Here is a 57671-nt window from a genome sequence, read left to right on the forward strand (position 1 = left end):
TAAATTTCAGGTTCTATTTTATTAATCTATTAAAACATACAATGTCGGACAAAGCTATACTTGAATATGATGGTAAAAAATACGAATTCCCAGTTATTAAAGGTACTGAGGATGAACTAGCTATAGATATAAAAACACTTAGAGGAGTAAGTAGTATAGTAACCATTGATCCAGGCTATAAAAATACAGGTTCATGTGAGAGTGCTATCACTTTTTTGGATGGAGAAAAAGGAATTTTAAGATATAGGGGATATTCTATTGAAGAGTTGGCTGAGAAGGCTGATTTTTTAGAAGTGGCCTATCTTTTAATTTTTGGAGAATTGCCAAACAAGGAACAATTAGATACTTTTCATAACGATATTAAGGAGGAGTCCCATGTAGACGAGGAAATGAAGAAGATATTGGATGGTTTCCCAAAGTCAGCCCACCCAATGGGTGTATTATCTTCCTTAACAAGTGCTTTAGTAGCCTTTAATCCTATTTCAGTTGACGTTTCTTCAGAAACCGCAATGTACAGTTCCATAGTTCGTATTCTTGCTAAGTTTCCAGTTTTAGTTGCTTGGGCACAACGTAAAAAGAAAGGGCTGCCCTTAGATTATGGAGATGATACGTTAGGCTATGTAGAAAACATCCATAAAATGATGTTTAAAAAGCCAAACCAAGAGTATAAAAGGGACCTGATTGCTATAGATGCATTAGATAAGCTATTGATTTTACATGCAGACCATGAGCAAAATTGCTCTACATCTACAGTTCGTATAGTAGGTTCATCCCATGCCGGTCTTTTTGCTTCATTATCAGCAGGAATTTCTGCATTGTGGGGCCCTTTACATGGTGGTGCCAACCAAGCGGTTTTAGAGATGCTTGAAGCTATTCAAGAAGATGGAGGGGATACAAAAAAATATATGGCCAAAGCCAAAGACAAAAATGACCCATTTAGGTTAATGGGCTTTGGACACAGAGTATATAAGAACTTTGATCCAAGAGCAAAGATTATCAAAAAATCTGCTGATGAAGTATTGGGTAATCTTGGAATTGAAGACCCAATCTTGGATATTGCAAAAGCTCTTGAAAAAGAAGCTTTGGAAGATGAGTACTTTGTAAAAAGGAAACTTTATCCTAATGTAGACTTTTACTCAGGAATTATCTACAGGGCATTAGGCATTCCAACTGAGATGTTTACGGTAATGTTTGCGCTAGGAAGACTGCCAGGTTGGATTGCTCAATGGAGGGAGATGAGATTGAGAGGTGAGCCGATAGGAAGGCCTAGACAAATTTATATTGGGGAAAATCTTAGACCTTTTGTTAAGGTGGAAAAAAGATAAACTAATGTACAAAATAGAAGTATAGAGGTGAGGCGATTTGAGAAAATCGCCTTTTCTTATTTATAATTTTGCAATGTTACCGTTAGAATGGAGGTTTAAAAACCTATCCTTATCATAACATATTTGCATAATACCTTGGTGATAATACTTCTGAATTTCTGATAAAGAACCAGTATTGATTTTGGTTTTACACCTTAGATATTCCGTGTGGAGAAACTCATGGCCATCTATTGCATTAAGATTCTTTATGGTTGAGTCTAGAGAGCGGTGGTAATTTTCCAAACATAAATCTATCTCTTCAATAAAGACCCTATCTTCTTTAGGCACATCTATGAGCATAGTGCTAAAAAACTGTGAATAATCACTTTTAGTAATACAATCGGAATACTTTGTAGAATAATCTGTAGCCTTACTTTCTTCTGTATTAAAAACTTTGGATAAGGATATTTTTCCAGGGAAAGAATTCATGGATAGCAAACCAATGCTCACCATGATGATAAAACATAAAGGGAAAACAACTTTTTTCATCCTGAAGTCTCTTTCTCAGATTAAATGTAAGGATAACAATGTAATTTTTTGCATTTTAGCACAAGAATTTATTGAAAAAACTTCAATTTATATATCTGTAAATCAGATAGTTGAATGATAAAGGAAGAAATTTGGAAAGGGCTGTAAAAACCCCTAATAAAATTGGGTTTTTTCTGTTTTTGTAAAAGGAAAATCGCCAGTAAAGCACTAGTTTTGCCATAGAATTTTTAGGGATTTTCTCCTATTGGAGATTATGGTGTCCCCTTTGGTTTTGAAAAAATATTGTATGATGCAGTTGCATATTGTAGATGAAACAAGTCCGCTAAAAGCGGTGATTTTGGGAACGGCAGAAAGTTGTGGTCCAACTCCAGTTCCAGAAGAAGCATATGACCCAAAATCCTTGGAACATATTCTCGCGGGGACATACCCCAAAGAAGCTGATATGACAAAGGAGATGGAAGCTTTTTTAGATGTTTTTAAAAAGTATAAGGTTGAAGTCTTTAGACCGTCCGTTTTAAAAGATTGTAATCAGATCTTTTCAAGAGATATAGCTTTTGTGATTGAGGATAAATTATTTCATGCCAATATATTACCAGATAGAGAGCGTGAGTTTGAAGCAATTGACCATGTTTTGGATAAAATAAATCCAAACAAAGTTATAAGACCTCCAGAGGAAGTCCATATAGAAGGGGGAGACGTAATGCCATGGAACGAATATATTTTTATTGGCACTTATACAGGTAAAGATTATCCAGATTTTATTACTGCAAGGACCAATAAAGCTGCTGTGGAATATATTCGAAGTCAATTTCCGCACAAAAAGGTAAAGTCTTTTGAGCTGAGGAAATCCAATACCAATGCGAAGGAGAACGCATTGCATTTGGACTGCTGTTTTCAACCAGTAGGAAAGGATAAAGCCATTTTACATAAAAATGGGTTTTTGGTAGAGGAAGAATACCAATGGCTGGTAGATTATTTTGGAAAGGAGAACGTATTTGAAATCACCAAAGACGAGATGTACAATATGTTTAGCAATGTATTCTCTATTTCTCCTGAAGTGGTAGTTTCAGAAAAGAGCTTCACAAGATTGAATACTTGGCTTAGAGAACAAGGTTTTACGGTTGAAGAAATTCCATATTCTGAAATCGCCAAACAAGAAGGCCTTCTACGTTGCAGCACACTACCTTTAATAAGAGCATAAACTAACTTTTTCAATGCAAGTAACAAATACCATTTTAATGATCAGGCCTGTCAATTTCAGGAAGAACGAGCAGACGGCCGTTAACAATTACTTTCAAGAAGATTTAAGTATAAAAAATGACGAAATCAACAAGAAAGCTCAAAATGAGTTTGACGATTTTGTAACCAAACTCAGAAATCACGGAGTCAATGTTATTGTGGTTGATGATAAAAAAGAAACTGACACTCCAGATTCCATATTTCCAAATAATTGGATTTCCTTTCATGAAAGTGGGACAGTGTGCGTGTATCCCATGTTTGCGGAAAATCGAAGAAAGGAACGTAGAGAAGATATTTTTGATATTTTGGAAGGACATGGTTTTCGTATAGATAATATTGTAGATTATACTGCAGCAGAAGAGGAAGACGTTTTTTTGGAAGGAACAGGTAGTATTTTAAAAGATCGAGTAAATCAAAAGGCGTATTGTGCGTTGTCAGAGAGGGCTCATGAAGAACTTTTTATTGAGTTCTGTGAAGATTTTGATTGTTTTCCTGTAATATTTACTGCAAACCAAACCGTAGAGGGTAAACGATTGCCCATCTACCACACCAATGTTATGATGGCTATGGGCGAGACCTTTGCCGTTATCTGTTTGGATACCATAGATGATAAAAAGGAGCGAAAGAATGTAGTAGATCAGCTTAAAAAAGATGGTAGGGAAATCATTTCTATTACCGAGGAGCAGATGTACCAATTTGCTGGTAATATGCTTCAGGTTATAGGAGCAAATGACGAGCGCTTTATGGTGATGAGTTCAGCAGCATATAATAGTTTGGATGAGGCTAGGGTAGCGGCTATTGAAAAGCATTGTAAAATTATCCATAGCCCTTTGAATACTATTGAAACCTGTGGAGGAGGAAGTGCCCGTTGTATGATGGCAGAAGTCTTCTTACCAAAAAAGTGATTGTACCCTTGCCAGGGTTCTATTATTATTTTGATGCTTTTTGTAACGAATTGTAAAAAAAATCAGTTTACAGAAATCACTTTTCTTGTTGAGATTGGTTCGCCAGAGGCTGTGAATCCTTCTAGGCAGATTTCATAATTTCCACTAACATCGGAAGTGAAAAAATCTATCACTGTTTTGTTGCCCTTCAATTCTAGATTTGGTTCCCATAGTAATTGATATCTAAAATCTAATATTCTATCTGTATCAGGCTTGGTTTCCTCAGTGTATTTTTGATTAAAGTATTTTTTTATTGGTAGTGGCTTAAATAAATCAAAATTAACCCTATGGTCTCCATTATATGGAGAAACAAAATCCCCGTCAATGGTTTCAATATCGATTACTCCTTGGAAAATTTTTGAACCAAGAACATATTTATCTCTTAAAAAACTGATACTTCTTACGTTTCTTGCATTGTATCCCAAAAGGTGGTCATGATTCTGAACCGGAATACCGTCAACAACTACCAAAGGTGAAAAATCAGGTTTAATGTAAAAATCATAATCATTCTCTTTAACTTGAAAGGTATATTCACCCTTCCCAATTCTTTTGGACCAGACCAATTCTATTACCTCAACCAAGGTTTCTCTAATTGTTGAAAAACGAGTGTAGTCATCTAAGATGTAGGTGTTCATAATATCTTTATAAACAGGAATAACGGTAGGTGTAGGCTTTAAGGAATCTGGTTTTATGGAAAAGTAACTGTTTTCAATCTGATTATGGACACTTCTTTCAACAATCATATCTCTCATTTCGGGTGTTATCTCGAATCTATTGAATGTTAAACCTGAATAATCCATAGGACTATCAGAATCCAGTTTTATCGTATACTTCTGTCGAGCTTCCCCTAAAACCTGCACAAATGCTTTGGTTCCATTATAAGCTTTTTCTAAACTCACTAAAAAGACGCCGTTTTTGTCCGTAGTAACAACTTTTAAATCATATCCATTTTTCTCTGGAATGGACAGAGCAATGTTTACATTATCAACAGGGCTTATAGTATCTTTTGGTAAAACCTTGCCTGAGATAAGCTCGCCTCTAAATTCAGGAAGATAAATGTGATTTTTTACTTTCTCTTTCTTACTCTGAAGAGAACGGAACGCTTTTGAAGTAAGCATTAAAGGTTTTTCAATAGTATCTATATTTCTTACAGAAAGGGAGTATGTGCCACCGGAATACGTCTTTGTAACATCTTCAAGTTTTAAGGAAACCTTTGACCTTTTTTTGAATGTATTTTGATCGACACTTATTTTTATACCTTCGTTATTTGCTTTCGTTGCTGATTGTGTTTTACTGTTTAGTAAACTTCTTGAACTGTTACTGCTGACAATGCTAGAATCCTTCAGTATTACTTTTTGATCGTTTTGATAGGGATTGATTATGGCGATTTCTCCTTGAAAAAAATTGTTTTTACTTCCATTTTTCATCCATTGCGTATAACCGATAAGTTTATAATTTCCAGATTTTACTGTAGTTGGAATAAAAAAATCTCCTTGTCCAGAACTGTTTTCTAAACGGACTTTATGTCTGAACACGGACTCTTTATCCTCGCCCACCAGTTCTATGTATACAATTTTACTTAGGTTGCTTAAACCGTTGTTGTCTGAATTGAGATTATACACTTTATAGTATAAATATTCTCCAGTAAACAGTAAAGTACTGTTATAGTGAATAAAAACCTTTTCTTGGTGAATATTTAAATAATCTATATCCTCTGAGTTATCCAGCTTTGCCGATTGTGCAAATATGCAGAGTGTCCCCGTAAAAAGAATAAAGGTGAAAATTAGGATATGTTTTTTTATTAACTCCATTATCAATCTATCCAAAAGTCGGGAATTGTGCTACTTCCAAGTACAGTGCAATCGCCACAGATTCTGGGCACCAGTTTATAAATACCTTCTGAAGCATCTGCAGGCTCATGCGGTCCGGTATATTTTGAGACATTGAACCTAATGGCACCAAACAGCTCACCAAGAATTGGGGTCGTAATTCTACAATCATCAGGATAAGTGGGTACAAGATCTTCTGGAAAAAAATCTTCGTGATTAAAAAATATTCTCTCTGTATCTACGGACGATACATCAAAAAAACCAATCACTTTTTCTTTGGGGTCATTCTGAGAAGTTATATTCCCATTAAAAAACCCTGGTTGATTTTCAGAGAAAATGCTCTCTAATCCAGAAAATTCATTGAGGGTAGTGTAAAAAGAATGGGCTTCTCTTGATATTACATACTGTCTTACCAAAATACTATATCGATGTCCAATGATATAGTCAAACCTATCAAGAAAACGAACGGGAAAACGTGTTAGTCGATCTTCCGAGAACCCCGTGGTATTTCCCAAAATAATATTTAGCGAGTTCACAGTATTGTAGCATACCTGTTCTTCTCTGGGCCTTGGTACAAGCTCATAAATGTCCGGGTTTTCTGAAATTGCCACTAAATCTTGTGGATTCCATCGTGGCGCAACAATCTTATACGTTTCCTCATAATCATACCTATAGTATTGTGATTCGCCTTGTGGGTCAAACGTATCTACTAAAATAGCAACACCCTCCACATTTTGGTCATTATTCTCCACTGAGGCATACAAGTTATCTATTGAGGTGTCTTTAGGAAGAACTACGGGTTTGGAAATGTACGAACTCCCTTCACTGGTGGTTAAGGACAATTGATAATCTACATTTGGTTGTGCACTAAACATAGTGGTCGAAACATATCTGCCAGGGAGAGTTTCTTCAAAGGTATAATCGTTCCCCATGCTATCACCAATTGTTACTGTGGCATTACTTTCACCGCTAGCGCTTCCTTCTTCAAAACGAAAAGTGCGATTTAAATGGATGACTTGTTGTTTAAATTCATTGGTTATCAATGCATCAATCACCAGTGCACTCTCAAAATCTTCCGTGGTGGCATCAAATGGTTCAACACAACCAAAAAATGTACAATTGAGGAGCAATAAAAAGATAAAATGATAATTCTGTTTAAACATTTGTTTGTATCCTGATTGTCTTTAAAATTTGAAATTATAGGTTATTGTTGGTATTGGAATTGAAAAAATTGAACTTTTGAATGCTTTTATTTCGCCACTTTCCGTAATAAAAAAAACAGAATATGGATTATTTCTACCTAGTACATTATATATTGAAATATTCCAAAAGCTATGTGCCAGTTTCTTTAATTTGTGATTCCCCTCAACATTAAAACTTAGATCCAATCTATAATAATCTGGAATCCTGAATTTGTTTCGATCACTATAAAAAGCATAGTCTGCCCCTCTAAACGTATAACTACCTATAGGATAAGTTACTGGTCTTCCTGTCTGATAAACAAAATTGGTAGAGAGGCTAAAGCGTTTGGTGAATTTATAGTTTGCAACAAGACTTATATCATGCGGTTTGTCAAAGTTAGTGGGAAAGTATTCTCCGTTATTCACCAATTCCTCAGCAAACTCACTATCTAGTTTAATAAAAGATCTTGAGTATGTATAACCCAACCATCCATTAAGTTTTCCTCTATTTTTCCTAACCAAAAACTCTACACCATAGGCTTTTCCCTCGCCTTGCAATACTTCGGTCTCTATTGTCTCATTCAACAAAAGATCTGCACCCACTTTAAAGTCAAGATTGTTTTTGGATTTCTTAAAATAGCCCTCCAAGCTCACTTCAAAATTGCTATCATCAAAATTTTTGAACAACCCTAATGAATATTGGTTTGCACGTTGAGGTTCAATATTTAGATCAGAGAGTTTCCAGGTATCAATGGGAGAGACTGTTGTATTGTTGGATAATGTATGTATATATTGAAACGTACTATTGTATGCAGCCTTAACAGAAAAATCTTCTGCTAAAAAATATCTTCCGGAAACACGAACTTCGGGCCCAGAATAGGTTTTAATTATTTCGTTGTTGCCAAATTCAATATTGTCAACAAAAGTTCCTTCATCTAGTGGCAATCCTTCCTGATAAGTTCGCTGAGTGGATTTTCCTAATGCAAAATAAACAGAATACCTAAACCCTAAATCAAGTAATAATTTTTCATTTACTTTATAGGTGTCCGATAAGAATATTGCAGATTCTAAAGCTTTTTCCCTTGGAATACTCAAGGGCTCAACAATGGATTCAGAGCCTTCAGGGTCAATGTCTCCTGGATTTACCAAATAGAGTTTTGATGAAATTCCGTAGTTAAATTTGTGGGCGACACTATGTGAATACCTCATTTTTAACTTCAGCTCTGTTTCGTTGACCCTGTAGCCCAACCGAAAGTCAGTATCCGCATCACCATCAAAATCTATATTGAACCTATACTCACTATTTGCCAAGATTAAATCCCCCGAGTTCTTTTCATTAAACCTGTGATTCCATTTTACAGAAAACAACCTGTTGCTATAATTGTATAGAGAATCTGATGTTATACTAAAAGCATCCTTACTATAATAGCCTGTGGCCCGAATTTCATTCTTCTCATTAATTTTATGATTGTACTTTAATATGAAATCATAAAATGAAGCTTGGCTATCTTTTAAGGATTCCTCATCCAAAGATCTAAGGATCCAGTCTGAATATGAACTTCTGCCACCGACCAAGAGTCCAGATTTTTCTTTAACAATGGGTATTTGGAGTGCTATATTGTTGGTGACAGGTCCTACAGATGCTTCGCCTGCAAATTTCTCTGTATTGGCGTCCTTGTTGGTAATCTCAAAAACAGAAGACAAACGTCCCCCATATTCTGCAGGAATACTTCCTTTGTAAATTTTAAGGTCTTCTGCGGTAAAAGGATTTAACGCTTGGAAAATGCCGAAAAAATGAGTTGGATTATATATTACGGCATCATCCATGAGAACCAGGTTTTGATCTGCGTTTCCGCCTCTTACATTAAAACCAGTAGCTCCTTCTCCTACGGTGCTGATTCCCGGTAAAGTGGTTGCAACTTTTAAAAGGTTTCGTTCTCCAAGCACAACAGGGACATTCTTGGTTTCCTCAGCTGATACTTCCGTGGTTCCCATAACGGCTTCTTCCACGTTTTTGGCCAAATCTGCACTAACCACCACTTCCTCCAATCGTTCTACACTCTCATTTAGCTGAAAATTAAGCTCCCCATCATTATATATTATAACATTCTTACGCATGGGCTGAATTCCAAGTGAACTCGTCTCAACAATATTTAACCCTGGGGGCAACTCAATTTTATAGAAGCCAGAAGCATCTGTAACAGTTCCTATCTTTCTATTCTTAGCAACAACAGAAAGATTGGGGATAGGCTCATTGGTTTTTTTATTTTGCACGTAGCCACTAAGAACAAAGCTTTTTCTTTCTGTTATATGTGCTCTGCCAATCCTAACGGTTTCCACCTCACCTCTTTCCAGAGCATCATCTCTGGTTAAAAATATTGCATTATTGACTACTGTATTTTCCGATTCCTCTACCTTGATTGATTTCTCTAGGTTTCCAAAAAAACCGGGTGGTAATTCATCATAGATGATGTTATTTTTAATCAATGCAATCTTCTTGTCTTTTAGAATGTAGAAATTGATAACCGTTCCATTAAAAACATTTTCCAGTATGTTCTGAATGGCGACATTTTCATAGTCCCCAGAAACTGTTTCAGTACCCAACCAATCTGGTGCATAGTAAAAGCGATATTCCGTTAATTCTTCTATTTCTTTTAGAACATCAACGATTGGGGCTTTTTCAAAAGTCATGGTGACCTTAATCGAGTCATTCTGGGCGATGGTCAATTCAAAACCTAGCAGTAATATTATGGTCAGAACACACCTCATTTACTATTGGAGGTGTTTAATTGATGGATTCTTTTGGCAAGAGAAACTAAATGCTGACGGTAATTTGATTTAGGAAATGTTTTCTTGGAAAATAGTTCAATCTGTTTTTTATACTCAGGAAATACTTTGATGAAGTCTTTTCTCTTGCTGATGGGGAAATAGTTGTTGTTATAAAAAAGAATGTTGAAATTTCTACTTTTAAACTCATAATAAATGGTATTCTTTCCTTTTCGTACAAACCTTTTCTTTTGATGTTTTTCCAATAGTTGAAAGTCAGGATTTTCATAAAGGACTTCATGAAAACCTGAAACATTGGAGGCTAGTGATAAACTATCATGTATATTGATAAATAATTGATTGTCAACGGTAAACCGCTCAATTTTGCTCTTTATAGGCTGTAAAAGGATAATTCTTGAACCATTTTTAAGATTTAGCACAACAAGATCTTCATCCAAATCGTACTTCATTTCTAACCCGGAATAGTAATTTTTATCATAAACGATAGAACCTGGTAGGAAGTCGGTAGTTTTATAAAACTTGTGGTATTCATTAATTACCTTATACTTTTCAATATAACCAATACCATTGTACAACGCGGTGTTCTCAACGCCCACCAACTCATCAAACCACTCATGGTAGTTATCATTGGATTTAACCTGACCGAAAACGAAAGAAAAACATGAAACATAAAACAACGGAATACACGCTATCAGCCTTTTTTCATGCAATAATTGATAAGCGTTAAAAAAAAACATGGTTGCCGTGTTAAAAATCATATCATGAATATATATTCATGTATTTGGTTGCCTTAAAAAGAGGTCAATTGTAAAAAGGTTGGTTTAAAATTAAAGATAATTATCTTTTGAAGCCCGCGGCAATTATTTATACTAACGACAAAGTAAGGAGGCAGTTTAACATGATAACATCGACAAAGCCAATTAAATCAGTAAGTTATTGAAGTGTAATGATGTTTTTTGAGGAATTGAAAATTCAAATGAACCACATAAACCCATGGTGAGTATTATGGTTAAATATGAACCATTTTGACATTTTTTAGCAGAAAAGTCACTCTTCCTTTCTGTATTGGAACATCCAGTCATAAATAGACATATCAAACGGGCTGTAATCAGCACTTTCCGTTCCTCTACCAGTATTGCTATACGTTTGTGTCCATGAGTCATGACCTATGTTGGGGTATATGGTAACTTTTGCTAAAAATAAAGGATCGTTCTCATTTATTGCTTCTACCATAGGAACCGAACCGTTTTGAGTAAAAGCACTTATGACATCGTCTTCGGCGCCATGAAAGGCCCAAACAGGTACTTTAGAAAGGTTGTCAACTTGTGATGGGTCACCTGATCCACAAATGGGGACCATGGCGGTAGCAAAGCCATCATTGCCATTTTGGCCTACATAAGACCAACAGCCTCTACCACCCATACTTAATCCGGTCAGGTAAATTCTTGTATTGTTTATTCTATAGTTGCGGAGAAGATGGCGTATGAAGCCATTAACTAAAGACGGTGACCAACTACCAGAACTTATTTGAGGTGATGCAACAATACAAGGGAATCTAGGATTCCATCGATTGGATTCAATCAAAAAAGGAGGGCCATGCACCAACACTTTTTCCAAATCGTTTGCATCTTGAAAACTATTTCCTCTTTCCCCACCTCCATGCAGAAAAACAATTAAAGGATAGTCCATGTTATCATCATCATAACCGCTGGGCGTATAAATGTAATGCCCAAGTGGTGACAATAAATCTGTAACAGGTTTAGCAATATGCTGTCCACCTTGATCTTCAGGTAAGCCTGTTAAACCTGTAAATTCGGAATCCAAAAGTATGTTAGTGGTTTCAACAACAACTTCATCATCATGAGGGCCACTTATTGGTGCAGGTAGTTTCTCATCTCCCTTTGAGCATGAAATTAAAGCGACTATAAATAGTAGTATAAATCGCTTCTTTTTCATTACAAATAGATTTAGAATTTGGTACGTCTAAAAATACAATGGAAAGGTGTCCAAAACAAATAGTATTACTCTTCTTCCACAGTAAACTCTCGAATTGCCTGGTTTGGTTCCATAATGTTGTATCCTTTCCAAAACTCTGAATTATAAGAAGATAGGTAAGTGGCTTTAACGGTTTCATCCTCTTTCAACTCTTCAAAACTTGCTTTTGGGATGGTTTTGGAGTCAAAAACTACCATTTCAAATTTTTCTGTATTGTAATTAACGATATCCAGAGCAAGCGATAATTCGTTTTGCTTTCTTCGGCCTTTTACATGTTTGTTTTTTTCAATCACTTTTAACGGACGGTCCACTCCCATTTTACGACCAAAGGTCAAGGTCATAAATTTGAGATCATATTTATCTGTTCCGTATTTGGAGAATACGGTGGTCCCGTTATATGTTTGTTCGCTATAACTAAAGCCCAATAATTTGATGCTTTTTATAGTTTTTACATTTTCATAGTCTATGCGCATAATGGCAAAATCCTCTATATTCACGAAGAGCGTGCCCTTAAAATCAGCTCTTCCTGAAGGTTCATACCCAATTACGTATACGCCTTGGTTTTCAAGTTCAGAATAACCTAAAAGCTCAAAATCATATCGGTTAAGTTTCTTGGCCACATCCAATTTTGATTTTTTTCCAAAAAACTGGGAATGTATTTCATCTAGCACATATTTTCTGTTTCCCAGAAAGTCGTTTTTCTCAGGTTTTTTTAATTCCTCTTCTATTTCTTCAGTTTCATCCTCTGCCTCCAAAATGGAATCTACCTGTACCTTTTGGCCAAAGATTCCGGATTTTATCTTTAAGTAAGAATCTGGTTTTACATTGGCTTTGAAAATGGCTTCCATCTTATCAGAAAGCGCTTCCATGGAGCCTTCATTACTTTTGTCGTACAATTCCGCAGCCTTAATCACTTCTAGTTTATTTTCTTCATCTGCACGATAAAAATCACCTAAGGTTTCGGTATAATAGGTTGCACTACGTGGAAGAATATTGATGATACTATCTATAAGTTTTTTATTCAATTCTTCAATAGTTGATTTTTTAAATTCGATATCCAGTTTCTGCATGGTATTGTAACTGGACTGCCTTAAAAAGAAACGTTGTTTTATGGGTGCTTTATTATAATTTACGTGAAGACGATCTTCTACTTTATCCATAATGTCATCAACACTTAATTCTTTGTCAAAAAGATAGACTCCACTAAGTTCTATGGCCTTAGGTACGATAATTATGATACTGTCAAGTGCCTGTTGAAACGTAATCCCAGTTTTGTTGTACCCCATACTGGACACATAAATGGAATCTAACTGCTCAACGGATTCATTCAATTCAAAACTAAAACGCCCTTCTTCATTTGTAATCACTCCTTGATTTTCACCATATTGAATAGTTGCATAAGGAATGGGTTCCTTGGTTTTACTATCAATGATTTTTGAAGAGATGGTTTGTGCAGATAGTTGAACCTCAAAGAGGTTGAAAAATATGAGCAAAGCAATAAGCTTAATAGATTGCATAGGTTAAATTTTCATGGTCCTTTAAAGAAAGACAAGTTTTTAGGCCAAAGGGTTGCTTTAGCCTGTAAGATTTGACGATTTATGGGGAAACTTGTTTCAAAGTTCGGGCCAGAATATTATGTTTTTGAAAGATTTTTGATCATTCCACCAAAAATAAAGTAGTGAAAGGGTAAAATACTGTACCAATACAATCTGCCCCTAAGTCCTTTTGGTCTAAAAGTAGCGGTCTGGTGTAAGACGTTGTGCTCATCTATTTTAAACTCTAGCCATGCTTCTCCTGGCATTCTCATTTCTGCAAAAAGCAAGAGTCGTTTCGCTTTTTTATCAGCAAGTAATACTCGCCAGAAATCAAGTGCATCTCCAGGAAATAGTTTATCTGAATGGGTACGCCCTCGACGTAATCCTGGACCGCCATTCAACTTATCCAAAAACCCACGAATTTTCCATAATCTATTGCCATAATACCAGCCTTGTTCACCTCCAATCCGCCAAATGTTTTCTAAAACTGCATTTTCATTTTTTATGGAAAGCTTTTTTTCATCTTTTAAAACCCCATACTTAGGTACTTGAATGTATTTTTCCAAATCATCACTTACTTGCCCGCTAACAATACTGTCTTTCCAACTGCTCAGCACCAAATTTTGCTCAATTTTTTTAAAGGCCATTTCAATTGCCTGCTCATATGAATGGGTTTTTATTCCCAATAGTTTCTGAAGCCTATCATCTTTGGCTACGACCTCCATTTTCATACTATCCACAAGGTTAATGGCCAATTTGTAAGATGTAGAGGTAACAAAATACAACCAATAGGATGATAACTTAGGTGTCATTATGGGAACAGTGAGTATCCAATTTTTAAAACCTCTTACTGCTGCATATTTATGAAGCATTTCTTTGTAAGTAAGCACATCTGGCCCTCCTATATCAAAGGATTCGTTGTAAGTCTTTTGGTTTTCAAGAACCCCGGTTAAAAAATTGATTATATCCCTTATGGCAATGGGTTGTGATTTTGTCAAAACCCATTTAGGTGTAATCATAAAGGGCAGTTTTTCACATAAATCCCGAATGATTTCAAAAGAAGAACTTCCTGAACCAACAATAATACCTGCGCGTAAAACAGTGAGATTAAAGTCACCTTGGTACAGAATATCTTCTACATTCTTTCTTGAGCTTAAGTGTTTGGATAATTTTTTATCATTTACAATACCACTCAAATAAATGACTTGTTTAATGTTGGTAACAGAAACATATTCATTAAAGCTTTTGGCGGTTATGGCCTCTTTTTCATCAAAATCATCAATAGAAGAAGTCATGGAATGAATAAGATAGTATGCAGCATCAATATCTTTGGGGATTTTGCTTTTGTCGATGTCATCCAAAAAATCTATTTCTACGACTTGAATTTGTTCTTTGGTCTTTTTGTCTACAGAAAGTCTTTTCTCATCGCGAACAGCGCAAATGATGTCATGCCCCAATTCTAGCAGCTGTGGCAATAAACGCATTCCAATATAACCGTTGGCACCGGTAAGGAGGATTTTCATTGTCTAGGAACCGTGAACATTTTAAAAGTATAGACAAAGGGAAGCAGTGCAATAGCTATCCAAAGTCCAATAAGGGTTTTTACATCAATAGTATCAACAGTACCATTTATCTTTAATATGAAAATTATGGTTGTAAGCAGAAAAATAATGACTGTTGTAAGGTTCATTACCGCGAGCATACGTATGCCTAAAGCGTATAGTTCTTTGGCATTTTTTTCAGTTACCTTCACTGGGTAATTCATATAATAGGGCTTCAATTTTAACGCTAAAATGCTGGTGATTAAATATAATGCTGCGCTTATGGCCGGAATAATCCAAAGGATAGATTTACTTCCAAACCCGTTAATCTCACCTTTTAAATTAAAGTGAACGGGTATGGTTTCGGGTAAATCAAAATAAAACATCAATACTACTATGAAGTTGAGGGTTACGATACCCCACCCTATTAAGATTAGCTTTTTATCAGTTGTAGTAGGCTTTACTTCAATTTTTGGTTTTTTTCGAAGGATATTCATAAATCTTCAATTGAGGTTGGGGCATTATCGGCTTTGTAATCCAAAAACTTTCTAAAATACTTTTGAATAGCTTTTGTGTCAGATTTTACTTTTATAAAATAATTGTCCTTATAAATGGAATATACAGCTAAATCCCCTTTGTATATGGTAAGCTTGTAATAAGGAATGATCAAACCGTAGGTTTCCAATAGTGATCTAAAACGGACAATGATTCCTTTTGGACGCATTTCTATGTTACAGGTATTCAGGTTGTTGTCCAGAATCAATAAATTTTGAATTTCGACACCGGTATCCGTGATAAAAAGTTTGGGAGAACCTATACCACCCAATGCAAAACGTTCTTTTAGCGTAAAGGGCTTACCAACGGCCTCATCAACTTTTTTAGTGATTTTTTTATCGGTATAAGAGACGTTAAGAAGCATAGGGGGCAGTTTTATGTGGAAGTATTTTCGTTTTCAAGTTGCGGTCGTATTGATTTAGGAAGATTGGCAACAACCAGATTGTAGGAAGTGTCCAGCCAACTAAACAACAATTCATCAGGAATACTACCATCCATAACCACTCGGCTCCAATGTTTTTTGCTAAAATAGGAAGGTTCTTCCATAGCAGGATAAGTTGCCCTTAGTTCTTCAATAGTGTCTGGATTACATTTAATGCTAAAGCTGGCGAATGTGTTTACATCCGTAGCTGTGAACATTTTACCCTTTACTTTAAATACTAAAATATTGGGCAGTTTCGAAAAAGGAATGGATTCGGTGACTCCATTTTTTGACAGGCAATATTGTCTATATACTTCTATGTTCATTTTTCTTTGAAAACCAGAATATATAAAGTTAACCAAAACAGGATGGATTAGTATGGGTCTTGTTAATTAAAGACAAAGAATTGATTAGTTTTGCACCCTTAAACGCAGCGTATAGATGAATATTCAACACGTCCTTACTACTACAGTTAAAAAAGCCACTTCTTCCATTTTTAATGTGGATTTACCCTCAGTGGAGTTTCAACCCACACGCAAAGATTTTGAAGGCGATGTTACTGTGGTTATTTTTCCCATGCTACGCTTTGTAAAAGGTAACCCTGTTGAAATTGGCACTAAGATTGGCGAGTACTTGCAAGAAAATGTAGATGAGGTTGCCAAGTTCAATGTGGTAAAGGGTTTTTTGAATGTCGTTATTAACAATGATTTCTATCTTAATTTTTTCAATGCTATTCAAGATGAAGAAAATTATGGGTATGTGAAAACCCCTTCCGCTGGCGCTACTATGGTGGAGTATTCCTCTCCAAATACCAACAAACCACTGCATTTAGGGCACATCAGAAATAATCTTTTGGGATATTCTGTTGCTGAAATTTTAAAAGCATCAGGTAAAAAGGTATATAAAACCCAAATTATTAATGATCGTGGAATTCATATCTGTAAGAGCATGTTGGCTTGGCAGAAATTTGGCGATGGTGAAACCCCAGAATCTTCAGGTTTAAAGGGAGATCATTTAGTAGGGAAATATTATGTAGCTTTTGATAAAGCATATAAAGAACAAATTTCTGAGAAGATAGCCAATGGAGTTGAAAAAGAGAAGGCTGAAAAGGAAGCGCCAATCTTACTAGAAGCCCAAGAAATGCTCAGGAAATGGGAGTCTGGTGATGAAGAGGTCGTAGCACTTTGGAAAAAAATGAACGGATGGGTATATGCCGGCTTTGATGTTACCTATAAAAATTTAGGCGTTGATTTTGATACTCTGTATTATGAGAGCAATACTTACCTTTTAGGAAGAGATGTGGTCCAAGATGGCCTAGAAAGAGGTGTTTTCTTTAAAAAGGAAGATGGCAGCGTCTGGATTGACTTAACGGATGAAGGTTTGGATGAAAAGATTGTCCTGCGTTCAGATGGAACCGCGGTGTATATGACCCAAGATATAGGAACTGCAATTCAGCGTGTAACTGATTTTCCAGATATCAATGGCATGGTTTATACTGTTGGAAACGAGCAAGACTATCATTTTAAAGTACTGTTCTTAATTCTGAAAAAACTGGGATATGATTGGGCAAAGCAATTGTATCATTTAAGTTATGGGATGGTAGACCTTCCTAGTGGAAAAATGAAGAGTAGGGAAGGTACGGTTGTAGATGCTGATGATTTAATAGAAAACATGGAAGCTACCGCAGCTAATATTTCTGAGGAATTGGGGAAATTGGATGGGTATTCCAAAGAAGAAAAACAACGATTATACAGAACCATTGGTTTAGGTGCTTTAAAGTACTACATTCTTAAGGTAGATCCTAAAAAACGTATTCTATTCAATCCCGAAGAGTCAGTAGATTTTCAAGGAAATACAGGGCCTTTTATTCAATATACGTATGCACGAATTCAATCTATTCTTCGTAAAGCAGATGGTGTTGGGTTGAGCCTAGTGGATACATCATTAGCGTTACACGAAAAAGAGAAAGAATTACTCAAGCAACTTCAGCTTTTTCCAGAAACCATTCAATTGGCGGCGGAAAACTATAGTCCAGCTTTGATTGCCAACTACACTTATGATTTGGTGAAGGAATTCAATTCATTTTATCAACAAGTATCTATTTTGGGGGAAACAGATAAACATAAAAAAATGTTTCGGGTACAGTTATCCAGAAAAGTTGGGGAAGTGATTGAATCTGCTTTTAAACTTTTAGGGATTGATGTTCCGGAACGGATGTAATCTAAAAACTAACCCTAAAGCTAACATTGGGCGTAATACCCAAAGAAATGCTCTCTACCGTTTCAATTTGATTGTCCTCTGTAACCCTGTAATACTTGTTTAAACTGTTTTTTCGGTTGGTCATGTTAAGAAGAGATACACCGGTAGTGGCCTTTATTCGCTGTCCAATATTGAATTTGTAAATGGCAGAGGCATCCACCCTTAAATAGTTGGGTAGTCTACTGCTATTGGGCGATTCATAATTGATTCTCGCAGGAAAAACAGTGGTATCAAGAGCCAGGTCACCTTCTTGAGGTTCCGTAAATGGTTTTCCAGAACGGTAGTTGACCCCCAAACTTAATTTCAGGTTTTCGTAGGAATAAGTACCTGCAAAGGTGATGGTGTGCCTAATGTCCAGATTATTGGGAAAGCTATTGGGATCTATGGCATTAAAATTATAATCATTTTTGTTGTAGGTATAGGTTAGCCATGTACTGTAATTGGTTCCTTTTTTGTTGATCAAAAATTCAACTCCTTTAACATCATAGCTGCCAATCTCACCACTGAATTGATTTTGATTCTGAAACCCCTGGGTACTGGTGCTTATGCCATCTACTTTTTTGTAAAACCCTTCTACGCCAATATAGATGCTGTTCTTATCATAGTTTATTCCCAGAGATCCTTGTTTGCTCTTTGTAATGGGCAAAGTATTGTCATCAGATAAAATCCATCTGCGTTTTTCAATACCCAAGAAATTCTGTTCTAAATCAATAATCTGATTGGTGGTCTGACTCTTAAATTCCCCCAGAACTTCACCTCTTAGATAATTTGCCAATCTAAAATTCAGATTAAGACGAGGTTCAACCAAGAACTTTGAAAATGTGCCAAGGTTTTCTATATAGTTGAAACGAACACCTGCTTTCCCAATAAATTTATTTTCAGGAGAGCTATAGCCAATTTCTGTGTGCGGGGCATGAATTCTAATAACTCCCTTTATTTCACTATCAAAAGGAGGTTGTGTAAGATTGGTTGTATTTGTAATACCTGTCTCAATGTATTGATAACCATTATTCCAGTTGAGGTTCTCCAATAATGAGTAATCTGCATTTAGTTTTATCGCAATTTCCAAAACCTGATTATTCTGAAGTAGAAGCTGTATTTGATTGCCAAAGAGGTTTTGGGCATCTAAATTATAACGAGAATAGTAAATATTTAAGTTGGAAGAGAGTCTGTCCGTCCATTGACTTTGCAGCTGCCCACCAAAAGACAGATTGGTTTGCTCTAAAACACTATTGGTAGTCTCTAAATCGATAAGGTTAGTTTCAACATAATCAAGATTGTTATTGATACTGATAAAATTCAGCCTTAATTGGTGCTGGTCATTTACATCATACAAAAGCTTTCCCGTAAAATCGTAAAAAAAGAAATTTTCATCCCTTATAATATCCTCATTTACGGATATATTGTTTTCATTGGTTACTTCACTATCCTGAAAAGCACGGTCAAAAAATTTGTTGTAGGTGGGGGTGTTCAAAAAATCGGTGGTTGAACGTCTTGCAGAGAACTGCAATCCAATTTTTTCAGTGATAGGGATTTGCCCATAGGCGTCCCCACTAATAAAGTTAAACCCAGCACCGCCAGTTATGTTATCTGATAGATCATTACCGGTTTCCATTTGTATCACGCTACTAACTCCATCTCCGTATGCTGACGGCGTACCATTTTTAATAACGGTTATTTTGTCCGTTAGGTAAGGGTTAAAAGCTGAAATCAATCCAAAGAAATGCCCAGATTGATACATTTTAATACCGTTCCATAAAATCAAATTTTGATCGTTGGTACCACCACGCACGTTAATGTCGGATACAGTTTCATCTATACTTTTAATTCCTGGGAGGGCTTGTACCGTTTGTAAGATATCAGGCTCAATTAATCCAGGTAAAATTCCAAAATCCGCGGTGTTTAAGGTAATACTGGCATCTTTATCCCTAATAAGTCCAGTTGTTAGAAATTGATAAACAATGACCTCTTTTAATTGCTCATAATACTGGGCCAAGAGTATTTTGGCGGTTCCACCTTCTTTTAATAATTCTTCTACATTAATGTATTTGGTGATGTACCCCAGAGATCTAACTTTTAATGTTGCGTTTCTAGGAATGTCCTTTAGAACAAAGGAGCCATCTGTGTCTGTGGCAATGGCTATTTCTGTATCAAAAACCTCTACAGAAGCCCCTGGAATGGTGTTTTCCGCAAAGTTGTCCAATATCTTCCCTTGGACAGTTACAAGGGTGCTTTTTGTAATGGTGTAGTACCGATTATTGAGCTTTTCTGCTTTTATCTGAAACTGAGCTTCAATATATTCAAGGATATCAGGTAGTGATACAAGGTTGCTGGGTACGGCAACATCAATATCTTCTAAATCTTCATTTATATATGAAAACTTGACATTGAATTTGTCTTCTAAATTCTTTATGTACTGAACAAGAGCTATGGGCGTGTTTTGTCTTTCCTGTGCATTTATACTGGAATACAGCAAGAAGAAAAACCCAAAGAGGAGGCCAAAATGGCTACTGCGGAGCTTTTTCAGCATAGAAAAGTACATTATCACCCTCAAGTTTGTAATTAATATGAGATGGGGTACTTATACTTTTTAACGCCATATTTAAGTCTGTGTTGCTAAAAGTTCCAGTAAATAACAGACTTTTATCCACATTTTGTGAATTTACTTCGATATCATATTGTCTTTCCAGTTCGCTAAAAACATATTCCAACGGAATACTATTAAAGCTACTTTCGTTATTTACCCATGATGGTTGTGCGGTATTGGGCTTGGTGGTATCCATAATTTTACCGTTAATAACCAAAAAAGATGTGCCAGCGGGCAACTTGGTTTCCGTATTGTTATAGGTTACACTTACCAAACCTTCATAACAAGTCACCTCAAAAAAGCCCTCTCGGTTTTCCACATTAAACTGGGTTCCCAGAACAGCTACTGTTCCTTGATTTGTAGAAACCGTAAATCGTTTTCCTTTGGCAACTTTAAAAAATGCTTCACCTTTTAAAGAAACGTTTCGTTTTTCATTCCAATTTTTCTCACTAAATGAGACTCTGGAGCCTGCGTTTAAGATAATTTCAGAATTGTCTGGTAAAATAACTTCAGAACGTTCTGCCAACTGTGCTGTAACAGATTCGTCCAAGGTGCTTACATAAAAATAGGAGCCGGCAAGTAATACAGCAATAACGGCAGCAACACGCAAGAATTTTTTAAACGGATTCAATGCAATAACCTTTGGTGCATTAACAATACGTTCTTCTTTTAATTGTTCAAGAGCTTGGTCAACATCAAATTCAGGGGCTTTTAAAGTTGCCGAAACATCCTTTAATTTCTGGTAAGAGGCATAAGCCTCGGACTTTTCAAATTCCGCAAGCTCCTCCCCAGAGAGTTCACCGTTTAACCATTTTGCTAAGTAATTTTCTTGCATGATTTCTATGCTTTACACCTTTATAACAATTATCTTTAAAAAAACCCTACTTTTTAATAAGCCTTTAAATACCATCAATCTGTTCCCGTAATGCTTTTAGCGCCAAATGCATACGTTTTTCAATGGCTTTTATGCTTACTCCCTCCATTTCTGCAATTTCAGCATATTTTTTTCCATCAATTCTGTTCAGTAAAAAAGTAGTTCTTTGGTTTTCGGGCAAATCATTTAATGCTTTATCCAATTTCTGTTTATACTCTTTCTCTTCCAACAAAAACTCTGGAGACTCATTGGAGTGCTCATAAGTTGGTTCTGCATACTTCAATCTAACTTTTTCAGCCTTGATTACATTTAGGTATAAATTGTTGGCGACTGTATACAAATATGACTTGGCTTTTTCTGGAGTTACCTTGGCACAATTTTCCCAAAGCTTTACAAATGCTTCTTGGACAGCATCATGGGATTTTTCCTCATTGCCGAACTTATAATATATATAGTTGAATACCGTTTTGGAATTAGCTTTGAATATTGAGCTAAAGACTTGCTCTTCGCAAACGTTGTTCATTGAGGAAGGTTTGTCGATTGCTCAAAGATATTTTAAAAAAAATTAAGATAAAGTAGGGTTTTTTACTTCAGAGTTGTTTTAAGGTTGTATTCTAACTGAAAATCCAAATCGTTATGAAAAAGTTGATTAATAACTTATTGTATGCAGGCCTTGTTCTTATGGCCCTTAATTTTACCTCATGTCAAGAGGAATTTGAAGAAGTAGCGGGAGGCAATGACCAAGAAACCATTACCGCAAACTCTTCTACTGCTGAATTGATTGAGAAAACATCTTCCAATGATGGTTCTTTTGACAATATTGTGGACGGCGCTAGCTGTTTTGCTGTTGAATTTCCTTATACAGTTGAAGTAAATGGGATTCAAGTTACGATCGATTCTAGAGAAGATCTTCACACTATTGAAGATATTTTTGATGAAGTCGATGTGGACGAAGATATTTTAGATATCATTTTCCCAATTACCATTACACTTGCTGATTTTACTGAGATTGTTATCGAAAACAAAGAACAGTTAAGAGAATTGGCCGAACAATGTTTAGAAGGTGGTAGTGATGATGATATTGAATGTATTGATTTTGTATATCCTATTACACTTTTCACGTTTGATATTAATAATCAGGTAACGGGAGAGGTATCTGTGAACAGTGATAAAGAACTAAGAAAGTTCTTTGCTGGATTAGAGGATAATGACCTTGTGAGCATACAATTCCCATTGACCTTAAAGAAATTTGATGGTACTGAGATTGTAGTGAACAATAACGGTGAATTGGCCAATGCATTGGAAATGGCCAAAGAAGAATGCGATGAAGATGATGACAATGACTTCAACGATGATGATTTTGATGAAGAACGATTTGATTTTTGTTTGACACAATGCCCATGGGAAGTTCGTGAGGTAATAAGAGACAACCAGAGTCAGACAGAACAGTATCTAGAGTACGTAATGACTTTTGCAGAAGATGGTACGGTAACAGTAAAAGATAGAGAAGGTGGTATCCTTAACGGTACTTGGGCTTCCAGTTTTACAGAGCGCGGACCGTTATTAACTCTTGAATTTGATACGTTGGTTGACTTTAACCTTGAATGGTTGGTATATGAAATTGGAGATCATACCATTAAACTGTATTCAGACGATGGAAACAAGATAATCCTTAAGCAACTTTGTGAGGATGATCCAGGAGAAGTGCCAGGTCCAGAGACTTTAAGAGAAATCTTGAAAGAATGTGAGTGGATTATCAAAAAGGTGAAAAACCAAGGTGAAGAAATTGAAAGACTTTTGGGATTTGAGTTTAAATTCTTGCCAGAAGGTGTAGTAAGCCTAAGTAATGGAATTACCACATCAGAAGGTACTTGGGAGATCGGTTTTAATGATGATCAAGTGTTATCGCTATTGATTACAATGGGAGACGAACCTGGCGTTAACTTTGAATGGCCTTTAAGAGACCTTAACAATACCAGACTAAGATTTGAAGTTGAAGAGATAGATTATGAACTGGTCCTACTACGCGTATGTGATGACAGCGTTGAAGATGGAGATGTTCCTGAAATAAGAAACATTATGTTAGGTGGAGATTGGAATGTTGCCATGTACAAGGAGAACGACATGGACATGACTTCAGAATTTGCAGGAATGGACTTCAATTTTTCTACGATGCACCAAGTTGAAGTTTCAGTAAATGATGATCCAATAGCTGCTGGCTTATGGAGAGTGCTAAGAAACCATGATGGTGACTTAAAATTCTTCTTGAACTTTGGCGATGAAGCTGTTCTTGGTGAACTTACAGATGACTGGTATATAAACTCAGTAGAAGCAAACCGAATAGAATTGATACATGAAGATGAAAATTCTACGGAAACATTGGTTTTTGAAAGACCATAAAATTATTTCCCCATTTTTTTTTGAAAAGGACGGCTATCCCCAAAGCCGTCCTTTTCTTTTTATTCTTAAATTTGTCCTTCTTCAAAAATGACGAAAGAACATGTTCGATAATTTAAGTGAAAAGCTGGATAAAGCGTTCCACGTCCTCAAAGGTCATGGACAGATAACAGAAATCAATGTAGCGGAAACCCTAAAAGAAGTAAGAAGGGCTCTTCTAGATGCAGATGTCAATTTTAAGATAGCCAAAGAGTTTACCAATAGGGTAAAGGAAAAAGCCTTGGGCCAAAATGTTTTGACCAATTTGCAACCTGGCCAATTAATGGTGAAGATTGTAAAAGATGAGCTTACTGAGTTAATGGGAGGAGATGCCGAGGAGCTTGACCTTTCTGGTAATCCTTCGGTAATTCTAATGTCTGGTCTACAAGGTTCTGGTAAGACGACTTTTTCGGGTAAACTGGCCAGTTTTTTAAAAAGTAAAAAAAGCAAAAAACCACTTTTGGTCGCGTGTGATGTGTATCGTCCAGCGGCAATAAATCAATTGCATGTAGTAGGCGAACAGATTGGGGTAGATGTTTATTCAGATAGGGAAAACAATGATCCCGTGGCCATTGCAAAAGCTGGGGTAAAACAAGCAAAAAGTACTGGATGCGATATAGTCATCATAGATACCGCGGGTCGTTTAGCGGTAGATGAGCAGATGATGACAGAGATAGCCAATATCCATAAAGCCATTAGCCCTCAGGAAACCCTTTTTGTTGTCGATTCTATGACCGGTCAAGATGCTGTCAATACAGCAAAGGCATTTAATGATGTCTTAAATTTTGATGGAGTTATATTGACCAAATTGGATGGTGATACCAGAGGTGGTGCAGCCATTTCCATTAAATCTGTTGTTGATAAGCCAATTAAATTTATTGGTACAGGAGAAAAAATGGAAGCCATTGATGTCTTCTATCCTTCAAGGATGGCAGACAGAATTTTGGGAATGGGAGATGTGGTTTCCTTGGTAGAGAGGGCCCAGGAACAGTTTGATGAAGAGCAGGCCCGAAAAATTCAAAAGAAAATTGCCAAGAACCGCTTTGGTTTTGATGACTTTCTTAGTCAGATACAGCAGATTAAGAAAATGGGGAACATGAAGGACCTCATGGGGATGATTCCCGGTGCTGGAAAAGCATTGAAAGGATTAGATATAGATGATGATGCCTTCAAACATATTGAAGCCATTATTCATTCCATGACACCAGAAGAACGCTCTACACCATCAAAATTAAATGCGAGTCGTAAAAAACGTATTGCAATGGGGAGCGGACGTACCGTGCAAGAAGTGAATCAACTTTTGAAACAATTTGAGCAGATGAGCAAGATGATGAAAATGATGCAAGGCGGTGGCGGAAAGAAGATGATGCAAATGATGCAAAACATGCGGTAATTTATCAATGACCTAAATACCTGAAAACCACTCCCAAAATAAACCAATCCCATGGAAATCCTTGACGGAAAGAAAATATCAAACCAAATAAAAGATGAAATTGCTATTGAAGTAGCAGATATGAAGAGGAGGGGAGAAAAAGTACCTCATTTGGCTGCTGTTTTGGTTGGTACAGATGGAGCAAGCCTCACCTATGTGGGCAGTAAAGTACGTTCTTGTAAAAAAATAGGTTTTGAATCAACCTTAATACATCTTCCAGAAGAAACCACTGAAGAAGCATTGTTAAAACAAGTTGAAGATTTAAATACCAATCCAGATATAGACGGGTATATTGTACAATTACCTTTACCTAAGCATATAGATGAAGAGAAAGTGCTTATGGCAGTTGACCCTGATAAAGATGTAGATGGTTTCCATCCTACCAATTTTGGTAAGATGGCCTTGGATATGGAATCCTTTATATCTGCTACGCCTTTTGGTATAATGGAGCTGTTAAGGCGTTATAATGTGGATACAGAAGGCAAACATACCGTTGTCATTGGACGCAGTCATATCGTAGGAAGACCCATTAGCATTCTTATGAGTCAAAAAGGGAAAGCAGCCAATGCAACAGTTACTTTAACCCATAGTAGAACCAAGAATATAGAGTCCTTTACCCAAAAAGCCGATATTATTGTTTCGGCATTGGGAGTGCCTAACTTTTTAAAGGCCGAAATGGTCAAGGATGGTGCTGTCGTAATAGACGTTGGGATTACCCGTGTACCGGATGAAACCAGAGAAAGAGGTTATTATATTACCGGTGATGTTGATTTTGAAAACGTAAGTAAAAAAGCTTCATTTATTACTCCAGTCCCAGGGGGTGTTGGACCAATGACCATCGCTATGCTTCTAAAAAACACTTTATTGGCAAGAGAAAGACACAAGGTAAAAAATACTTAGTTGTTGCTTTCTTTTTCAGTTTGAATTGAAACCCTTTCTTGTTCGTCATTTGGAGTGATAATGTCTAAGTCACTGTCACCTTCATCATTGGTGCAGCTAGATAATGCCATGGACGAGAACAAGACGGTAATCAATAATAGTATAACTTTCATCATTTGGTAATTTAGTAGGTATGATACCCTATGATTTCTATATATATAACGTTCTTCAAGCATTAATTAGTATTCATTTTTAGTTAGGCTGTAAAATGATTTGAACAGCGATTTAAATTCAGTACCTTTTTAATCAAATTCTGTACTGACCATGAAAAATCAATTTTTCGCATTCTTTTGCCTTTTACTTCTATTAAATTCTTGCGCCAAAAATGAAAACTCAAATCAGATTGTAGTCTCTTTTTCTAAGGAAATAAACGAGAATGCTATTGATGGACGTTTGCTTTTAATGCTTTCTACAAATGATGAAAAAGAACCTCGTTTTCAAATCAGTGGTGGATTAGATACCCAATTGATTTTTGGAATGGATGTGGATGGTATGAAACCAGGAGATGAAATCATCTTCAATGATTCAGTATTCGGATTTCCATATGCAAGTTTAAACGAGGTGCCTCCAGGCGAATACAATGTGCAAGCACTCTTGCATACATATGAAACGTTCAACCTATCTACTGGTCATACTGTTAAACTGCCTATGGATAATGGGGAAGGACAGCAATGGAACAGATCGCCAGGTAATTTGTTTAGCGAGCCTTTTAAGGTTACAATTGATGAAAATGGTATCCAAAATCTTAGTGTTACCATGGATAAAGTTATTCCACCAATTAAAGAGGCGGAAGACACTGAATGGATAAAACATATAAAAATAAAATCTGAAAAACTGTCTGAGTTTTGGGGCAGGGACATGTATTTGGGAGCCCATGTTTTGCTTCCAAAAGGTTTTAAGGAACATCCAGAGGCAAAATATCCATTAATGGTTTTCCATGGTCATTTTCCAAATGATTTTGGTGGTTTTAGAACTTCACCCCCAGATCCAGATACAAAACCGGAGTATTCTGCGCGTTTTGATGTTGATGGTTATAATATTATTCAACAACAAGAGGCTTACGACTTTTATAAGAGGTGGAACGAACCTGACTTCCCTAGGTTTTTAATTATTGAAATTCAACATCCGACTCCATATTATGATGATTCATACGCAGTAAATTCTGCCAGTCAAGGACCATATGGAGATGCAATTACCCATGAATTGATTCCATACATAGAAAAAGAGTTTAGGGGTATGGGAGAAGGTTGGTCACGGTTCTTATATGGTGGCTCCACAGGAGGTTGGGAAGCTCTTGCGGTTCAAGTAAAATATCCTGAAGAATACAACGGCTGTTTTGCTGCTTGTCCAGACCCCATTGATTTTAGGGCCTATTGTCTCACCAATATCTACGAAGACAAGAATGCATATTATTATGAAAGTAATCACAAAAAGGTAGAAGTGCCGTCTCATCGCGATTACCTGGGTCATGTTCAAAGTACTGTTCGTGAGAACAATCATTTAGAATTGGTTCTGGGTACAAAATCAAGATCAGGTCAGCAGTGGGACATTTGGGAGGCCACATACTCTCCTCAAGGCAATGATGGGTATCCGCAACGACTGTGGGATAAAATGACGGGGGAAATCAATCCAACAGTAGCTGAATATTGGCGCGAAAATTTTGACCTTAAACATATTTTGGAACGTGATTGGGATAAATTAGGTGAAAACCTCAAAGGTAAAATTCATATTTACTGTGGCGATATGGACAACTACTATTTAAACAATGCGGTTTATTTAATGGAGGACTTTTTAGAAAACACAACTGACCCTTACTATGAGGGGGAAGTATTGTATGGCGATAGAGCAGAGCATTGTTGGAATGGAGACCCGGAATTGCCCAATCATATTACTAGAATGCGTTATAACTCTATGTATGTGCCCAAAATAATGGAACGAATAGCCAAAAGCGCACCAAAAGGCGCTGATCTCACCAGTTGGCGTTACAAATAAATGAAGGTCTTAGATGGGAATGGTCAAGAAGAGTACTTTAAATTGGTAAAAGGACAGTAAATCAATTTAAAGGCTAATATTGCCTGTTCAAGGGATTTTATCACGCTTTGAATCAGGGATTCTGGTTTTTTAAACTATATTTTGAATAATTTACCCATAAATAAACAAGCATGGCGGGTATCACAAGAAATAAAATAGCATGGATAGTGTTTGCCTTTTTAGCAATAGGGGTTGGGCTTTATCCCTTGATATATTGGTTCGCGGCTGATAAATTTGGTATTTTAAATAGTAAAACGGCCGAACTATTGGCAAACGAAGTTTGGAATATTGGTTTCTATGGCCATATTACTTTTGGTGGTTTGGCACTTATAAGCGGGTGGTCTCAGTTTAGTAAAAAGCTTCGTTCCAAAAACTTAAGTTTACATCGTAACCTGGGAAAATTTTATGTTCTTTCTGTTTTGATAGGAGGGATCTGTGGTGTTTACATTGCTTTTTTTGCTACCGGAGGCCTTATTACTTCATTGGGGTTTCTTTGTTTGGGAATAATATGGCTATACACGACACTAAAGGCATATTTTGCCATTAGGGCAAAAGATTTAGCGCTCCATCAAGGAATGATGATTTACAGTTATGCCGCTTGTTTTGCGGCTGTAACACTTCGCATATGGCTACCACTTTTAACAATGGCCTTTGGAGAATTCCTAATAGCCTACAAGATAGTAGCTTGGCTTTGCTGGGTTCCTAACATGATATTTGCCTTTTTCTGGGTAAAAAGAAAGGGGATGAATCTAGTTTAGTTACTTGGCAAACAATTGATTCATATCCTTAAAAGACTTAAATTCCAATGCATTACCTGCAGGGTCCAGAAAGAACATGGTGGCCTGTTCTCCAACCTCACCTTCAAATCGAATATAAGGTTCAATAATGAACTCAACACCTTTGGTTTTAAGTGTTTTCGAAAAAGACTGAAACAAATCCCAAGGTAAAACAACTCCATAATGTGGGACAGGTACATTTTTGCCATCTACGGCATTGGTGTGAAGTTCCACATTGGATTTTGGTTTGTAGTGAATCACCAGTTGGTGACCAAACAAGTTGAAATCTACCCAATGATCGCTGCTTCGTCCTTCTTCACAATCTAAAATATCTCTATAAAAGCTTCTACATTCATCAAGATTGTGAACGGGAATGGCAATGTGAAAAGGAGTGACGTTTTGCATAGTTTGATAAAAGTAAATTGTCATCAACAATCTTCCAAATAGATGCAATTAATTTTTATTTAAAATATTGATAGTTCCTGTTAAAATGGTATTCGTAGTTCATAAGATGTTGGTAGTCTATATAATGTTTCCTAAAAATGAAATGTCATTATATTTAATAACTACGATTCTATTGATTTGAATAACAGGTACATGAAAAAAAATACAATTCTAATTTTGTTGGTGCTAATAGCTTCTTGTAAAAAGAACATTAAAAACCAAACAACTGTATTAAATGAGACTGAAAATACCACCGAACTTGATGAATGGATTTATCTTTTTGACGGCACAAGTACAGAAGGTTGGAGAGCGTACAACGGAGATTCCCTTCCACCGGGATGGGTGGTTGAGGACAGTACATTGACTTTTGATACTGAACTGGGGCTTGAACAAGATTATAAAGGAGGCACGGATATTATTTATGGTGCCGAGGAGTTTGATAATTTTGAGTTATACCTTGAATGGAAATTGCCTGAGGGAGGTAATAGCGGTATTTTTTACCACCTTAAAGAAGGATATGATGGTCCGCCGGAAGTTTCACCTGAATATCAGCTCATAGACGATGAAAACTATGCCAGAATCCATGATTTAACAGACTATAATACAAGCCTTGGCTATACAGATAAACCTGAAGAATTAAAACCATTGCAGCGAACAGCTTCAGATTACGCAATGCATCCTGCAGATTCGATTAAAAAGATATTAAATCCTGTTGGTGAATGGAATTCTTCCAAAATTGTTTTTACCCCTGAAAGAGTTGAACATTGGCTTAATGGCGAAATGTTGCTATCTTTTGTTCCGTGGGATGAAGCATGGTACGAAAAGAAAAATTCGGACAAATGGAAAAACAGTGCGGATTACGGAAAATATAAAACTGGATTCATTGGTTTGCAGGATCACTCCAGCCCTATCTGGTTCAGAAACATAAAAGTTAAAAAATTATAACAGGTTTTAGATATGAAAAAAAGAGAGTTTTTAAAAACTGCAGCTGTTGCATCATCATTGGCGTTAATGCCATCGGGAACTTGGGCTTTTTCTGGAAATAAACGTTTAAGAACTGCGCATATTGGTGTAGGGAATATGGGTTTTGAAGATTTAAAGGCAATTTCATCCCATAAATTGGTGGACGTTGTGGCGCTTTGCGATGTGGACTCTAACAACTTGGAAGCGGCAAAAAAGATTCATTCAAAAGCTAAGACATTTTCAGATTATAGAGAAATGCTAAGAGAGATGAGTGATGATATCGATGCCGTTATTGTGTCTACACCAGATCATACACATGCCCCAGCTTCTATGATGGCTATGGATATGGGTAAGCCAGTATATTGTCAAAAACCGCTAACGCATCACGTATCTGAAGCAAGAGCAATGCGTAAACTGGCCACTGAAAAGAACTTGATTACCCAAATGGGCATTCAGGTACACTCTTTTTATGACTACAAATTGGCCACTTTGTTGATTCAATCTGGAATCATTGGTAAAGTACATACGGTAAGAGCATGGTCTCCCAAGGATTGGGGGTACAATGGCCAGGCTCCTTCAGGTAGTGATCCCATTCCGGAAACCTTGGATTGGAATCTTTGGTTGGGTACCGCCGCAGAAAGACCTTATAAAAAAGATTATTATCATCCTGGAAACTGGAGAAAGTTGATGGATTATGGTTGTGGTACTTTGGGAGATATGGGAGTACATATTTTTGATACCCCGTACAATGCCCTTCAGTTGGATGTACCACTCACTATTAAAAACGAATGTAGGCAACCAACAGGATTTGGCTTTCCGGAGAAGAATATGGTTACATATGAATTTCCTGGTACAAAATACACAGCTGATAAATTAAAGTGGGTTTGGTATGATGGTCCTGGTGCCCCAAAAATGCATAAGGATCTTGAATTGCCCAATTCAGTTGATCATTCGCAGAAAAATGAAGAAGTTGAAAATGATGATGATCAAGCTATGGAAGATAAAATGTCACTGGATACTAAAGAAGCTATGGATGGAGTATTACCAGATCAAGGTGCTATGTTCATAGGAGAAAAAGGGCGTTTGTTATTACCACACTTTATGCAACTGCCAAAGAAGATTGTTGATGGAAAATATGTAGACATATCAACGGAAATTGCAGCGGTGGAGAAAGCAAATAATATGGGTAAACCCATACGTGATTACGATTCCGAAGGTCCAAAACACTACCATCAGTTTGTGGATGCGTGTTTGGGCAATGATAATTGTACAGCACCTTTCTCTTATTCTGCAAGATTAACGGAAACCATATTGTTAGGCGTTATTGCAGGTCGTTTTCCTAATAAAACGTTGCATTGGGATAATGAAACTGCACGATTTTCTGAAGAAGAAGCAAATCAGTATTTAGAATCACCGTATAGGGATTTTTAATACCTGAAGATTTTTAGATCTAAAATCCTGTTAGGCCTCCAGAAAAGAAATAATTTGGTTATTTACGTCTTCTTGGTGCATGGAATGCCCTAATCCCTCTGTACTTATCAATGTGCTGCCCTTCCAATTTTCACTTACATTTTTAGAGGCATGATATGGCGCTATCGCATCTAATCTGTCATGAAATAACAATCCTTTTTTGGTATTGGACTGGGCGAATTTTGATGCTGAGAAATCATGAATTTTAAAACCGAATCTTTTAAGGATATAGTTGTCCAAAGCCCTCATTACCCTATTATTGAATTTTAATAGGTGCTGATAATGCTCCATGATTTCATGAAACTCAGATGGAGCACCTATAGTAACTATTTTTTCTACATTGGGGTTGGGGTTTTTGTACTCATTGTACATCAATGTCATGCCCCCTACGGAATGCCCAATAAGATATTTTGGGTCATATTTTTTAATCATATGGTGAAGTGCTTCCTCATACAAGGGTACATATAGGATTTTACCGGTAGAATACCCATGCGAGGGAGCATCAAACGCTATAATATTAAAATCAGCATCTTGAAGTTTATGTATAAGATTGCGCCAACGAAAAGTATTGCTTTCCCAACCGTGCACTAACAACACGGTTTCTTTCTTTCCAGGCCAATGATAAGATTGTAGTTTATGCCCAGCGGCTGACTCTACTCCATTCTTGGCTTTATCTAAATATGCCTCTTGCTGAGGCAAAACCCTCCCTTTTCTAACGGTACAGAACAAATTGAAAGCCTTGTGAGCGGTTTTTTGCGGAGCCAATAGAGCATGCAGGTTGAAATATTGACCATATGCGAGAGGAAGAATTTTGGCAATTAGTTTTTTCATCAGGTTACTTTTTGTAACTTACTCTTTTGGAGAAACTAAAAATACAGAATCCTTTTGTAAGAAAAAAGAAGTCACCCATTCAAAACTAAGTATAGATATGGAAACTGTTACTGAAAATCAGCAGCTTAGAACTGCTAAAAAAATTGAAAAAATGTTTGGGCATATTGATTACAAAAACCCACCTGAGCTTTGTCCTGTTCGTGATGTAATGTCAGTTGCTTCTGATCAATGGAGTACATTGATTATTCTTTGGTTGGGTTATTTTCCGGTTTTGCGCTTCAACAAACTTAAAAAGTTTGTCTATGGTATATCTAATAAAGTTTTAAGCCAACGTCTAAAGGTACTGGAAGCCGATGGCTATATTTCTAGAAAGGCATTTCCAGAAGTGCCCATTAGAGTGGAATACAGTCTCACTGATTTTGGAAAAACTTATGTTGAAAAATTACTTGAACTAACGGAATGGATGCAGACCAATAGCCCAAAAGTACTTGCGAATAGAGAAAAATACGGCCTGTTTTAGTCTTTAAGCCTGTTCCATATATCAATATACATTTTCCAGGTGCCTTTCTCTTTTTTCCAAACAACGACATATTTTCCTTTCCAACTGGTCGCAGGTTCTTCTCCTTTTTTACTGGTACCATGGTAGTATCCATAATCATAGGCATAATCCCCTATAATTTTTATTTCTGATGTATCCATACCATGAGATAGGATCTTAGTGTCCTTTCCTAACAGCCAACGTGCTTTAATGGCCTCTCTTCCCTCTACTATTGGAACTCCTAACGGAATGAGTTTGGCATCCTGAGTGTAACTGTTTGCCATTGTATCAAAATCTTGGGCGATAAAAGCGGTTGAGAAACCTCTGGAAGCGGCAACTACTTTATTTTTTTCACTGTCATTGGTATTGGATATTTTACCATTTGAACAATCAATTCTCCACGTTGGAAAAACTACAGATTCAGTTTTATCTACCCATTCTCCAACCCATTTAAAACCTTTATCATCAATGTCATAAAATGAGAGTCTATAAAAACCATCGGTACCGTTTGGTGCTTTTTGTTCGCTATACAATACAATTTTACCCTCTTCATTTTTGTTTCCTTCCCATGCCCTTAATGTTGTGGAAACAGTTCGGGTCGTGTAATAATGGACATACCATCTTGTGCTATCCTGACTAAATTGACGAATACTGCCAGAATAGGTTTCATCTTCTTTCAGGGTTTCATCTTGAATGGCCATACCATTCATAATGTATTTGAATCGCCAGATCATATCAACAGGCTCTGCCCAGGTCTGATCAGGGTTTCGGGTTTCAGACTTGCAGTTACATTCCCCTATCAATGGTGCAAAATCCAATAGTTCTTTTGGTGCCTTTGGATTTGGTAATCCAAATGGGTGTTCTACAGAAGGTTCAAAATCGTATTGAGCCAGTAAAAAAATGGGAGCTAGGAAGATAGTAAGAAAGTGTATTGTTTTCATTTGGTTGGATTTAACTTTCAAATTACCCAAACGAAAATAAGTAGCTACGTCCTTTAGGATTTAATTAACAAAGGCTAATCCCACCCCAACATCAAATATTTTATTTTGGCATTGTCAGGTATTTGAACCGTTTCAATATGGGAAGTGGTATAGCGAAGGTTTGAAGGCAATTCCTCTTTGTCAATGGTAAAATACAGATTACTGTTCTTAGGAAATATGACAACACTGTTTAAGGTTGTCACCGTTTTTTTGATCGTATACTTATTTTGGATCTCTTTAAATGTACTATTTAGACTGATTCCTTTATCTGTAGTGTAACGAGGATCAAATATTCTAACATTTCCAATAGTGGGAATACTATCCAAATTTGAGGTAAGTGTTAAAAGGTGTTTGCCCCCTTTTTCAAAAACCTTGGTTTTTTCCGCTTTGATCCCAACATTAAGTTTAGAGGTGTCCTTTACAATGGAATCCTGAGCAAAGAGGGTTTCCAAAGTATTTGCTGGAGATGTTTTTAAAAGAACTCCTACGGAGTTTTCAGTAATTAAAAAAGTGGTATTCTTTTCAGTGCATTGAACGAATGCAAAGCAGCATCCAAGTGCAAAAACTATAAATATTCTTTTCATAAAAATTATCGGATAACTTTTTTCAAAACACCAAGTACTCCACGAATAAAGGTGGCACTGGTCAAAACTTTTACCACAGGGTTCATTCGAGTACTTTTTCTAGTGGACGTTTTTCTTCGAGATGTAGTCTTTTGTTTTTCTTCCTTTTCAGCTTCTTTTTGGGCTTTTTCTATTTTTTCGTTCAATAATTCATAAGCACTCTCTCTATCAACCTCATCATTATATTTTTTAATCAATTTGGATTTACCCAAGGTTTCTTTAAGTTCAGCCTTGGTCAAAACATCCATACGGCTCATAGGAGCCCGCAGCATGGTTGCCGCCAATGGGGTAGGTCGCCCTTTTTCATCCAATGCGGAAATAAGTGCTTCGCCTATTCCCAATGAGGTCAATATTTCTTTGGTATCATAAAACTCCGAGTCTGGGTAGTTTTCAGCGGTAAGTTTTATGGCCTTCCTGTCTTTTGCGGTAAATGCTCTTAGGGCATGCTGTACTTTTAGCCCTAACTGTCCCAGCACATCATCCGGAACATCTGTAGGGTTCTGAGTTACAAAATAGAGTCCAATACCTTTAGAACGTATCAATTTTACGATACTCTCAATCTGTTCCAATAAAGCTTTTGAAGCTTCTTTAAAAATAAGATGTGCCTCATCAATAAAGAGAATCAATTCAGGTCTATCACTATCTCCTTGTTCTGGAAAGGTAGCGTAGATTTCAGCCAATAGACTCAACATGAATGTAGAAAACAACTTTGGTCTATCTTGAATATCTGTAAGTCTTATAATATTGATGTAACCTCTGCCATTTTCATCAATACGAACCAAATCATCAACTTCAAAGGATTTCTCGCCAAAGAACAAGTCAGCTCCCTGTTGCTCCAGTTCAATAATCTTTCTTAGAATAGTTCCGGTAGAACTCGTAGAGATTCGTCCATACGACTCTTGAAATTCTTTTTTGCCCTCTCCTGTGGCATATTGTAACACTTTTTTAAAATCTTTTAAATCCAGCAAAGGAAGCTTGTTGTCATCACAATACTTAAAGACAACAGCTACAATTCCTTCTTGTGTAACGGTCAAATCAAGAATTCTTGATAGCAAAACAGGTCCGAATTCGGAAACCGTAGCTCTTAGGCGAACACCATCTTGTTCCGAAAGGGATAAAACCTCAACTGGAAACCCACTGGCTTCAAACGGAAGTCCAATTTTTTCATGGCGTTCATCTATTTTAGGGTGGCCTGGGCTAGGTTGTGCAATACCACTGAGGTCACCTTTTAAATCCATAAGCAGAACGGGAATTCCTTTATTTGAAAGGTTTTCTGCGATAACCTGAAGCGTTTTGGTTTTTCCCGTACCAGTTGCTCCAGCAATAAGTCCGTGCCTATTTAAGGTTTTTAAAGGAATCTTTACAAAAGCATTTGTTACCGTTTCTCCATTGAACATTCCGGCTCCCATGGTAATGTAATCACCTTTGGTTGTATAGCCTTTCTCAATATGTTCAAAGAATTTTTCTTTGCTGCTCATGGAATTCAGTTTTCGTAAAAATAGGGTAATTTAGTAGAAGACAAAAGATTCAATATATTAGATCAATACACATAATACTATGAAGATTTCAGCAAGATTATTATCCATTGCCCTCACTTTTTTTATCTGTACAGCTTTGACAGCGCAAGAAAAGACAGAGATTACATTTCATAAATCACATATTCCCTCCAGAAATAATGCTCCATTTAGTGAAGCAGTGCAAGCAGGAAATCTTTTCTTTCTAGCCGGGCAAATTGGTTTTGACAGGGCGGCAGGGTATATGGCCGAAGGAGGTATAAAAGGTGAGACTGAACAGGTGATCAAGAATATTCAAGCTGTTTTGAAACATCATGACTTAGCATTGGATAATGTTGTAAAGTGTACTGTTATTTTGAGTGATATTGAAGATTTTAAGGCTTTTAATGAAGTCTATACCCAATATTTTACGAAAAAACCGGCCAGGACCACTTTTGCAGCTAAAGGCCTTGCCGTTGGTGCCAAGATTGAAATTGAAGTAATCGCAGTACGATAGGTTTTAAGTCTAGGTCTAAGATGAACTAAGTCCTATCTTTGCAAAATGGTTTCAGAGCAGGTAATGGATTTGGTGGATAAAGGGCAGATGCTTCCTTTAATGGAAGAATTTTACACCATTCAAGGAGAAGGCTATCATAAGGGCACTGCAGCTTATTTTATTCGTGTAGGAGGTTGTGATGTTGGTTGTCATTGGTGTGATGTTAAGGAAAGTTGGAATGCTGAGACACATCCACCTACTTCAATTGATAGTATTGTAGATAATGCTGCTACGTATTCTGATACCATAGTAATTACCGGTGGTGAGCCACTTACATGGGACATGGGACCTTTAACTTCTGCGTTAAAGGCTAAGAACCTTCAAACACATATTGAAACTTCTGGGGCTTATCCTTTAACGGGAGCTTGGGATTGGATTTGTCTTTCTCCCAAGAAAAATAAACTTCCGGAGGAAAAGATATACGATGAGGCAAACGAACTTAAAGTTATCGTTTACAACAAACATGATTTAATTTTTGCTGAGGAACAGGCCGCTAAAGTAAACGGGGATTGCATTCTCTATTTGCAGCCAGAATGGAGCGTTCGAGAAAAAATGGTTCCATTGATTGTGGATTATGTTATGCAAAACCCCAAGTGGAAAGTATCTCTACAAACACACAAATACTTAAATATTCCGTAATAGAATAGGGTTAACGTCCGCCGTTACTCTGCAAGTCTAAAATACATTCAGCGTCAAGAACGGGCACTGCTGCAAGTCCACTGGAGGTTCTGGTTTCCAAAAGTTTTAGCATGGAGTCACCACTTAAGTTACACGGAGAAGTCAAGACACTTCCTTTAGCGGCCAAACTCCTAGCGGTAGGAGCACCAAACTGTAATTCAGCTCGCATAAGACAACCTGGTACATCGCAATGGTTTTCCGCATCTGGGTCTTCATGGTCATTAACGGGAACTGTGCCTAAGTTAACAAGTCCAAATAAATGCCCAAATTCGTGATTCAATGTGGCTGTTTCAACATCAGTTACGGTTATTAAAGAACTTCGGCTTGCTAAATCTCTTATAGTAGACTCATATATCACCATGGAAGTATTTCTGTAAACTGCTCCCAATGTCACCAAACCTTCATCTAAATCATCTCCATCGGAGGGAGCATCAGCAAAATAAATGTAAATAGCCAAAGTAGTTCCATTGTTGTATGCGGTTCTATTCTCATTTTCCAGTTCAGCAATCTCATCTAAGACCAATGTTTCTTCATCAGGAGATGAAAGACTTTTAAAGGAGAATTCGATATTCTGTTTAAAAGTTCGCTCTCTAAGATAGTCTTCAAAGTTGGAAACTGTCTGACCTGTTGGTTGAAAACCTTCAACATAACCTATTTCAACTAAAAGCCTATCAAAGTTATCATTGGATAAAAAATCATTTGCAGAAGAACCTGTAGCCTGAAGGTTGGGGGTTTTATCAACATTTTGCGGGGTTTGAGTATCATCAGAATCATTAGAACAGGCATTGATAAACCCAAAAACAACTATGAGTGCAATAAAGATTTTCTTTTTCATACTATATTGATATGTATTAAAAACGGTAAGGCGGGCATTCTATTATGATTTGAAAGAAAGTTTTGCCAAATAGTCGTAATGTTCTCCCTCACTTACAAGTTTACAGTCAAAATCGTGGGCTGCACAAGCATTTTGTAAAGTCGTAAAATCAAGGTAAAGCCACTCAAAGGAAGGGCTTTTCTGATTCTTGTACTCCATGACAAAGGTTACTTCACCATAATAATCACCACTGTTTGGAATCCAAAATCCACCATCTTCGTCTTGGTCAAACATATAAACGATATTGCTGGAATCCAATAAAATTTGCCCGTTTGGCAGTAACAATGACTTTAAATGATTTAAAAAAGAGCTTAGATTATTTAGTTTTCCAGCTAAACCAATACCATTCATAAGCAGTAAAAGTGTATCGAATTTTGAGTCGTTATAATCAAGAAACAAACTGTGGACTGAAGATTTAACACCTCTATTTTTACAAACTTCAATCGCCCCTTTTGAAGCATCCAAAGCGGTAACCTCAAATCCCTTTTTTTGTAGGTACAGGGTGTGGTTCCCAGCTCCACAACCAATATCAAGAACGGTTCCTTTTGCTAGGTTTAATGCTTTTTGTTCTAACAATGGCATTTCTTTAAAACCCCTGAACAAATAGGGTAATGGTATACTGTCTTCTTCATCCAAGGATGAATAGGTCTTAATATCTTCCGTATAATTCCCTGAATGATAGTCCAGTAAAGCTGTTCCAATAATATCCGACATAAATTAAAATGGTTGATGCAAAAATGGGACTTTATTAATAGATAAAGGTTTAAATGAAAAGTGTTTTTTATGTTTGTCTTTCATGAAAGAGGAATTAGAGGAATTGCCAAAGAAGGCAAAGGAAAAACACGCTGAAAACAAGAAGTTTTTCACAAAACTGAGAAAGCGTCCGCCGAAGAACTTGGATTACGTGATGAGTGAACTGCATGAGGCCGAGTTTGAAAAAACAGATTGTCTTACTTGTGCCAATTGCTGCAAAACAACGGGCCCTCTTTTTACCAACACGGATGTGGATAGAATTGCAAAACATTTTAGAACAAAGCCCTCAAAGTTTATTGACCAATATTTAAGGGTAGATGAAGAAAATGATTATGTGTTAAAAGAAGTGCCCTGTACTTTTTTGGGAACTTATAATTATTGCTCCATTTATAATGTTAGGCCAAAAGCATGTAGAGAATTTCCCCATACAGATCGGAAAAAGTTCCATCAGATAAGCAATCTTACCTTAAAAAACGTGGCTATATGCCCTGCCGCTTTTAACATTGTTGAAGAAATGAAAAAGAAAGTAAAGCTTTAATGATTTCTTATATTTGAGAATATGGATCAGATAATCACCTATTTTGAAAATATTCCGGCACTGCACAGAAGCCTTATCCTAGTTGGGGGAATTACGTTCTTCTGGATTTTGGAAGGGATAGTGCCTCTTTTTAGTGTTAAGTATAAGAAATGGCGTCATTCTGTTCCTAATTTTTTCTTTACCCTCACGACCATTATTATTAATTTTCCCCTCGCTTTTTTGTTGTTGAAAACATCAGATTGGGCAGTAGAAAACCAATTTGGAATTATAAACTGGCTTCCAGAAATGCCGCTGTGGCTCTATGTTGCTCTTGGAGTTATGCTTCTCGACTTAATTGGAGCGTATACTGCGCATTTAGTGGAGCATAAAGTAAAACCACTTTGGATGGTTCATTTGGTCCATCATTCAGATCATAATGTAGATACCACTACGGCAAACAGACATCACCCATTGGAAAGTTTAATTCGGTATATTTTTACTTTAATAGGTGTTTTTCTGGTTGGTGCCCCTATTGGTATCATCATGCTGTATCAAAGTCTGTCCGTTGTTCTTTCACAGTTTAACCATGCCAATATTCGATTACCCAAGAAAGTAGATAATGCAATAAGTTGGTTGATTGTAAGTCCAGATATGCACAAGGTACATCATCATTATAGATTACCCTTTACAGATTCCAACTACGGTAACATTTTCTCTATTTGGGATAGACTATTCGGAACCTTCATGAAAATGGACGTTGATGCAATTGTTTATGGAGTGGATACTTTTCCAGATGAAAAAGAAAATAGTAGTATTATAGGCTTGCTGAAACAACCTTTTCATAAATACAGAAGGCCTACCACTTCTGAGTCTGAGTAAAAACGCTTTCAGAAACCTTTAATATGAAGCACAAAGAGATAGATATTCCTTGTAATGATGGGTTTGTGCTTAAAGGGACTATTTATTCTGCTAGCACTGATTTTAAACAAAAAGAAAGTACTTATCATTAATTCGGCCACTGTGGTAAGTAAGGATTTGTACAAAAATTATGCCTTGTACTATGATTCTGTTTAAAGTTTTGTAAAACGTTGGCGATGCTAATCGTAGATTAAATATTTAGCTCTTATTTTTTTGAAAGCTTCCAGGTCTTCTTGCCAAGTGGCTTTTATTTCTGATTCACTTAACCCCTCTTCAATTTGTTTTTGTAACTCGGGTGTTCCAGCATGTTTGGTAAAGGATTTGGTAATAAAGAACTTTGACTTGTCCACAGTATTCATATATGCATCAAGTAGCCATCGCAAAGAAACTGATTCTATTCGTTCAGACTGAGATAAATCTCTACCATAGGAAGTTTTACCCTGTTCTTTTGGATGTTTGGAACCAAAATTAGGTTTAGGTACATAGGTAAAATCATATTGGGCGCTATCCAAAAAAGAAGCACCATACCGTTGAAACTGAAATTCAGTTCCACGACCAGCATTAACATTGGTGCCTTCAAACAACCCTAAACTAGGATAAAGGTTAATGGAAACATCATTTGGAAGGTTGGGGGAGGGCCTTATTGGGATATGATATTTGGAGTTATGACTGTAATTTTTGAGTGGAATTACACTCAAATCAGCAGTGATGCCTCCTTTTAACCATCCTTCAGAATTAAGCATTTTTGCATATTCACCAATTGTCATCCCATATACCAGAGGAATTGTGGTCATGCCTAAAAAACCGGTATGTTCTTTTTTCATGGTTGGGCCATCAACGTATTGCCCATTTGGGTTTGGTCTGTCCAGGACAATAATGGGAATGTTACTTTCTGCGCAGGCCTCCATTACCAGCTGTAATGTAGCGATATAGGTGTAAAACCGTACTCCAACATCCTGAATGTCAAAAACGACAAGATCAAGTCCTTCTAATTGTTCTTTGGAAGGTTTTTTGTTTTTTCCGTGAAGAGAAAAAATGGGAAGTCCCGTTTTGGAATCGACACCATCTTCTACATGTTCACCCGCATCAGCTTTTCCACGAAAGCCATGTTCTGGAGCAAAGACCTTTTTAATGTTAACCTGCAAAGAGAGCAAAGAATCTACCAGATGTGTATGTCCATTTTCTTTGAAAACCACACTGGTTTGGTTGGCAACAACCCCAACAATTTTGTTTTTGAGCAGTGGAAGGTATGCTTGCGTTCTATTGGCAGCAACAGTGATTCTTGGTATAGAATCTGTTTCTCCGTTTATAGCTGTGAGCTTACTTTCTTTTTCCTGTCCCCTACATGAAGAAAACAGTAAAACCAACAATAAAACTGTACTTTTGAAAATAGAAAAAATGGGCATTCGTTGAATTTAGAATTGTTTATAGCCAAGCGCCTGATTACAGGGAAGGAGCATAAAATTAGCATTTCCGCCCCTATAATAAAAATTGCCATTGCGGCTATTGCAATTGGTATTGTAATGATGCTTATTGCCATTGCTACTGGAGTGGGGCTAAAACACAAGATTAGAGAGAAAGTTGCTGCTTTTAACGGTCATATTCAAATTTCAAATTACGATAACAATACTTCTGAAGTTTCAGTAGCCCCAGTTTCTTTAGAGCAAGATTTTTATCCCAAATTCAAAGATGTTGAAGGGGTTTCCCATGTTCAGGCAGTAGCAACCAAAGGCGGAATTATAAGAACAGAAGACACCTTTGAAGGTATGCTCGCCAAAGGAGTGGGCCAAGACTATAATTGGACTGTTTTTGAAGAATACATTGTTGATGGAAGATTACCGGATTATTCAGGAAAACTGAATGATGAGGTATTGGTATCGAGGATGATGGCAAATCGGTTGCAACTAAAAGTTGATGATTCTTTTTTCTCTTTTTTCTTAAAAGATGGCGATGCATCCAGGGTTCCCAATAATAGAAGGTTCAAAATTACGGGGATTTATGATAGTGGTTTTGAAGAGTTTGATGCTACCTATGTCTTTGTGGACATTCGGCATATACAGCGAATGAACAAATGGACATCCAACGAAATAGGTAATTTTGAAGTATTTCTGGAAGATTTTGACCAACTTGAAGAGAAAAGCAATGAAATCTATGGAAAAACACTCTCCGATCTAGATACCCAAAATATTAAAACCAAATACTTCAGAATCTTTGAATGGATCAGCCTGTTCGATTTTAATATTGCACTTATCATTGGGATAATGATCATTGTAGGGGGAATAAACATGATTACAGCGCTCTTAGTGCTCATTTTGGAGCGAACCCAAATGATTGGAGTCTTAAAAGCTTTAGGTTCTGAGAATTGGAGCATTCGTAAAGTGTTTTTGTATAATGCTACCTACTTGATAGCGATTGGGTTGCTATGGGGCAATGGTATTGGTTTGGCATTGCTCTGCCTTCAAGATAAATTCCGGTTGTTTAAATTTCCCAATCCTGAGGAATACTATATCGAGTATATTCCAGTGCATATTGATATTTCCACGGTTCTGTTGTTAAATCTTGGAGTAATGTTACTATGCTTGGTCATGCTTTTAGTACCCTCCTACATCATAACCAAAATAACTCCGGTCAAGGCAATTAAATTTGAATAGTGGCCAATAACTTTAGTGGTCTTTTTTGGGCAATATTGATATGGTCGCACAACTCAAAAAACTATCTTTGCCACCATTATGGAATATGCAAATAACATTCTTGAAACCATTGGTAATACCCCATTGGTAAAACTCAATAAATTGACTGCCGACCTTCCTTGCATGGTCTTGGCTAAGTACGAAACTTTTAACCCAGGAAACTCCGTAAAGGATAGAATGGCGCTTCAAATGGTAGAAGATGCTGAGGCTTCTGGAGTTTTAAAGCCAGGTGGTACGATTATCGAGGGAACTTCAGGAAATACAGGAATGGGGCTGGCTTTGGCAGCAGTGGTCAAAGGGTATAAAATGATTTGTGTCATCAGTGACAAACAATCAAAAGAAAAAATAGATATTCTTAAAGCTGTTGGGAGCGAAGTGCATGTTTGTCCCACAGATGTAGCTCCAGAGGACCCTAAAAGCTATTATTCCACAGCTAGACGTTTATCCACGGAAATTCCAAACTCTTGGTATGTAAACCAGTATGATAACCCAAGTAACGCCAAAGCACATTATCAGAGTACGGGGCCTGAAATATGGAATCAGACCGCTGGAAAAGTGACCCATTTTGTAGTGGGAGTCGGCACGGGTGGAACGGTTTCAGGCGTTGGTAAATATCTTAAAGAACAAAATCCGAATATTAAGGTTTGGGGAATTGATACCTACGGTTCTGTGTTTAAAAAATATCATGAGACCGGTATTTTTGATGAAAATGAAATTTATCCATACGTTACCGAAGGGATAGGGGAAGATATTTTGCCTAAGAACGTTGATTTTGATATTATCGATGGTTTTACTAAAGTAACGGACAAGGATGCAGCAGTTTATACACAACGCTTGGCAAAAGAAGAAGGTATGTTCTTGGGTAACTCTGCGGGAGCGGCAATAAAGGGACTGTTGCAGTTGGAAGAACATTTTTCCAAAGATGATGTGGTAGTAGTTTTATTCCATGATCATGGTAGTCGTTATGTGGGTAAGATGTTCAATGATGATTGGATGCGAGAGAAGGGATATATAGACTAAATTTTCTTTACATTAGAATCAAAATCAGCCAATATGTACAGAGCGATTTTGATTTATGGATTGATTAATACCAAATAATGGTACACCTTAAAAAAGAAAATTGTACTGCAGGGATTGATAAAGGTGAACTTGTAAGCTTTATAGCTGAAGAACATGAATTTATTCACCAAAAAGGAAGTCCTGGCTGGCGAAGTGCAGATACGGAGATGTTCCCTATTATTGGGCCATTGAATGAAATTGACTTTAGAGTACAGGTGCCGCGAGGAAATGGAGCAATTCAAGATCAACATGGATTGTTGCGCGAATTGGAATACGAATTAATTTCTCAAACAGAAACATCAGCAGTTTTCAGAAAAGAATATGAAATGGGAACACGGGTCAGAAACTCTAAATTCCCTAAAAAATCGAACAAGGAATGGTTGTTTTGGCCATATACCTTTGCTTTTGAAAAGTCTTTTGAGTTAAAGAAAGATAATTTAGAAATCACCTTCACCATTTCTGGGGAACGGGATATGCCCTTTATGTTAGGGTATCATCCTGCATTTAAACTACATATTGCAAATCCTGTAATTCTTGCTGATAGCAAGGAAATTACTTTGGATGAGGTATTGGCGGTTGGAAGCAGAGCTTTACAAGTTGAAAATTGTAAATCAATTACTTTAAAGGATAAGAAAGATATCACCATAAAAACCGAAGGTTTTAAACATTTTATGTGTTGGACGGAGGTTAGAAACATGGTTTGCATAGAACCAATTACTTTTTATCCATACGCAGTTGCACAAAGAGAATTGCATACAGGTTTTGACTATATAAAACATGGAGATAGTATATTTAGTGTAAAACTATTTGTGTAAGGTATTTCCTCTAAAAATAAATGTTAAGAAAATCACAATTTTTATAAACTTCCCTTCGTTATATTAAGTATCTTAGTAGAAGTAATTTTACGAAAAACATGTTCAGAAATTTTATTGAGAGAGTAGGAGCAATGAATTGCATTATGCTCTTGGTAGTGATATCAATTATCATTGTCTCAGAAGTACTTTTCCTTCAAGGAAACAAGATGGATGCTATTTTTATAGCATTTTGGGCACCAACCATTTTAGGTTTTATGAATTATTTGAAATATAAGAAATAATGGATTTTGTCTTAGGTTATTCCATTTTAGTTGCAGTAATATTTCTTGCCTGGGTGCTTTTTGTTGTGCGTATGTATAAGAAAATTAAAGACTAATTTTACTTGTTTTACTAAGTTTCAAAAACGGTTTTCACTTTACTCATCTCATCATTTCTTAATAAGTAGGAATTGAGTATTCTCTCTGTTTCAACTGTGTTTTTTTGTGGAACAATAAAGGCTTCTATATCAGTTAGTGAAGAAACTTCCAATTGCTGATCAATGAACCCATACCCTCTATACATACCTTCCATAATAAGAACAACAGCATTTTCGTCTTCATTTCTACCTTTTTCCTTAATAATTCTAACCTCAGACTGTATAGCTTTCATGTCTTTAATAGCAGCTTCGACTTTTTTGTTATACAGGGGTATGGGCTCATCACCCCTACATACCCCGTCACAAGAAGTTAATTCATGATGGGAGCATGCCGCATTGGTCTCTTGTAAATGACAATATTTTGGACAGAGCGCAAACACTTTGCATATTTCATGTAAATAGGCCCTGCAATCTGTTTGATTGTAGAATATTTTAAGCGGATTTGGAACTCCTTTTATAACATTAAAAGCCAAGTGGATAATTCCTTTTCTATCCTCATACGCAAATATGGCATACTTCTTTACAATTCGTTTTTGGGCTCTGTTGTACGGTGGAAAGTGTTTTTTTATTTCGGCAGATTCCATCAGTAATGCCACAAGTTCACTTCCAGAGAGTTTAAAATCAATATCAGCTGTTTCGCTGCACATTTGGGTTTCTTTGGTGCTTTTGTCATAAAAATGACCCAAGACTCTTTTTTTAAGGTTGATCGCCTTCCCTACATAAATAATTTCACCCTTCTGATTTTTAAAATAGTAAATGCCTGGCTTCTGCGGAATTTTATTGAAAACAGATTTTGATAAATGGGGAGGTAGGGTAGCTTCTTGGCTTCTAGCATTCAGAAATTTTTGAAAAACAGTTTCTGAATCAGGCGCTTTAAGTAGTTTTTGAAATAATAAAACCGTTGCATGAGCATCTCCTCTGGCACGGTGCCTGTCTTTAAGTGGAATGTTAATGGCAGAACACAGTTTACCTAAACTATAGGATTGTAAACCAGGAATAAGTTTACGCGATAAGCGAACGGTACACAGTTTTTTTCTGGTAAAATCAACCTCTATCTGTCTAAACTCTTCTTTGATAACCCCATAATCAAAGTTTACGGCATGGGCCACAAAAATACTGTCTTTGGTAATCTCAAAGACTTTATCTGCAATTTCAGAAAAAGTTGGTGCGTTTTGGACAAGTTGATTGTCAATACCGGTAAGACCGGTTATAAAATGCGGAATGGGGCATTGCGGGTTTACCAGAGAGGTGAACTCATCAATAATCTGCTCACCATCGTATTTAAAAACAGCGATTTCGGTAATCTTGTTTCCTTTAATGCCATTGCCGGTGGTCTCTATGTCTATAATGGTGTACAAATCCTTAAAAACAATTAATTATTGAATTTATGGATAAAGTAAAAAGCCACCAAATAGGAGAGTGGTTTTTGGTTAAGAATGGTCGTTGAACCTTGCCTCAGACAATAATAGGAAGGAATTACAACAATGTATTCCTACCTAGCACCGCCATTATAAAGAAAACGGTAATAGAGATGATTAAACAACTAATGGCTGCGTTTAAATTATCCGGTGTAGAAAACTCTTTTTTAATGTTGTTAAGTATTGCTTTCATTGGGAACTTCTTTGAGGCAAAGTTGGGAAGACCTAAGGCGTTGTCATAAAGGAATCGATAAAGGAAGAGAAGACAGGATAAATGGTAAATGAAGCTGATTTTATCGAAAAATAAAGCTTTTTGACCAGTTTTCTAGTTGGAAAAACAGAGCCGCAGAGTTTAAGAACATAGCTGTATAGTATTTTTTATCAATGAAGCCAAGTAGGATTTTTTTTCACTTTTCACCTTCCATGTAAACATCTCAATCAATCCCATGATACATAACGGTTTACCGTTCCCACAAAACCAAGAAAGAAATTTCCTAATCAGTTTGACTCTCTATTACGGCATGGGAACATGTTCTTTAAATTTCTGTAATTTAGTACTCACTGCAGCGGAAATAGCATAAAACAATACGCAGTTTTAGGAAAGAGCAATTATTTATTTTGGACACTATAAATAATGAGTATCCTTGATATAACCATTAAGTTGAGAAAAAATGGTGGAATCATTATACAGAAAGTACTATGGCAAACTATACCAATATGGTTGCCTTGTGCATAATGATTCCGTAAAAGTGGAAGATACCGTTCAAAACTTTTTTGTTTGGACTTTGGAACATTCAGAAAAATTAAAGGACATTAAAAATTTTGAAGCGTTTGCATGCAAAGCGATTCGAAAAAACCTGATTCATCGTATTATTAAGGATAACCGTTCCAAAAAAAGTAAGGATAATTACTTGGTGACCCTGGTTAATGAAAAGTCCATTACCTCAGTGGAAAAGGAAATAATGCAAGCTGAGGAAAGTTCATGTCTAAAAATGAACTTGAAAAATGCCATAGAAAAATTACCGGACAAGCAAAAGGAAATCATCTTCCTAAAATATTATGCTAACTTTTCCTATAAGGAAATCGAAGACATAATGAACGTGAGCAATCAAGTGGCTAGAAACTATGTTTCCAGAGCCCTTAAAAAACTGAAAGACTCCATATTTTCAGAAAAAATAAGGGCTTTTATAGTGTCTGCTTTTTTAGCTTAAAAAAGTTTTTTTAAAAAAAATCTATTTTCCAAGGTTACATTTTTATGTTTTGCGGCTTCTACTATAAATAGCATTGCTAAATGAGCCATAAAAATTTTAAAAATTATCTTTTTGAAGACTTCATCAAGGACTCTTATTTTAGAGAGTGGGTATACGCACCAAATAAGGCAGTAAATACTTTTTGGGATGCTTTCTTGGAAGAACACCCAACTAAATCCTTGGATATTGAAAAAGCGAGACTTTTTTTAGAAGGTGTTCATGAATATTACGATAGCAATAAGGTAAGTGAAGTACAAATTCAAGAAAAGTACCAAGAATTTGTTTCCAAGTATGCCAATGAAGCACCGGGCAAAGTACGGGTTCTTAAAAGAAACCGGAAAAGAGTATTCAATTATGTGGCTGCAGCTTCTATAGTTGTATTGGTGGCTTTCAGTTTATTCTACAAAAACATTAACACAGATTACTACACTACTGCTTACGGGGAGTATAAGAAAATTGAACTTCCAGATGGAACCCATGTTACTTTGGGTGCCAATTCCAAATTAAGATTAGCCAAGAAATGGGACGAAACAGTTGACCGTAAAGTATGGTTAGATGGAGAAGCCTACTTTGATGTAACTACGATAGAAGAAACACAGGCTAAATTTATTGTTATCACTGACGATGTTAATGTTGAGGTTTTGGGAACAGCATTTAATGTTGATAATAGAAAAGAAGATACCAAAGTAATTTTGGATAAGGGAAAAATCAAGCTTGATATAAAAGGCAATTTGAACAAGCAACTCCTCATGGCTCCCGGTGAAAAAATAACGTATAAGGCCAAAAGCCGAAAATTACCTGAGAAACAAAGGGCGAAAAAGGATGAAACTTCATGGAGAGATGGGGTTATGACGTATACAAATACACCTTTACATGTTGTGTTGGCCAAGATGGAAGACGTATACGGGATTCAACTAAAACTTAAAGACAATGCACTCAGAGATAAAGAAGTTACCGTAGGAGTTTCAATTACAAACCAAGAAGTTGCGGTAACTACTATTGAGAGAATAATTGGGGCTGAGTTTATCAAATAAAAAAGGGATAATCTTCTGAACAAGATTACCCCCACTAATTGCAATATAATACAACTAATTAACGACCAAATTTATGAAAAAATCTATTGTCTTCAAAAGAGGCATTCTACTGTTGGCTTTCATTTTGAGCAGCAGCTATGCATCAGCCAATTTGTCTGAAACGAATAAGGACCCATCTTATGCCTTTTCAAAAGTTAACAAAATAAAACTCACGGATGCTTTACAGGCGGCGAGTGAGAATTACCATGTATTCTTCAGCTATGAAACCAAACTACTGGAGAATGTAGAAGTTGAGGTGTCTTTAAGTGAGCTTTTTAGTAGAGAAACGGAAATAGAAGTTGTGGTTAACTCTTTACTGAGTGGCACTAATTTAAAATTTGAGACGATTGGCGATAAGTATATTGTCATCTATAAGAACAATAGAAATGGGAAGAACAAGCTAGAAAGGTTAAAAGAAAAGCTGAATGAACTTAGGGATATTGAGAATGGCGATGATATTCTGTTATATCCCAATTCAAAAAAGGCTCAAAAAGTATTGGCCACAAAAAGGGGTGTAAACGTAACCCAAGACCTTACAATAACGGGGCTTGTGACAGATGAATTGAATGTGCCCCTCATTGGAGCTACAGTTGTTGCCAAAGGCACAACAGTAGGTGCTGTTACTGATTTTGATGGTCTTTATTCTTTAAAAGTGCCCACTTCAACTACACATCTTGTGTTCTCATACATAGGCTATGAATCGAAAGAGGTGGCTATTGACCAGCGTACAACAATCAATACACAATTAAGGGAAGATGCCAACGCACTTGATGAAGTGGTAGTTACCGCTTTGGGTATTGAACGAAATAAAAAGACACTTTCCTATGCCGTTTCAGAAGTTAAAGGGGATCAATTGGCCGATAAAGCTGAGGCAGATGTTTTAAGGGCTTTGAGTGGTAAAGTGGCAGGGGTAAATATCTCTGGATCTGGAGGCGCTTCGGGTTCTTCTACGAACATCATTATTAGGGGGAACAATTCAGCAACAGGAAACAACCAACCGCTCTTTGTGGTAGATGGTATTCCATTCGATAATTCAACTACCAGTACAGCAGATTTAGCCGGTGCTTCATCTTCGTATTCCAATAGGGCTTTGGACCTTGACCCCAATGATATTGCTAGTATGACGGTCTTAAAAGGAGGGGCGGCCGCGGCATTATATGGTTCGCGAGCTTCAAATGGGGTAATCATCATTACGACCCGATCGGGTAGTGCCTCTAGAAAAGGAATGGAAGTGGAAATATCGAATACTGTAGGAGCAGAGACCATCTCAAGGTTTCCCGATTATCAGAATAAATATGGCCAGGGAAATTATCTAAATGGACAATATACCTTTAGTCCTGTTGCTACAGAATCTTGGGGTCCGGCGTTTGATGATCCCAATTTGGACGGTAATGGTGGTTTGTTTTCGGATGATGGCGTAATCAAATATATCAATCATGTGGGTGACGCAGTTCCTTACAGAGCGTTTCCAAACAATGTAAAAGATTTTTACAGAACAGGTTTCCAAAGAGAAACATCCATAAGGGCACAAGGTGGAGATGGTAAAAATGCCTTTGCAGTAACAGCAAGTAATCTTGATAATGAGGGCTTTATACCCTTTACAGGCCTTAAAAGAACATCTATTAAGGTTTCTGGGTTGACCAATCTTGAAAACGGCTTAAAAATAAAGGCATCGGCAACTTACGTTAATACGCATCAAGACGGAATCTTATCAGGTGGGCACAATACATTATCCAGTATTAATAGGCAAACCTTGTTTGTGCCTCGTAGCTATGATTTAACTGGTTTTCCATATATCGATGAAGTCACGGGAGAGCAACTTCGATATACATTTTGGGACAATCCAAGATGGTTGGCACAAGAAGGGCCTTATGATAGTGATGTGAATAGGGTTTACGGATACCTTTCTGCCGACTACAAGGCAAACGAATGGTTGAATTTTTCTTATAAAATTGGACTCAACACCTATACAGATAGCAGAATTCAGGTCATCCCTAGAGGTAGTTTCAATTCTCCTGGTAGCATTACGGACAATGATATTACCTTTACAGAAATATCTTCTGATTTTATCGTTACGGGGTCGAAACAATTGACCGAAGACCTCAATTTAAGAGTGGTGTTGGGACATAATTTCAACCAAAGAAAAACTGACATTACGAGCTTTACGGGTATAGGTATTATTAAACGTGGTATTTCAAGAATCACCAATACTGAATCGGTGGTTACAGATTTATCTACTTTTAGCCATAGGAGAATTGTGGGGCTTTTCAGTGATATGGTACTTTCTTATAAGGACTATTTATTTTTGAACCTGACCGGAAGAAATGACTGGTCGTCGACCTTGCCCAAAGGAGAAAGAAGTTTCTTTTACCCGTCCATCTCAACCACTTTTAACTTTACGGACGCATTTAATGTGAAATCGGATTTCTTCACATTCGGCAAGTTGAGATTGGCCTATACTAAAATCGGGAATGATGCAGATCCTTATTTACTCCAAACCGTCAATACCATAAATGGTGACGGATCAGGGCTTCAATTTCCTTTTAATGGAATATCTGGTACTGAGGTAGGTGATAATTTAGGGAATGAAAACTTAAAACCGGAATTTACCACCGAATATGAAGCCGGTCTCGAACTTAATCTCTTGAAAGGCAGAGTGGGAATCGATGTTACCTACTATAGTAAGATTACGGAAGATCAGATTTTCAGTGTGAACATACCTGCGGCGACTGGGTATTTTACAAAAACATTGAATGCGGGAGAGATATCGAATAAAGGATGGGAAGTAGGACTTGACTTGAATCCTTTTCTAAATCCGGAGGGTTTCAGCTGGAACATTTATACAACCTTCGCCAGAAATGTAAGTAAAGTAGAAAAACTTATCGATGGTTTAGATCAAATAAATCCTGGAAACAGGGTTGCTGCATACGGCAATATCTTACGTGTTGGGGAACCATATGGCGTTATTGAAGGTGAGGTACAAAATAGGGATGCCAATGGCAATCTGCTGATCAATGCCCTTACTGGATTGCCCACCAAGGCACCAGGGCAACAAATAGTAGGTGATCCAAATCCTGATTTTCTAATGGGTATAAACAACACCATGACCTATAAAGGCTTCAAACTAGGATTTCTTTTCGATTGGAAACAAGGAGGTGATATCCTTTCTCTATCCAACGGATATCTAAGAGGTTTTGGTTTGACAGAGGAAACTGCTGTGGACAGGGATAGAACCTATGTTCTACCTGGTGTTTTGGCAGACCCGAACGACCCAACACAGCCCATGTTGGACCAAAATGGAAATACCGTAACGAACAATATTCAAATTTCCCCTCAGAATTACTGGAGTGGCGCTACAAACGGTACACAACGTAATCAGTATCGATTTAGCGCGGAATCATTGATTTTTGATGCCACGGTCTTTAGACTTAGAGAACTTAGTTTAGGATATACATTTACAAAACAGATGTTGAAAAAACTTCCATTCGGAAGTATGAGCGTGACTTTATTGGGAAGGAATTTATGGTTTAAGGCCCCTAATTACCCTCATTTAGATCCTGAAGTGTCAACTTACGGAGCAGGTAATGCACAAGGTGTGGAGCAGTATGCCCCACCAACGGTAAAAAATATGGCCCTGAACATAAAACTCTCATTCTAATAGATATAAATACAATTCGATGAAAAATATTATATATAAAAAAGCACCCTATCTTTTCATATTGATGTTAATTTTCTCATCATGTGATCTAGATATTAACGATAATCCAAACAGCCCAACAACAGCAACGGTTATAGAGTTGTTGCCGCATGGTCAAGTGTCTGTGATAGAGTCTTTTGCAAGCCTGGTAAATGCGATTACCTCAAGTGCGGTGCAAACAAGGGTCAATTCAAGATATGATAACTACACGGTCACTAGAACTACTATTGATGGTTTATGGAATAGTAATCTTTATAGTGGTGGTCTTAAGGATCTTGAAGATGTTATTACCCAAGGAACTATAGAAGAAAATTGGCATTATGTTGGAATAGCCAAGCTCATGAAGGCCTATACCTTTAGCCTAATGGTAGATCTTTGGAATGACATTCCCTATTCCGAAGCCTTCAATGCTGAAATTGATATGCCCGCTTATGATTCGGGAAGCGAAATCTATGCCAGTTTGGAAGCATTGATTATCGAAGCACTGGGCGATTTGAACAAAACATCAGTGCTTTCCCCGGGAAGTGATGACGTAGTTTATGGTGGCGATCTTGCCAAGTGGGAAAGAATGGGGAATACCTTGTTGCTTAAAATGTACAACCAGACACGGTTGGTAGATAGTAGTGTAGGTCCCAAAATGGAGGCTTTGATAACACAAGACAATCTTATACAGTCGAGTGATGACGATTTTCAACTTTTGTATGGTGACACCGCTGCGCCTGAAAACAGAATGTCACTTTTTGAAGTTGATTATGTGACACGGTTGGATAACAGAATAGCAAACTATTTTAATGATCTTTTGACAAGTAATAATGACCCTCGAATACCGTATTATCTATATAACCAAACCCCTGGTGTGTTTATTGGACGAGATTCCGGTAACCCTAATGGCTTATCCACTTTTGAGGACCAGGACACTAGAACCTTCCATGGAGCATATCCTGCAGGAGGAAAATACGATGATGGTTCTGGCGGAATTACTACTGCCGACTTGGGACTAAAAGGAGCGGCAACCTATAGAATGATGACCAACGCCATGCGTATTTTTATTGAAGCTGAGGCTGTAATGGCATTAGGTATTACCGCTTCTGCAAGTGTAGAGGTATTGTTTGAAGAAGGCATACGGGAATCAATGGCAAAGGTTAACGACTTAGGAGTAGGCCCGGGGATTTCAACTGCTCAAATAGATACCTATGTTGCCGATAGACTATTAGCTTTCAATGCTTCTAGTGATGCAGATAAGTTAAAGCTGATAATGCTCGAAAAATATGTACACCTTTTTGGTAATGGAATGGAGCAATATAATGATTGGCGTAGAACTGGGATTCCAGATGACCTAACATTGGTTGTACAGACCAGTCCAACGCTAAACAGATTTCCTTATCCGTCCAGTGTTACACCACCAACCACACCCAATAATGATGAATTTGTTTTCTGGGACAACTAAACTTAAAAAATAAGACAATGAAAAATATTATAAAATACGTTCTGGCAGTCATAATTGGTATAACACTTTCCTGTAGTGATGACGAAAACCAGGTGGTACCAGATTTTTTAAAAGGAACAGAATATGGGGTGTTATTGGATGTAGCAGTTGCTAGTGCCGTTGAAGTTTCTTTAACCGATGTAAACACTTATGAACTCGACTTTACCGTGAGTTTCAAAGGTGATAAAAGACCCGTGCAATCCATTATTGTAAATAAATCTTACGTTAGTAGCGTAAACGGGGAATCCTCAGTAATCGAAGAGGAAGTTATTGTTGATTTTCCAACCACAATGACCTTATCTTCAAATGAGTTAGTTAGCGGCTTTCCAAATCTCTCAGTTGGAGATTTGGGAGCTGGGGATTCTTTTAACATAAGCTTTGTTATCAATTATGTAGATGGTGGAGTTGTTGATCGATTTGATAGCAGCATGCGCACCAACTTTGCGGTTTCAATTATTGATTAACTTTTCAAATATTGGATTAATGAGAACAATCCTTTCTTTTTTTCTTTTAGCCGTTCTAACAAGCTGTTCCTCCGTTTCTAAAAATCATTATGTGATTGAAACAGAGGTTGGAGATATAACTTTTGAAGTATACCAAGATAAGGCCCCCATAACAGTCGGTAATTTTATTAAATATGTGGATCAGGCAGAATTTGATGGCGCTTATTTCTATAGAGTGGTACGATTAGACAATCAACCTATAAACCCTGTAAAGATTGAAGTGATACAAGGTGATTTCACTGGAAAGGACCATTACTTTCCAGTAATCGCCCACGAAACAACCCTAGAAACAGGGCTGACCCATAAGAATGGAACAGTTTCCATGGGTAGGTTGGATGTGGGCACTACCGCTGCTGAGTTCTTTATTTGTATTAACGATCAGCCAGAACTTAACTATGGGGGAAAACGCAATCCAGATGGCCAAGGCTTTGCTGCCTTTGGGCAAGTTATCGATGGTATGGATGTTGTGCGTAAGATCCAAGGAGGTGAAACTGATCGTCAAATGCTGAAAAAGAAAATTGAGATAAAAAGGATTTACGCCATAAAATAACAAAAACTATGTTTAATTTTTTTAAAACACCAGCTTTGGTATTTGGTTTTTTCTGCCTTTTAGTGCTGAATAGTTCTTTTAAATGTAAAGAAAAAACAGGTGCAGAGACTACTGTGCAAGATGTGGAATTAAAACATATCTATACCATAGAAACGGAAGTCGGAGACATTGTAATACAGGTATATCCAAAAAAGGCTCCAATAACGGTCAAAAACTTTCAACAATATGTTGAAAATGAAAACTTTGAAGGGGCAAGTTTTTATAGAGTTGTAAGAGTTGATAATCAGCCTGTGAATCCAAAAAAAATAGAAGTTATCCAAGGAAATTTCGTTGCAGGTGACCTGGCATTACCTCCCATTGTTCACGAAACAACCAATAATACAGGGATTTTACATAAAAACGGAACGGTTTCAATGGCTAGATTGGCACCAGGGACCGCATCAGCTGCTTTTTTCATATGTATTAACGACCAACCTGAACTTGATTTCGAAGGGAAGCGTAATCCAGATGGACAAGGTTTTGCCGCTTTTGGAAAGGTGATTGAAGGTATGGATATCGTAAAACAGATTCAATCTGGTGAGACAGATGGGCAATCACTAGTAAAAGAAATAAAAATCAAGCGGATTTATAAACTGAAGTAAGGGAATTGGTAAGTCAATGTCCTAAACATTTCATTTTGGTCAATCTCAGTAGAAGTGCATATTCTCATGGGGTTAAGTAAATATGGGACTCTACCGCCAGTGTAGTTCGTTCTTCTATTTTACTTCAAATAATTAAGTGGTTGTTAGTTTCCTCATGAAATAAAAAACCCTGTAAATTAATTGATTACAGGGTTTTGTTTTAGAGTGGTTTCTAAAAAGTGGAGCCGGAGGGACTAGAACCTATCTTTCAAAAGCCCAATAAGTAGGGGTTTTCCGAACTTTTCAAAAAAGGATGCTCACCGAATAGGTGACTTCCCAGTAAATAATACTCAAATTGTAGAAAAACCCCAGTTTTTTTAAGGTTTTTGTGCAGTCTATTTTATTTGAATGTACGTATATTCAAATTCCTCAAATTATTAATACTCCTACACTTTCATCCCCCGGTTTAAAATACCTAATAATGGGTATTTACAGCTAATTTAATAAGCTGTTTTTTTGTTTAAATCAATCGAATATGATTCTAGTCACTTGTCAAAATCCGGATTGTTCTACACCTCATTTTTACGTAGATATCCGAAGTGGGAAGTTCCCTTTACTTCTTGCTCCTAAAACTCCAGAGCTCGCTGTAGCGGAAAACGCAGCAACAATAAATTCAGATATAAATAGAATTTTAAAATCGAGCGATTTTGGAGAAGGAATGGAAAAGCTGGATGAACCAGAAAGAGAGCGTATTAATCAAATCATTTCAAGGAGCAATATTTCAAGACTGTTCTCAAAGTTGTACAAAAAACAATTCGAAGAAAAGCTCGAGGTAAAAGATTATTTATTAGTGTTTTGTGAGTCTGGTCATAGAAACTACATTCCCTTAACTGAGGATAAGGAGATTTATCTTGAAAATATAAAGAAAAATGAGTGACAATTCTGAAGAAAAAGATATCGCAATGGACTTTGAGAGATATGATGATTATTGGCTTAAAAAAGCTAGAACCTTTATTGATGAGAGTTTAGACAGCCTTTCTGCCAGAATTAAATCATTAAACAACTTTTTAAACTATTTGGCAGGAGGTACCTTTATAGGTGGAGCCAGTTATACTACGTTTTTACAATCAAAAGAGTTATCGGTTTTTGTTTCGTTTATCATACCTATATTTTTTATAGGGATGGCAAAGTTTGCTATTACCTATGGTGCTGGCAAAATTGAAATGAGAGATACAGATATGAG

At 36.8% G+C, this 57671-nt stretch carries 53 protein-coding genes (1 of these 53 cut by a window edge); 28 read left to right on the forward strand and 25 right to left on the reverse strand.

Going from position 1 to position 57671, the window contains the following annotated elements; genetic code table 11:
• Window positions 1-41 precede the first annotated feature (41 nt).
• Window positions 42-1325: a citrate synthase gene (locus LV704_RS12755; RefSeq protein WP_163423556.1), complete on the forward strand. Its 1284-nt coding sequence runs from the start codon at window positions 42-44 to the stop codon at window positions 1323-1325.
• A 60-nt stretch (window positions 1326-1385) separates the two neighbouring features.
• Here the strand turns inward: LV704_RS12755 and LV704_RS12760 are convergent, their stop codons facing one another.
• Entirely contained in the window at window positions 1386-1853 is a 468-nt protein-coding gene (locus tag LV704_RS12760; RefSeq protein WP_163423555.1) for a hypothetical protein, read from the reverse strand.
• A 286-nt stretch (window positions 1854-2139) separates the two neighbouring features.
• Between LV704_RS12760 and LV704_RS12765 the strand changes: the two genes are divergently transcribed.
• A complete protein-coding gene (locus LV704_RS12765) occupies window positions 2140-3054 on the forward strand; it encodes a dimethylarginine dimethylaminohydrolase family protein (protein WP_163423554.1) in 915 nt (304 codons plus the stop codon).
• Between the two features lie 13 nt (window positions 3055-3067).
• Window positions 3068-3997 carry a citrulline utilization hydrolase CtlX gene (ctlX, locus tag LV704_RS12770; protein WP_163423553.1) on the forward strand — a complete coding sequence of 310 codons (930 nt, stop codon included), beginning with the start codon at window positions 3068-3070 and terminating at the stop codon, window positions 3995-3997.
• Between the two features lie 62 nt (window positions 3998-4059).
• Here the strand turns inward: ctlX and LV704_RS12775 are convergent, their stop codons facing one another.
• From LV704_RS12775 to LV704_RS12820, 10 genes are all read right to left on the reverse strand, one after another.
• Entirely contained in the window at window positions 4060-5847 is a 1788-nt protein-coding gene (locus tag LV704_RS12775; RefSeq protein WP_163423552.1) for a hypothetical protein, read from the reverse strand.
• Between the two features lie 2 nt (window positions 5848-5849).
• A complete protein-coding gene (locus LV704_RS12780; protein WP_163423551.1) occupies window positions 5850-7028 on the reverse strand; it encodes a DUF4249 domain-containing protein in 1179 nt (392 codons plus the stop codon).
• 21 nt (window positions 7029-7049) lie between these two features.
• The gene (locus tag LV704_RS12785) at window positions 7050-9815 is read right to left on the reverse strand and encodes a TonB-dependent receptor (RefSeq protein ID WP_163423550.1); all 2766 of its coding nucleotides are present in this window, start codon (window positions 9813-9815) and stop codon (window positions 7050-7052) included.
• Complete coding sequence (locus LV704_RS12790) at window positions 9812-10570, reverse strand: hypothetical protein (protein ID WP_163423549.1); 759 nt, start codon at window positions 10568-10570, stop codon at window positions 9812-9814. The genes LV704_RS12785 and LV704_RS12790 overlap by 4 nt, the downstream gene beginning before the upstream one ends.
• Window positions 10571-10880: 310 nt before the next feature.
• A complete protein-coding gene (locus tag LV704_RS12795; RefSeq protein ID WP_163423548.1) occupies window positions 10881-11789 on the reverse strand; it encodes a hypothetical protein in 909 nt (302 codons plus the stop codon).
• Between the two features lie 65 nt (window positions 11790-11854).
• A complete protein-coding gene (locus LV704_RS12800) occupies window positions 11855-13345 on the reverse strand; it encodes a carboxypeptidase-like regulatory domain-containing protein (RefSeq protein WP_163423547.1) in 1491 nt (496 codons plus the stop codon).
• A 116-nt stretch (window positions 13346-13461) separates the two neighbouring features.
• Window positions 13462-14886, reverse strand: coding sequence for an SDR family oxidoreductase (locus LV704_RS12805; RefSeq protein WP_163423546.1), 1425 nt, complete (start codon window positions 14884-14886; stop codon window positions 13462-13464).
• A complete protein-coding gene (locus LV704_RS12810; protein ID WP_163423545.1) occupies window positions 14883-15401 on the reverse strand; it encodes a DUF1648 domain-containing protein in 519 nt (172 codons plus the stop codon). Before LV704_RS12810 ends, LV704_RS12805 begins: the two co-directional genes overlap by 4 nt.
• Complete coding sequence (locus LV704_RS12815) at window positions 15398-15823, reverse strand: hypothetical protein (RefSeq protein WP_163423544.1); 426 nt, start codon at window positions 15821-15823, stop codon at window positions 15398-15400. The genes LV704_RS12810 and LV704_RS12815 overlap by 4 nt, the downstream gene beginning before the upstream one ends.
• Before the next feature lie 11 nt (window positions 15824-15834).
• The gene (locus LV704_RS12820) at window positions 15835-16206 is read right to left on the reverse strand and encodes an MmcQ/YjbR family DNA-binding protein (RefSeq protein ID WP_163423543.1); all 372 of its coding nucleotides are present in this window, start codon (window positions 16204-16206) and stop codon (window positions 15835-15837) included.
• A gap of 115 nt (window positions 16207-16321) precedes the next feature.
• Here LV704_RS12820 and argS point away from each other — a divergent pair, with 115 nt between their 5' ends.
• Window positions 16322-18100: an arginine--tRNA ligase gene (gene argS, locus LV704_RS12825; protein ID WP_163423542.1), complete on the forward strand. Its 1779-nt coding sequence runs from the start codon at window positions 16322-16324 to the stop codon at window positions 18098-18100.
• Between the two features lies 1 nt (window position 18101).
• Here argS and LV704_RS12830 read toward each other — a convergent pair whose 3' ends face one another.
• From LV704_RS12830 to LV704_RS12840, 3 genes are all read right to left on the reverse strand, one after another.
• Window positions 18102-20669: a carboxypeptidase-like regulatory domain-containing protein gene (locus LV704_RS12830; protein ID WP_163423541.1), complete on the reverse strand. Its 2568-nt coding sequence runs from the start codon at window positions 20667-20669 to the stop codon at window positions 18102-18104.
• Window positions 20647-21561: a FecR family protein gene (locus LV704_RS12835; protein WP_163423540.1), complete on the reverse strand. Its 915-nt coding sequence runs from the start codon at window positions 21559-21561 to the stop codon at window positions 20647-20649. The genes LV704_RS12830 and LV704_RS12835 overlap by 23 nt, the downstream gene beginning before the upstream one ends.
• 64 nt (window positions 21562-21625) lie before the next feature.
• Window positions 21626-22123: an RNA polymerase sigma factor gene (locus LV704_RS12840; protein ID WP_163423539.1), complete on the reverse strand. Its 498-nt coding sequence runs from the start codon at window positions 22121-22123 to the stop codon at window positions 21626-21628.
• A 113-nt stretch (window positions 22124-22236) separates the two neighbouring features.
• Between LV704_RS12840 and LV704_RS12845 the strand changes: the two genes are divergently transcribed.
• The 3 genes from LV704_RS12845 to folD all read left to right on the forward strand — a co-directional run bounded on the left by LV704_RS12845 (window position 22237) and on the right by folD (window position 26368).
• Window positions 22237-24000, forward strand: a complete 1764-nt coding sequence (locus tag LV704_RS12845) for a hypothetical protein (protein WP_163423538.1) — start codon at window positions 22237-22239, stop codon at window positions 23998-24000.
• 100 nt (window positions 24001-24100) lie between these two features.
• Window positions 24101-25429, forward strand: coding sequence for a signal recognition particle protein (ffh, locus tag LV704_RS12850; RefSeq protein WP_163423537.1), 1329 nt, complete (start codon window positions 24101-24103; stop codon window positions 25427-25429).
• A gap of 51 nt (window positions 25430-25480) precedes the next feature.
• Window positions 25481-26368 carry a bifunctional methylenetetrahydrofolate dehydrogenase/methenyltetrahydrofolate cyclohydrolase FolD gene (gene folD, locus LV704_RS12855; RefSeq protein ID WP_163423536.1) on the forward strand — a complete coding sequence of 296 codons (888 nt, stop codon included), beginning with the start codon at window positions 25481-25483 and terminating at the stop codon, window positions 26366-26368.
• Here folD and LV704_RS12860 read toward each other — a convergent pair.
• Window positions 26365-26523, reverse strand: a complete 159-nt coding sequence (locus LV704_RS12860; RefSeq protein WP_163423535.1) for a hypothetical protein — start codon at window positions 26521-26523, stop codon at window positions 26365-26367. The two genes, folD and LV704_RS12860, sit on opposite strands and share 4 nt — an antisense overlap.
• Window positions 26524-26671: 148 nt before the next feature.
• Here LV704_RS12860 and LV704_RS12865 point away from each other — a divergent pair, with 148 nt between their 5' ends.
• Window positions 26672-28399, forward strand: a complete 1728-nt coding sequence (locus LV704_RS12865) for an alpha/beta hydrolase-fold protein (protein ID WP_163423534.1) — start codon at window positions 26672-26674, stop codon at window positions 28397-28399.
• A 170-nt stretch (window positions 28400-28569) separates the two neighbouring features.
• Complete coding sequence (locus tag LV704_RS12870) at window positions 28570-29196, forward strand: DUF2306 domain-containing protein (protein ID WP_163423533.1); 627 nt, start codon at window positions 28570-28572, stop codon at window positions 29194-29196.
• Here LV704_RS12870 and LV704_RS12875 read toward each other — a convergent pair whose 3' ends face one another.
• On the reverse strand, window positions 29197-29619 hold the full coding sequence (locus LV704_RS12875; RefSeq protein WP_163423495.1) for a VOC family protein: 423 nt from the start codon (window positions 29617-29619) through the stop codon (window positions 29197-29199).
• Window positions 29620-29811: 192 nt separating this feature from the next.
• On the opposite strand from LV704_RS12875, the gene LV704_RS12880 reads away from it, so the two are divergent.
• Both LV704_RS12880 and LV704_RS12885 read left to right on the forward strand, forming a co-directional pair.
• Window positions 29812-30603 carry a DUF1080 domain-containing protein gene (locus LV704_RS12880; protein WP_163423532.1) on the forward strand — a complete coding sequence of 264 codons (792 nt, stop codon included), beginning with the start codon at window positions 29812-29814 and terminating at the stop codon, window positions 30601-30603.
• A 12-nt stretch (window positions 30604-30615) separates the two neighbouring features.
• Window positions 30616-32052, forward strand: coding sequence for a Gfo/Idh/MocA family protein (locus LV704_RS12885; RefSeq protein WP_163423531.1), 1437 nt, complete (start codon window positions 30616-30618; stop codon window positions 32050-32052).
• A gap of 30 nt (window positions 32053-32082) precedes the next feature.
• On the opposite strand, the gene LV704_RS12890 is transcribed toward LV704_RS12885, so the two are convergent.
• Window positions 32083-32922 carry an alpha/beta hydrolase gene (locus LV704_RS12890; RefSeq protein ID WP_163423530.1) on the reverse strand — a complete coding sequence of 280 codons (840 nt, stop codon included), beginning with the start codon at window positions 32920-32922 and terminating at the stop codon, window positions 32083-32085.
• 97 nt (window positions 32923-33019) lie between these two features.
• On the opposite strand from LV704_RS12890, the gene LV704_RS12895 reads away from it, so the two are divergent.
• A complete protein-coding gene (locus LV704_RS12895) occupies window positions 33020-33442 on the forward strand; it encodes a helix-turn-helix domain-containing protein (protein WP_163423529.1) in 423 nt (140 codons plus the stop codon).
• Here LV704_RS12895 and LV704_RS12900 read toward each other — a convergent pair.
• The 3 genes from LV704_RS12900 to LV704_RS12910 form a co-directional block, all read right to left on the reverse strand.
• Complete coding sequence (locus LV704_RS12900; protein ID WP_163423528.1) at window positions 33439-34401, reverse strand: DUF4440 domain-containing protein; 963 nt, start codon at window positions 34399-34401, stop codon at window positions 33439-33441. The two genes, LV704_RS12895 and LV704_RS12900, sit on opposite strands and share 4 nt — an antisense overlap.
• A 74-nt stretch (window positions 34402-34475) precedes the next feature.
• The gene (locus LV704_RS12905; RefSeq protein WP_163423527.1) at window positions 34476-35024 is read right to left on the reverse strand and encodes a hypothetical protein; all 549 of its coding nucleotides are present in this window, start codon (window positions 35022-35024) and stop codon (window positions 34476-34478) included.
• A 5-nt stretch (window positions 35025-35029) separates the two neighbouring features.
• A complete protein-coding gene (locus LV704_RS12910) occupies window positions 35030-36541 on the reverse strand; it encodes a helicase HerA-like domain-containing protein (protein WP_163423526.1) in 1512 nt (503 codons plus the stop codon).
• A gap of 79 nt (window positions 36542-36620) precedes the next feature.
• Between LV704_RS12910 and LV704_RS12915 the strand changes: the two genes are divergently transcribed.
• Both LV704_RS12915 and LV704_RS12920 read left to right on the forward strand, forming a co-directional pair.
• The gene (locus LV704_RS12915; protein ID WP_163423525.1) at window positions 36621-37073 is read left to right on the forward strand and encodes a Rid family detoxifying hydrolase; all 453 of its coding nucleotides are present in this window, start codon (window positions 36621-36623) and stop codon (window positions 37071-37073) included.
• 45 nt (window positions 37074-37118) lie between these two features.
• Window positions 37119-37751 carry a 7-carboxy-7-deazaguanine synthase QueE gene (locus LV704_RS12920; RefSeq protein ID WP_163423524.1) on the forward strand — a complete coding sequence of 211 codons (633 nt, stop codon included), beginning with the start codon at window positions 37119-37121 and terminating at the stop codon, window positions 37749-37751.
• A gap of 10 nt (window positions 37752-37761) precedes the next feature.
• On the opposite strand, the gene LV704_RS12925 is transcribed toward LV704_RS12920, so the two are convergent.
• Window positions 37762-38625: a hypothetical protein gene (locus LV704_RS12925; protein ID WP_163423523.1), complete on the reverse strand. Its 864-nt coding sequence runs from the start codon at window positions 38623-38625 to the stop codon at window positions 37762-37764.
• Between the two features lie 42 nt (window positions 38626-38667).
• The gene (locus tag LV704_RS12930) at window positions 38668-39378 is read right to left on the reverse strand and encodes a bifunctional 2-polyprenyl-6-hydroxyphenol methylase/3-demethylubiquinol 3-O-methyltransferase UbiG (protein WP_163423522.1); all 711 of its coding nucleotides are present in this window, start codon (window positions 39376-39378) and stop codon (window positions 38668-38670) included.
• 82 nt (window positions 39379-39460) lie between these two features.
• On the opposite strand from LV704_RS12930, the gene LV704_RS12935 reads away from it, so the two are divergent.
• Both LV704_RS12935 and LV704_RS12940 read left to right on the forward strand, forming a co-directional pair.
• Window positions 39461-39955, forward strand: coding sequence for a YkgJ family cysteine cluster protein (locus tag LV704_RS12935; protein ID WP_163423521.1), 495 nt, complete (start codon window positions 39461-39463; stop codon window positions 39953-39955).
• 21 nt (window positions 39956-39976) lie between these two features.
• Window positions 39977-40813, forward strand: a complete 837-nt coding sequence (locus LV704_RS12940) for a sterol desaturase family protein (RefSeq protein WP_163423520.1) — start codon at window positions 39977-39979, stop codon at window positions 40811-40813.
• A 218-nt stretch (window positions 40814-41031) separates the two neighbouring features.
• Here the strand turns inward: LV704_RS12940 and LV704_RS12945 are convergent, their stop codons facing one another.
• Complete coding sequence (locus LV704_RS12945) at window positions 41032-42258, reverse strand: exo-beta-N-acetylmuramidase NamZ domain-containing protein (RefSeq protein ID WP_163423519.1); 1227 nt, start codon at window positions 42256-42258, stop codon at window positions 41032-41034.
• A 3-nt stretch (window positions 42259-42261) separates the two neighbouring features.
• Between LV704_RS12945 and LV704_RS12950 the strand changes: the two genes are divergently transcribed.
• From LV704_RS12950 to LV704_RS12960, 3 genes are all read left to right on the forward strand, one after another.
• Window positions 42262-43503 (forward strand): ABC transporter permease, encoded by a 1242-nt coding sequence (locus LV704_RS12950; RefSeq protein ID WP_163423518.1) that lies wholly within the window; start codon window positions 42262-42264, stop codon window positions 43501-43503.
• 78 nt (window positions 43504-43581) lie between these two features.
• Window positions 43582-44562: a PLP-dependent cysteine synthase family protein gene (locus LV704_RS12955; RefSeq protein ID WP_163423517.1), complete on the forward strand. Its 981-nt coding sequence runs from the start codon at window positions 43582-43584 to the stop codon at window positions 44560-44562.
• Window positions 44563-44639: 77 nt separating this feature from the next.
• Window positions 44640-45416, forward strand: coding sequence for an aldose 1-epimerase (locus LV704_RS12960; RefSeq protein WP_163423516.1), 777 nt, complete (start codon window positions 44640-44642; stop codon window positions 45414-45416).
• A 390-nt stretch (window positions 45417-45806) separates the two neighbouring features.
• On the opposite strand, the gene LV704_RS12965 is transcribed toward LV704_RS12960, so the two are convergent.
• Both LV704_RS12965 and LV704_RS19975 read right to left on the reverse strand, forming a co-directional pair.
• Entirely contained in the window at window positions 45807-47189 is a 1383-nt protein-coding gene (locus LV704_RS12965; protein WP_163423515.1) for an exonuclease domain-containing protein, read from the reverse strand.
• A 118-nt stretch (window positions 47190-47307) separates the two neighbouring features.
• Window positions 47308-47442, reverse strand: a complete 135-nt coding sequence (locus LV704_RS19975; RefSeq protein ID WP_255695521.1) for a hypothetical protein — start codon at window positions 47440-47442, stop codon at window positions 47308-47310.
• 478 nt (window positions 47443-47920) lie between these two features.
• Here LV704_RS19975 and LV704_RS12970 point away from each other — a divergent pair, with 478 nt between their 5' ends.
• The 9 genes from LV704_RS12970 to LV704_RS13010 all read left to right on the forward strand — a co-directional run.
• Window positions 47921-48460, forward strand: coding sequence for an RNA polymerase sigma factor (locus LV704_RS12970; protein WP_163423514.1), 540 nt, complete (start codon window positions 47921-47923; stop codon window positions 48458-48460).
• An 80-nt stretch (window positions 48461-48540) separates the two neighbouring features.
• Entirely contained in the window at window positions 48541-49533 is a 993-nt protein-coding gene (locus tag LV704_RS12975; RefSeq protein ID WP_163423513.1) for a FecR family protein, read from the forward strand.
• Between the two features lie 73 nt (window positions 49534-49606).
• A complete protein-coding gene (locus LV704_RS12980; RefSeq protein WP_163423512.1) occupies window positions 49607-53230 on the forward strand; it encodes a SusC/RagA family TonB-linked outer membrane protein in 3624 nt (1207 codons plus the stop codon).
• A gap of 19 nt (window positions 53231-53249) precedes the next feature.
• Window positions 53250-54716: a SusD/RagB family nutrient-binding outer membrane lipoprotein gene (locus LV704_RS12985; protein WP_163423511.1), complete on the forward strand. Its 1467-nt coding sequence runs from the start codon at window positions 53250-53252 to the stop codon at window positions 54714-54716.
• 17 nt (window positions 54717-54733) lie between these two features.
• Window positions 54734-55219: a hypothetical protein gene (locus LV704_RS12990; protein ID WP_163423510.1), complete on the forward strand. Its 486-nt coding sequence runs from the start codon at window positions 54734-54736 to the stop codon at window positions 55217-55219.
• Window positions 55220-55238: 19 nt separating this feature from the next.
• A complete protein-coding gene (locus LV704_RS12995; RefSeq protein ID WP_163423509.1) occupies window positions 55239-55808 on the forward strand; it encodes a peptidylprolyl isomerase in 570 nt (189 codons plus the stop codon).
• Between the two features lie 8 nt (window positions 55809-55816).
• Window positions 55817-56449: a peptidylprolyl isomerase gene (locus tag LV704_RS13000; RefSeq protein ID WP_163423508.1), complete on the forward strand. Its 633-nt coding sequence runs from the start codon at window positions 55817-55819 to the stop codon at window positions 56447-56449.
• A 514-nt stretch (window positions 56450-56963) separates the two neighbouring features.
• Complete coding sequence (locus tag LV704_RS13005; protein ID WP_163423507.1) at window positions 56964-57365, forward strand: hypothetical protein; 402 nt, start codon at window positions 56964-56966, stop codon at window positions 57363-57365.
• Window positions 57358-57671, forward strand: the 5' portion of a protein-coding gene (locus LV704_RS13010) for a hypothetical protein (protein WP_163423506.1). 442 nt of this gene lie beyond the right edge of the window; 314 of the gene's 756 nt are visible here — the first part of the coding sequence; the start codon lies at window positions 57358-57360; its stop codon lies beyond the right edge, outside the window. The genes LV704_RS13005 and LV704_RS13010 overlap by 8 nt, the downstream gene beginning before the upstream one ends.

It is taken from the genome of Flagellimonas sp. CMM7 (assembly GCF_021390195.1).
GTDB lineage: Bacteria > Bacteroidota > Bacteroidia > Flavobacteriales > Flavobacteriaceae > Flagellimonas.

Bases quoted from the DNA above. Each gene is read 5' to 3' on its own strand.
- LV704_RS12755 (WP_163423556.1), top strand. From the start codon at position 42: ATGTCGGACAAAGCTATACTTGAATATGATGGTAAAAAATACGAATTC.
- LV704_RS12760 (WP_163423555.1), bottom strand. From the start codon at position 1,853: ATGAAAAAAGTTGTTTTCCCTTTATGTTTTATCATCATGGTGAGCATT.
- LV704_RS12765 (WP_163423554.1), top strand. From the start codon at position 2,140: ATGATGCAGTTGCATATTGTAGATGAAACAAGTCCGCTAAAAGCGGTG.
- ctlX (WP_163423553.1), top strand. From the start codon at position 3,068: ATGCAAGTAACAAATACCATTTTAATGATCAGGCCTGTCAATTTCAGG.
- LV704_RS12775 (WP_163423552.1), bottom strand. From the start codon at position 5,847: ATGGAGTTAATAAAAAAACATATCCTAATTTTCACCTTTATTCTTTTT.
- LV704_RS12780 (WP_163423551.1), bottom strand. From the start codon at position 7,028: ATGTTTAAACAGAATTATCATTTTATCTTTTTATTGCTCCTCAATTGT.
- LV704_RS12785 (WP_163423550.1), bottom strand. From the start codon at position 9,815: ATGAGGTGTGTTCTGACCATAATATTACTGCTAGGTTTTGAATTGACC.
- LV704_RS12790 (WP_163423549.1), bottom strand. From the start codon at position 10,570: ATGTTTTTTTTTAACGCTTATCAATTATTGCATGAAAAAAGGCTGATA.
- LV704_RS12795 (WP_163423548.1), bottom strand. From the start codon at position 11,789: ATGAAAAAGAAGCGATTTATACTACTATTTATAGTCGCTTTAATTTCA.
- LV704_RS12800 (WP_163423547.1), bottom strand. From the start codon at position 13,345: ATGCAATCTATTAAGCTTATTGCTTTGCTCATATTTTTCAACCTCTTT.
- LV704_RS12805 (WP_163423546.1), bottom strand. From the start codon at position 14,886: ATGAAAATCCTCCTTACCGGTGCCAACGGTTATATTGGAATGCGTTTA.
- LV704_RS12810 (WP_163423545.1), bottom strand. From the start codon at position 15,401: ATGAATATCCTTCGAAAAAAACCAAAAATTGAAGTAAAGCCTACTACA.
- LV704_RS12815 (WP_163423544.1), bottom strand. From the start codon at position 15,823: ATGCTTCTTAACGTCTCTTATACCGATAAAAAAATCACTAAAAAAGTT.
- LV704_RS12820 (WP_163423543.1), bottom strand. From the start codon at position 16,206: ATGAACATAGAAGTATATAGACAATATTGCCTGTCAAAAAATGGAGTC.
- argS (WP_163423542.1), top strand. From the start codon at position 16,322: ATGAATATTCAACACGTCCTTACTACTACAGTTAAAAAAGCCACTTCT.
- LV704_RS12830 (WP_163423541.1), bottom strand. From the start codon at position 20,669: ATGCTGAAAAAGCTCCGCAGTAGCCATTTTGGCCTCCTCTTTGGGTTT.
- LV704_RS12835 (WP_163423540.1), bottom strand. From the start codon at position 21,561: ATGCAAGAAAATTACTTAGCAAAATGGTTAAACGGTGAACTCTCTGGG.
- LV704_RS12840 (WP_163423539.1), bottom strand. From the start codon at position 22,123: ATGAACAACGTTTGCGAAGAGCAAGTCTTTAGCTCAATATTCAAAGCT.
- LV704_RS12845 (WP_163423538.1), top strand. From the start codon at position 22,237: ATGAAAAAGTTGATTAATAACTTATTGTATGCAGGCCTTGTTCTTATG.
- ffh (WP_163423537.1), top strand. From the start codon at position 24,101: ATGTTCGATAATTTAAGTGAAAAGCTGGATAAAGCGTTCCACGTCCTC.
- folD (WP_163423536.1), top strand. From the start codon at position 25,481: ATGGAAATCCTTGACGGAAAGAAAATATCAAACCAAATAAAAGATGAA.
- LV704_RS12860 (WP_163423535.1), bottom strand. From the start codon at position 26,523: ATGATGAAAGTTATACTATTATTGATTACCGTCTTGTTCTCGTCCATG.
- LV704_RS12865 (WP_163423534.1), top strand. From the start codon at position 26,672: ATGAAAAATCAATTTTTCGCATTCTTTTGCCTTTTACTTCTATTAAAT.
- LV704_RS12870 (WP_163423533.1), top strand. From the start codon at position 28,570: ATGGCGGGTATCACAAGAAATAAAATAGCATGGATAGTGTTTGCCTTT.
- LV704_RS12875 (WP_163423495.1), bottom strand. From the start codon at position 29,619: ATGCAAAACGTCACTCCTTTTCACATTGCCATTCCCGTTCACAATCTT.
- LV704_RS12880 (WP_163423532.1), top strand. From the start codon at position 29,812: ATGAAAAAAAATACAATTCTAATTTTGTTGGTGCTAATAGCTTCTTGT.
- LV704_RS12885 (WP_163423531.1), top strand. From the start codon at position 30,616: ATGAAAAAAAGAGAGTTTTTAAAAACTGCAGCTGTTGCATCATCATTG.
- LV704_RS12890 (WP_163423530.1), bottom strand. From the start codon at position 32,922: ATGAAAAAACTAATTGCCAAAATTCTTCCTCTCGCATATGGTCAATAT.
- LV704_RS12895 (WP_163423529.1), top strand. From the start codon at position 33,020: ATGGAAACTGTTACTGAAAATCAGCAGCTTAGAACTGCTAAAAAAATT.
- LV704_RS12900 (WP_163423528.1), bottom strand. From the start codon at position 34,401: ATGAAAACAATACACTTTCTTACTATCTTCCTAGCTCCCATTTTTTTA.
- LV704_RS12905 (WP_163423527.1), bottom strand. From the start codon at position 35,024: ATGAAAAGAATATTTATAGTTTTTGCACTTGGATGCTGCTTTGCATTC.
- LV704_RS12910 (WP_163423526.1), bottom strand. From the start codon at position 36,541: ATGAGCAGCAAAGAAAAATTCTTTGAACATATTGAGAAAGGCTATACA.
- LV704_RS12915 (WP_163423525.1), top strand. From the start codon at position 36,621: ATGAAGATTTCAGCAAGATTATTATCCATTGCCCTCACTTTTTTTATC.
- LV704_RS12920 (WP_163423524.1), top strand. From the start codon at position 37,119: ATGGTTTCAGAGCAGGTAATGGATTTGGTGGATAAAGGGCAGATGCTT.
- LV704_RS12925 (WP_163423523.1), bottom strand. From the start codon at position 38,625: ATGAAAAAGAAAATCTTTATTGCACTCATAGTTGTTTTTGGGTTTATC.
- LV704_RS12930 (WP_163423522.1), bottom strand. From the start codon at position 39,378: ATGTCGGATATTATTGGAACAGCTTTACTGGACTATCATTCAGGGAAT.
- LV704_RS12935 (WP_163423521.1), top strand. From the start codon at position 39,461: ATGAAAGAGGAATTAGAGGAATTGCCAAAGAAGGCAAAGGAAAAACAC.
- LV704_RS12940 (WP_163423520.1), top strand. From the start codon at position 39,977: ATGGATCAGATAATCACCTATTTTGAAAATATTCCGGCACTGCACAGA.
- LV704_RS12945 (WP_163423519.1), bottom strand. From the start codon at position 42,258: ATGCCCATTTTTTCTATTTTCAAAAGTACAGTTTTATTGTTGGTTTTA.
- LV704_RS12955 (WP_163423517.1), top strand. From the start codon at position 43,582: ATGGAATATGCAAATAACATTCTTGAAACCATTGGTAATACCCCATTG.
- LV704_RS12960 (WP_163423516.1), top strand. From the start codon at position 44,640: ATGGTACACCTTAAAAAAGAAAATTGTACTGCAGGGATTGATAAAGGT.
- LV704_RS19975 (WP_255695521.1), bottom strand. From the start codon at position 47,442: ATGAAAGCAATACTTAACAACATTAAAAAAGAGTTTTCTACACCGGAT.
- LV704_RS12970 (WP_163423514.1), top strand. From the start codon at position 47,921: ATGGTGGAATCATTATACAGAAAGTACTATGGCAAACTATACCAATAT.
- LV704_RS12975 (WP_163423513.1), top strand. From the start codon at position 48,541: ATGAGCCATAAAAATTTTAAAAATTATCTTTTTGAAGACTTCATCAAG.
- LV704_RS12980 (WP_163423512.1), top strand. From the start codon at position 49,607: ATGAAAAAATCTATTGTCTTCAAAAGAGGCATTCTACTGTTGGCTTTC.
- LV704_RS12985 (WP_163423511.1), top strand. From the start codon at position 53,250: ATGAAAAATATTATATATAAAAAAGCACCCTATCTTTTCATATTGATG.
- LV704_RS12990 (WP_163423510.1), top strand. From the start codon at position 54,734: ATGAAAAATATTATAAAATACGTTCTGGCAGTCATAATTGGTATAACA.
- LV704_RS12995 (WP_163423509.1), top strand. From the start codon at position 55,239: ATGAGAACAATCCTTTCTTTTTTTCTTTTAGCCGTTCTAACAAGCTGT.
- LV704_RS13000 (WP_163423508.1), top strand. From the start codon at position 55,817: ATGTTTAATTTTTTTAAAACACCAGCTTTGGTATTTGGTTTTTTCTGC.
- LV704_RS13005 (WP_163423507.1), top strand. From the start codon at position 56,964: ATGATTCTAGTCACTTGTCAAAATCCGGATTGTTCTACACCTCATTTT.